Below are 57,671 nucleotides of genomic sequence, written 5' to 3' on the forward strand. Positions count from 1 at the left end.
GCGCAAGGCGCACCTGCCGAACAGCCGACATATTCCGGCAATATCGTACGAATCAGCGGCGGTACCGGTACAGTGAACGCATCCACGGATACGGCGCACCTTGCATGGCAGGGCAGTTTCACCATCGTCTATTACGGTGGCATGACCTACTGGTCGCTCACCGATCCCGTGCTCGATATCAACGACGGTAAAGGAAGCATGACCGCCACGGCTTCAGGCTATGGCGCGGATATGGATGACCCCACGAAATGGGTGAAATTGGACACCCAGACGATTCATCTTGCGGACTTTGAGCGTGCCGATGTCGATGTGACCGCCGAAGGCATTACCGTAACGCCGGACTATCTGGGTGTCGCGGTGCCGGAAGGTGTTTCCGGCCGCAATGACCAGGCCGAACAAACCGATGCCAATGCCGCATGGTGGGGCGCGTTCCCCGAATCCTGGTTGCAGTATGCCTCACTGACCGGGCAAACCTCATACTGGTGGACCTCGTCGGGTGGCAAGAACACCATCCAACCGCGTAAGCCTGCCTCTCCGATCGCTATTGCTTGGGGAGGCAAAACCCCGGTCATGCCTGATACTGGAGGCAATAACGGATCCGGTGGCGGCTCCAATGGCGGGGACAACGGTTCCGGAGACAATGGAAACAACGGCGACAATGGAAACAATGGCGGATCCGACAACAACGGGTCTGGGGACAACAACGGTGATAACAACGGCGGCAACAAGCCGGAAACCGGCGATACCACGCTCTCCGGCGTGACCTTGCGCTGGGGCATCAACGACGAAACCAATTCCGCGGCGTTCTATGGCGGCTGTAACTTCCTTGCCGCCGGCGTTGCAGCGAACACCGGAGCCTCCAAAGTCTGGGATGCCAGCCTGTACAAAGCAACCGACGGCAATGTCAGCATTCAAAAGCCGGATTCGAATGGCCAGTGGGTGACTGCTTCCTGGGAATCGAAATGCCTTACCCGAGACGGCAGCACAGTCACCATGGCCAAGCGCGCCGACGGGCGATCCATCAACACCGAATCACAGGTGGTCGTCAGCAATGGCACCGGCACGGTCAAGGCCGATGGCAGCACCACCATCAGCTGGAAAGGCTCATGGAGCGTGGTGTTCTACGGTGGTATGACCTACTGGTCGCTGACCAATCCAACGCTGACCTTGGACTCCAACGGCAATGGCAGTCTCACTGCCACGGCTTCCGGTTACGGTGCCTCGATGGAGGATTCCAGCAAGTGGGTGACGCTCACTCCGCGTGAGATTCATGTGGCTGATTTCAGTGGTGGGAACGCAGTGGATGTCAAGCAGGCGCTCGCCGATCACGGCTTCACGGCGACGCCCGACTATCTCGGCGTTGCGGTGAACGCCAGCGGCGATCATGGTTCCCAAGCCAGCAAAGACAGTGCCAATGCCTCCTACTGGGGTGCTTTCCCGCAGTCATTTGTGAATTTCCAGATGGAAACCGGGCAGTCCGCGTACTGGTATACCTCGAATAGTTCGCGTGACTTCGCCAAACCCACACTGCCGTTGAGTGTGCAGTATGACTCCTCGTATCAGGTATCCGCCGGTGCGGGTAGTCCGGCTGCGGCCACGGCTGCCGGCGGCGTGAAATCGAACGGCAGTACCACGAAAAACGGTACCGGCAGTACCAAACAGTCAGGTTCCACGCAACAGTCTGCCAATGCGGCTGATAACGGTACTACTGCGGATCAGTCAACGGTATTGTCTGCTGATGATGCAGGGGACTCATCGATGATGATTGCCGACAATGCCGCGACTATCGCGCTTGGTTCGGGCAGTGTGGCTGCGGCTAGCGCGCTGCCGCTCGGCATTGGCTGGATACTGCGGCGCAAGCTTGGTTTGGATGCTGCAGTGGAGCTCGATAAGCGACTTGGACTGTAGCGGACTGTAGTCGGTTGGTAATGGTGCGAGGAGATGCTCGCCAATAGCAAGGAACCGCCACCCGAATGACTCGGATGGCGGTTCCTCGTGGTATGGAATCAATGGTTGCGCACCCTACTCACAGTAGAGTGCGCAGCAGTGTCACTCGCTCAGTGCCTTGTCGACCACGAGCTTGGCTTCGTCAAGCACCTTGTCGAGCGCTTCAGGGCTCTCGAAGGACTCGGCGTACACCTTGTAGATGTTCTCGGTGCCGGAAGGACGGGCCGCGAACCAGTTGTCCTTGGTGGTGACCTTCAGGCCGCCGATCTTGGCGTGGTTGCCCGGAGCCTCGGTGAGCTTGGCGGTGATGTCTTCGCCGGCGAGCTGGGTGGCGGTCACATCGTCACCGGTGAGCTTGGCGAACTTTTGCTTCTGCTCAAGGGTGGTCGGGGTGTCGACGCGCTTGTACCAGGATTCACCGAAGCGAGCCACCTGATCCTTGTGCAGTTCAGCCGGGTTCTTGCCGGTCTTGGCGGTGATCTCGGCGGCCAGCAGGTCGGGGATCAGACCATCCTTATCGGTGGTCCACACACGACCGTCACGGCGCAGGAAGCTCATACCGGAGCTTTCCTCGCCGCCGAAAGCGACCTCGCCGGTGAACAGCGGCTCGACGAACCACTTGAAGCCGACCGGAACCTCAACCAGCTTGGCGTTGATGGAAGCGGCCACACGGTCGATCAGGGAGGAGGAGACCAGCGTCTTGCCGATGCCTGCGCCAGCCGGCCAATCCGGACGGTTGCCGCCGAACAGGTATTCCACAACCACGGCGATGTAGTGGTTCGGGTTCATGACGCCCCAGTTCGGGCAGACGATACCGTGACGATCGGCATCCGGATCGGTGCCGCCGACCAGATCGTACTTGTCCCATGCGCCGGCGTTGAGCTCGTCGACCAAGCCCTTCATGGCGTACGGGGACGACGGATCCATACGAATCTTGCCGTCGTGATCGATGGTCATGAAGCGCCAGGTCGGATCGACCTCAGGACGCACCACGCCGATGTTCAGGCCGTACTTCTCGTTGATGAGCGGCCAGTAGTTCACGGAAGCGCCGCCGAGCGGGTCGATGCCGAGACGCACGCCGGAGGAACGAATCACATCGAAGTCGATGACGTTCTTCAGATCATCAACGTAGTGCTCGCGGAAGTCGAAGCCCTCGACGTACTCGGACTTGATGGCCTCCTCGTACGGCACACGCTTGATGTTCTTGTAGTCGCCGAGCAGCTCGTTGGCACGAGCAGCGATGGCGTTGGTGGTCTCGGCCGGAGCCGGGCCGCCGGTGACGGGGTCGTACTTGAAGCCACCATCGGTCGGCGGGTTGTGGGACGGGGTGACGACGATGCCGTCGGCAAGGCCTTCGCCTTCGAAACGCTGGGTGCCGTCAGCCGCACGGTTGTGGGTCAGGATGGCCTGGGAGACCACAGGGGTGGGCACGAAGTCATCGCGGGAGTCGATGCGCACGTGCACGCCGTTGGCCACGAGCACTTCGATGGCGGTCTTCTTGGCCGGACCGGAGAGCGCGTGGGTGTCGGAGCCGAGGTACAGCGGGCCGGTGACGCCAGCCTGCTTACGGTATTCGGCGATGGCCTGGGAAATGGCGATGATGTGAGCCTCGTTGAACGAGGTCTTCAGGGACGATCCGCGGTGGCCGGAGGTGCCGAAGATGACACGCTGCTCGGGAACGGACGGATCGGGGACGAGGTCATAGTACTTGCCGATGACCTCATCGACGTTGATCAGATCTGCTGGGGTGGCGGGTAAGCCCGCATTTTTTGCTACCATGCTTCCCTATTGTGCCACGGATTTCAACGTTTTGGACGCAGCAATGTTAAGAGTTGTCAACTTTTGTGCGAATGGCAAAACAATGAGGCGGCGACACGCTGATAAAGATGCTCGGGGCCGCTGGAAAAAATGGCAAAACCGGCACAACTCACACAATGGCCGGTATCGCATCCCGGAATATCCAGAAGCGATACCGGCCATCAGGCGAGGAAAACAGGTTGAGCGGTTAGCTTAAGCGAATCAGTGGCGGGAAATCTCCTGCTCGATCTCCTCCAGCGACTTGCCCTTGGTTTCAGGCACGAAACGCAGCACGAACGGGATGGAGAGTGCGGCGAACACGCCGAAGATGGCGAACGGGCCACCCACGTTGTTGCCGAACGCATCCAGCAGCACGAGGAAGAACTGGGAGACGATGAAGTTGCCCAGCCAGTTGGCGGCGGAGCCGAAGGATGAGCCGATGCCGCGCACGGACAGCGGGAAGATCTCGCCGATGAGCACCCAGGCGATCGGACCCCAGGAAACCGCGAAACCGAGGATGTAGAAGGCGATGAGAATCATGGTCGGCACGGCGAGCACGGCAACGTCACCCACGAAGTTCATCACGGCGAGAATGGCGAGGGAGACGGTCATCACAATGGAGCCGAAGATCAGCATGCCCTTGCGCGGGAACTTGTCCATGATCATCGTGGCCACGATGGTGGAGACGAAGTTCACCACGCCGATGCCCACGGACACCCAGATGGCATCCGCCTCAGGGAAGCCGAAGCCCTTGATGAACACCTGCGGCAGGAAGTAGATCACCGAGTTGATGCCCACGAGCTGCTGGAAGAGCATGATGCCGATGGCGGCGACGAGTGCCGGACGGGCGATGCGGAACAGTTCGCGCACGCCACCCTTGGTGTCCTGAGCGGCAACAGCCTTGATCTCGTCGAGTTCCAGCTGCACCTGAGCCTGGTCGACATCCTTGCGAATCAGCGTCAGCACCTTGAAGGCGTTGCGCTCGTCACCCTTGTTCACCAAGTAGCGCGGGGATTCCGGCAGCATGATGCCGCCGATCAGCAGCAGTGCGGCCGGCACCAATGCGGAGCCGAGCATCCAACGCCAATCGCGCGCGCCGAGCAGATTGTGGCCAAGGAAGCCGAGGTTGGAGGCGTAGGCCAGCAGGATGCCGAACGTGATCATGAGCTGGAACAGTGTGGAGAGCGAGCCGCGGCGCTCCTTCGGCGCGAGCTCGGCCAGATAGGCCGGGGTGAGGGCGGATGCGGCACCCACGGCGAGGCCCAGGATGATGCGGGCGGCGACCATCATCAGGAAGCCGGTGGCGGTGGCGCACATGCCGGAGCCGATGAGGAACAGGATGGCGGAGACGATGAGCAGCTTCTTGCGGCCGAACTTGTCGGACAGGGCGCCGATGGACAGTGCGCCGGCGCAGGAGCCGATGAGCACCGAGGAGGTGATGAAGCCGGTCTGGGAGACGCTCAGGCCGAAGTCGGATTCAATCAGCGGGGAAGCGCCGGAGATAATGCCGGTGTCGAAGCCGAACAACATGCCGCCGAGAGCGCCGAACGTGAAGATGAATGAGCTGTTGAGCGGGAATCGGGAGGAGAATCCGCGAGATTCCGCCGCTTCGATGGTTTCGATGGTGCTGGTTGCAATGTTCGCCATTGCGTTGGCGCTGTTTTCGAGCGCCTCGGTGGCCTCGGATGCCACGTTCGTTGATGCGGCTGTGGTGTTTGCCGTCGTCATTGCTGTCGTTCCTTTCATCGCCGTTGACGGAGTGCGTTCGTCGCGCCCCATGTGCTGCGTGCAGGCAGTACCTCGTTGTGCCACCGAAAACAAAAAAAGACCTGGAACAACGTGGAACATGCGCATCCAAAACAATAAGCAGCAACAAATGCCGTAGTTGGATATGCAAATTCCACATCGCTCCAGGTCTTGCCTCGTTTCCAAGTAACAACCCTGCTACGCAACGTGTGAAGAACAGAATACGACGTTTCCATGCGCGACACTCCGATGACAAGCGAATTTCTGCAATCGTTTGCGGTCTTCGGCGCACAGCCGAGGCGTGCGCGCTGGTTCGCGAATGACGAAGTCCGTCCAGAGCGAACAGGCTGGGCGGATGGACAAAGCTCGACTCCATGCGAGACAATAACGGAAACGCAGGGTATCGGCGAAGGGAGCGAACGGTGGCTGCATCGGCAACAATGGCCAAGGCGATTCTCGAAGCCCTCGGCGGGCCGGCAAATATTCGCGAGCTGACCCACTGCGCCACCCGACTGCATGTCACGCTCGCAGACGAGAGCAAGGCGAACCTGTCTCAGATCGAAGCCATTCCTGGGGTTTTGGGAGCATTCCCGCGCGCGGGCGGACGCTGTCAGATCATTATCGGCGGTGCGGTTGCCTCGGTGTACGAACACATGATGAGTGCTATGAAATCGGTTGCACCAGCAGTGCCGGTATTGCCGCGCACGCCGCGCGCGTGGGCCAGCGCAGTGCTTGATTACGTCTCCGATGCTTTCCGCCCGCTACTTGGCGTACTGTTGGGCGCTTCGATGATTATCGCGCTCGCCAATGCGGCCGTGGCGCTCGGCTTGACCCCGGACGGCAACACCGCGGACGGTTGGCGGGCATTGAGGGCCATCTGGGAAGTCATGTTCGTGATGCTGCCCATCATGATCGCCACCAACGCCGCGCGAAAACTCAATGTGGATCCGTGGCTCGGCGGCGCAATCATGTCCGCGTTGATGGCGCCGCAGATCGCCGGACTCCGTGGTGACATCAGCGTGTTTGGCATCGCCATTCCCATCAATGATTACAGCGGCAATGTGTTCGTGCCATTGCTGATGGTCGCGCTGCTCGCTGTGGTCTACCACGGGTTGAAGCGTGTGATTGCCGACAGCGTGCAATTGGTGTTCGTGCCATTCTGCTCGCTCGTGATTACCTACATGCTTTCCGTACTGTTCATCGGACCTTTGGGCGTATGGCTTGGTGATGAACTGGGCTCTGGCACCGCTTGGATGAACGCGCACGTGCCCTTCCTGTTTGCGCTGCTGATTCCCATGCTCTACCCGTTCCTGGTGCCACTTGGCTTGCATTGGCCGCTGAATGCGCTGATGCTGATGAACATTCAGACGTTGGGTTATGACTTTGTGCAAGGGCCGATGGGCGTGTGGAATTTCGCCTGCTTCGGTGTTACGGCAGGTGTATTGGTACTCGCCATCCGCGAGAAAGACACTGCCATGCGCCAGACGTCGCTGAGCGCATTGCTGGCCGGATTGCTCGGCGGGGTTTCCGAACTCAGCCTGTACGGCATCCATGTGCAGCATCGCCGCACCTACCGTTGGCTGCTCGCCGGGTGTGCGGCCGGAGGATTATCCAGCGCGGTGCTGAGCTGGCTGTTTCCGTCGGTGCTTCCGTCTGGGCAAGTGGTTCATGGTGTTACGACTACGGCATTTGCGTTCTCGTCGCTGTTGACTATTCCGGTGTTCGATCGCGTGTGGGTGTATGCGCTGTCCATTGCCATCGCGTTCATCATGGCGATGATGCTGACGATATTGTTCGACTATCGCACGCCACGCAAGGCAGGCGAGACTGCTGCCTCAGCGCAGCCGACAGCCGGGGCGTCTTCTATCGGAATCGCTGCTGTTGATGGTGCTGCCGATGCCGCTCAACGGCGTTGGCATACCGAATCCGCCAACGCCGTTTTCGCGCCCATCGCTGGCACGGTAGTTGGTCTGGAATCGATTGGCGACCCGGTATTCGCATCCAAGGCGCTGGGCGAGGGCGTTGGCATTAAGCCTCATGATTCGGCCGGCATTGCAGCGGTGCATGCGCCGGTGGGCGGCATCATCAAAACCGTGGCCAAAACCGGCCACGCGTTCGGCATCAAAACCGATGATGGCGTTGAAGTACTGGTGCACATCGGATTGGATACCGTAGATATGAACGGTGAGGGATTCACTGTGCAGGTCGCCAAAGGAGACCGCGTTGCTGCCGGCGATATGCTGCTGAGCGTGGACTTTGCGGCGATAACTCGTGCCGGTCATAATCCTGTTGTGGTGGTGACCGTGGTCAATACGATGGCGATGACTGCGGTGGTGCCATTGCTTGCGCCGATGGACAATCACCATACGGATAGCCGCGATAGTGGCGGGCAGCAGGGCAAACCGCGCGTGGTGACAGCTGGTGAACCTATTATCGATGTAGAGCGTTAGCAAATAGTGCAGCAATCGCATCATCGGCAACAGCAACCAACGAGGGGAGGTGCGTGATGGAAATACTGAGAGTATTCAACAACAACGTCGTGCTTGCCAAAGACGGCAATGGAGGCGAAGTAATTCTCACCGGCCGTGGTCTTGGATTCCAAGCCAAACCCGGGCAGTCGGTTGACGCATCGAAGATCGTGCGCACCTTCGTGCCTGCGGACGGGCGAGACCCCGATCATCTGGCGCAGATGCTGTCGGATATCGACCCGGAGATTATTCGCATTGTGGTGGATGCCATGAAGGACAGCGGTTTGGGGGAACGTGAGCTTGGCAGCACCACGCTGGTGATGGCGCTCGCCGACCATATCGCCGGTGCCATTGCGCGGCAGCAGCGCGGCATTGCCGTCGAATATCCGCTGGTCGGTGAAATCAGCAACCTGTATCCCAAGGAATATGAGCAGGGGTGCGTGTTGCTCAAGGCCATCAATGGCAGGCTTAGTCAGCCATTACCAGCCGGTGAGGAGACTTCGCTCGCCATGCATCTGGTGAACGCCGGCTTCGCCACGGGAGATTTGACCTATACATACACGATGACCGGTGTGATTCAGCAGATGCTCGATATCATCGAGCATGCGTACGGGTTGAAGCTCGACCGCGAATCGGTGAATGTAGGCCGATTCATCACCCATTTGCGGTACCTGTTCATTCGCATCCATCAGAACAAGCAGCTTGCCGACGAGCCGGCGCCGATTATCAATGCGATTCGCGATGCCTATCCCGAAGCACTGCGCTGCGCATCGACCATCGGCCGACTACTGGAATTGCGATTGGACGCGGACGTAAGCGAAGATGAAGTGGCTTACCTGGCCATGCATGTGGCGCGAGTCACCGCTGATGCTCGGCGGTAGTCCTGCTTGTGTGTCCCATGAGGGAGGGCGACCCTATTTGATCGGCTCCAGAATGCTCGTTGTCTCCGCGAAATCGGATGTGGCGTTCGCCGCGGCAACCTGAGCGGTCTTCAACGTGGATGTATCCGGAACGCGCACAATCAAGGCGCGCTGGTCCACAGAGAAACGGATGTGCTTGGTTTCCGGCAACATATCGCCATCCACCTGCGCCTTAGCCGGCTTCTCAAGCGTGATTTCCGCGGTGATGCCTTGCACCTGTTCCACGGTGGAATTCGTGGACAGTGGGTTCTGTTCAGGCTTGCCGGTGATGGTCTGGTGCACCACATCGCCGAACAGGTTCGCCCAGCCCAGAATGCCGCCGGTGGTGTCGATGATTTCGAAATCAAGGATGCCGTCGTCGTACGAGGCGGCGGGCATCAGTGAAAACACTGGGATCTGGCCGCAGTTGCCGGCCATAATCGTACGAAAATCAAGGTTTTTGATGGAATGGGTGGAACCATCGGCGCTGGTGATGGTGAGGTTGCCGCGGAACTTCGGCGCGAACAGGTTCTTGATGCCGCCCACGAAGTAAGCAAGCCAGCTGATGTTGGCCTTCAATGCCGGGTCGGTGTCATCGATCATGGCGGCATCGAAACCAATGCCGGCGATGATGAGGAACGCGTGGCCGTGATCGTCTTCAGGATGGTCGAGCAGACGGAGACGACCCATGTCCACCAAACGAGAGCCGTGGGAGGTGGCTACGGTTAGCGCGGCATCGATATCGTCCACGGGAATGCCCATATTGCGGGCGAACAGGTTGCCGGTGCCGATAGGAATGATGCCCAGCGCATGGCCGGTGCCGGACACCGCGCTCGCCACCGTGCGCACCGTGCCGTCGCCGCCGACGGCGATGACCACATCGGCACCATCCTCGAGCGCCTCCAATGCGCAGGCGCGACCATCCTTATCAAGCTGAGTATCGTAGAACCGAATGCGATTCAGACCTTTGGCGCGGCAGAACTCCTGAATATGCAGGCGCTGAGTGGCTGCCTGCGGCTTCGAAGGATTGATAACAAAGGCATACTGCACCTCATCATCCCTACGCTTCTCCAGTGTTTCAGCGAGCCTGCGGCGTCGCTCGGCGCGCACGGACAGCGCGATGGCTGTAATGAATCCGGCGAGCAGGAGCACTGCGGCGATAACAATAAGCACTGTGAACGTGGACTGAGGCATGATTCCTATTTGTAGTGGCAGATGGGCCGCTTCGACTAGTGCCACGCCGTTCGTGAACATTTCCTGCACGGTTGGTGAGATTAATGCGGCAGATGGTCTGCCACGTGTCGGCTTACGGCGGTAGTGTTAGGCGCATGCTTGATATTCAATTCATCCGTGAACACACTGATATCGTCAAGGAATCCCAGCGTAAGCGCGGCGAGTCCGTGGAACTCGTCGACGAAGTGCTCTCCTCCGATACCGCACGTCGTGAAGCACTGAAGGCCTTCGAAGAGGCCCGTGCCCAGCAGAAGGAAATCGGCAAGAAGGTTGCCGCCGCTCCGGCCGACGAAAAGGCCAAGCTGATCGCTGAAACCAAGGAACTCTCACAGAAGGTCGCCGAGTACAAGTCCAAGGCCGATTCCGCAGCCGAGGAATACACCACCGCCATGTGGAAGCTCTCCAACATCGTGGAGCCGGAAGCTCCTGAAGGTGGCGAGGATGATTACGTGGTGGTCAAGAAGGTTGGCCAGATTCGTGACTTCGCCGCTGAAGGCTTCGAACCGAAGGATCATCTGACCCTCGGCACCGAGGTAGCCGGCATCGATATGCGCCGTGGCGTGAAGGTTGGCGGCTCCCGCTTCTACTTCCTGCGCGGTGCTGTGGCCCGTATGCAGATCGCCATGCTGACCATGGCTGTGGATCAGGCCGAGGAGCACGGATTCGTGTTGGCCATCACCCCGACTCTGGTGCGTCCTGAGGTCATGCGCGGCACCGGCTTCCTGAACTCCCACGCTGACGAGATCTACCGTCTGCGCGAGCCCGATGACCAGTACCTGGTCGGTACCTCCGAAGTGGCTCTGGCCGGCATGCACGAGAACGAGATTCTCGACCTCGGCGACGGCCCGCTGCGTTACTGCGGCTGGAGCTCCTGCTACCGTCGTGAGGCCGGTGCCGCAGGTAAGGATACTTCCGGCATCATCCGCGTCCACCAGTTCGACAAGGTGGAGATGTTCGTCTACGCCAAGCAGGAGGACTCCTACAAGGAGCATGAGCACCTGCTGGCCATGGAGCAGGAGATGCTCGCCAAGGTCGAGGTGCCGTATCGCATCATCGATACCGCTGCCGGCGATCTCGGCTCTTCCGCCGCCCGTAAGTTCGACTGCGAGGCTTGGGTGCCGACCCAGGGCCGTTACCGCGAGCTGACCTCCACCTCCAACTGCACCGAATACCAGGCTCGTCGTCTGAACATTCGTGAGCGTATGGAAGACGGCAACACCCGCCCGGTCTCCACGCTGAACGGCACGCTGGCCACCACCCGTTGGCTGGTCGCCATTCTCGAGAACCACCAGCAGAAGGACGGTTCCATCGAGATTCCGAAGGCCATGCGTCCGTACATGGGTGGCAAGGAAGTCATCGAACCCACGAAGTGGGAGGCCTGATTTCATCAGGTCTGCCGTTGCCTCTTGCGACGCGCGCGACGCTATCGCCTATTGCCTCCCTCTGACGAGAGAGGCGGCTCGAAGAGCCGGAGGAAGAGAAGCCGGCGAAGCCGCAACGGATATGGTGCAACGGCGTCGGTGGCTTCTCCCTACCGTATGTATAATTAAACATCGTGCGCTTAAGCGGATACGCTGGAACGCACACAAGGACAGATGTCTGAGCGGTCTAAAGAGACGGTCTTGAAAACCGTTGAGGTGCAAGCCTCCGCGAGTTCGAATCTCGCTCTGTCCGCTTTCAAGGCTTCGACATAATGTCGAAGCCTTTTTCGTTTGCGGTAGTTACTGATGCCGCCACTCTCTTCACAATTTCTTCATATGTTGGATACATGCCGATGTTGCAGGCGTGGTGTTGTGTGATAATATGTAACCGGTCACAAAACCGAGCGTACAAAAGTCAATAATGCTGGAATTGTCGCTATAGTTAACGGAACTTATGCGCGACAATCCAAGGAAATGCAACGTTTCCAAGGGTGGCGCGCTGAAATTGTTAGCAAAGTTGACAATTTCCTTAAAAGGGCATAGATTGGCTATTGTTCGTCACAGAGAAGTGATGAGGCCATATAACGAAGGAGTAGAGATATGGTATCGCATAATAAGCGTCTGGTAGCCGCACTGGCTGCGGTAGCCGCCATGGGCATGGGTCTTGCCGGCTGCGGCAGCGACACTGCCAACACGGATAGCAGCGATGGCGGCAAGGTCACCATCACCTACATGCACCGTCTTCCGGATTCCGAGGGCATGACTCTGGTCAACGACATCGTTGCCAAGTGGAACAAGGAGCACCCGGACATTCAGGTCAAGGCCACCAAGTTCGATGGCAAGGCTTCCGAAATGATCAAGAAGCTGGAGACCGATGTCAAGTCCGGCGAAGCTCCGGATTTGGCTCAGGTTGGTTACGCTGAGCTGCCTGAGGTCTTCACCAAGGGTCTGCTTCAGGACGTGACCCAGTACGCCGAGCAGTACAAGGACCACTTCGCATCCGGCCCGTACAGCCTGGTGCAGGTGGACGGCAAGGCTTACGGCCTGCCGCAGGACACCGGCCCGCTGGTCTACTTCTACAACAAGGCTGAGTTCGAGAAGCTTGGCATCACTGAGGTTCCGAAGACTCAGAGCGAATTCATCGAAGCCGCTAAGAAGGCCGCCGCTGCTGGCAAGTACATCATGTCCTACCAGCCTGATGAGGCCGGCAACATGATCTCCGGTCTGGCTGGCGCTTCCGGTGGCTGGTACAAGGTGAAGGGCAGCTCTTGGGTTGTCAACACCGAGACTGACGGATCCAAGGCAACCGCTGACTTCTACCAGCAGCTGCTCGATGCCAAGGCAGCAACCACCAACCCGCGTTGGGATCCGTCCTTCGACGCTTCCATCAAGGATGGTTCGCTGATCGGTACCGTGGCCGCCGCTTGGGAAGCTCCGCTGTTCATGACCTCCTCCGGTGGCACTGGCTCCGGTGAGTGGCAGGTCGCTCAGCTGGGCGATTGGTTCGGCAACGGTGGCAAGACCGGCCCTGACGGTGGTTCCGCTGTGGCCGTGCTGAAGAACTCCAAGCACCCGAAGGAAGCCATGGAGTTCCTGGATTGGTTCAACACCCAGGTTCCGGATCTCGTTTCCCAGGGCCTCGTGCCGGCTGCTACCACTGAAGATGCTGAGACTCCTTCCGAGTGGTCCACCTTCTTCGGTGGTCAGGACATCATGAAGGAATTCAAGACCGCTAACAACAACATGGGTGACTTCACCTACATGCCTGGCTTCTCCGCAGTCGCCGCCAAGATGAACGAAACCGCCGCCAAGGCCACCGATGGCTCCGGCAAGGTTGCGGACATCTTCTCCGACGCACAGACCACGTCTGTGGACACGCTGAAGAACCTCGGCCTGTCGGTTTCCGAGTGACGTTAACGGCTCGGGTTCCTTCCAGCCGGTAACATCCCTCAAGCACACATCGAAAGGCCGGAGCTCAACACTCCGGCCTTTCTTTATGCACTGCTCTTTATGCACAGCCCGACTCGTTATCGCTGAATTCCATTGACTTCATCGAGTTGGGTAGTCGCGCGTTTCTTATAGTCGCTCTTTCTGCTATTCCCACTGTTCTTTTGAAAGACAGGTTTCCCTATGACTGCAACAACACAAACGGCGAAGACGGGGGGCGCCAAGCGTGCCGCCAAGCCGAAGGCTTCTGACGCTGTCAAGCGCGAAAACCGTACCGGCTGGGCCTTCATGGCACCGTTTGGCATTCTCTTTGCCTTGGTCTTCATTCTGCCTATCGTCTGGGCAATTTATTCCAGCTTCTTCCGTCAGGTCACCACAGGTGGTGGCGCATACGGCGGCGGCGAACTGGTCAATAAGTTCGTCGGCTTCCAGAACTTCCAATATGTGATTACCTCCGGCGCATTCTGGGCGGGCGTCGGCAGGGTGGTGCTCTACACCCTGGTGCAGGTGCCGGTCATGATCATCGCCGCACTGGCACTGGCCATGCTCATTGACTCCTACATCGTCAAGCACATCACCGCATTCCGCCTCAGCTACTTCCTGCCGTACGCTATTCCGGGCGTGGTGGCATCCATCATCTGGGTGTACCTCTACAACGGCCAGATCTCCCCGATTGTCAAGGGACTTGCCGCACTTGGTATCAAGGTTGACTTCTTCGCCGACAATGTGGTGCTCGGCTCCATGGCCAACATCACCACCTGGACCTTCACCGGCTACAACATGCTGATCTTCCTTGCTGCACTGCAGGCCATTCCGCATGATCTGTATGAAGCCGCCCGCATCGATGGCGCCAACGGCTTCCAGATTGCCATGAAGATCAAGCTGCCGAACGTGCGTGCCGCCGCCTTGCTCGCCATGCTGCTGTCCATCGTGGGTACGATTCAGCTGTTCAACGAGCCTCAGGTGATGTCGATTTCCGATCCAAGCATTTCCAAGTCGTACACGCCGATGATGATGGCCCTCAACACTTCGCAAGGCACCCTGACCCCAGGTGGTGATGGGCCTGCATCCGCTGTGGCCATTGTGATGGCATTGATCGCAGGCGTACTCGCCGTGGTCTACACGCTCGTTGAAAGGAAGGTGAACGCAGAATGAGCACTGCAGAAGCTCTCGATAAGGAATCCCGCGAGGCCGCACGCGCACGCAAGAAGGCCGATAAGATCCGCGATAAGCATGCCAACGACCTGCCTCGTTCCATGCAGCCTTCCGCGCTGGTCAAGACCATCACCATCGTTGTGCTGATCTTCGCGCTGATCTACTTCCTGTTCCCGATTTACTGGGCCATCATCGCCTCGACCAAGACGCCGAGCCAGATGACCGGCAGCAATGGTCTATGGTTTGCAGTCAGCCTCACTGATCTGCCCGCCGCCATTGCGAAGAACTATGGCACGCTGATTGGCTGGACCCGTGGCCAGTTCTGGCGCTGGGTGCTGAACTCCCTGATCTACTCGGGTGTTTCAGCTCTGGTCGGTACGCTCGTGGCTGTGATGGCAGGCTACGCCACCGCGAAGTTCAACTTCCGCGGCAAGAACATTGCCATTGGTGTGATTATGGGCTGCATGCTGATGCCGGCCGCACTGCTGACCATTCCGCAGTACTCCATCTTCCACGCCATGCACCTGACCAATACGATGCTCTCCATCATCATCCCGTGCTGCGTTTCGCCGTTCGGCTTCTTCCTCGGCCGTGTGTATGCGCAGACTTCGGTGCCGAACGAACTGCTCGAAGCGGCCCGCATTGATGGCGCCAGCGAAGCACGAATCTTCTTCACCATTGTGCTGAGGATTCTGGCTCCGGCTATGGTTACGATCTTCCTCTTCCTGTTCGTGGCCACGTGGAACAACTTCCTGCTGCCGTTGATGATGGTCTCCTCTGACACCTTAAAGCCGGTGACCTTGGGTCTGTACGGCATGGTCTCCTTGGCAACGTTCACCGATCGTGGCGCTCTGATGATGGGTGCTCTGCTCGGTGTACTGCCGGTAATCGTGCTCTTCCTCGGTCTTCAGCGCTACTGGCAGGCCGGCCTAGCCGCAGGTGCGGTCAAGGGCTGACGCGTTAAGCAGACAGCCCGGTGGGCTGTCTGTAGCGTCAGCCTGAGCGAGGCGGTAGCCGAGCGAAGGTCGGTTTGAGTCCGAGCGTAGCGAGGTCCGTTCTTGCAGGGCTGAGCCGTAACGAACAGTCCGGTGGACTGTTCGTAGGCTCAGCCTGAGCTGGAACGTGAGTTCCGGCGAAGGCAACATTGAGCCTCGCCGAAGGCGAGTCCTTAATTGCAGGGGCCGAAGGCGAGCCGTTCAGCAGACAGCCTCAGACTTACCATCCCGCCGCCCGGCATCTCGTGCTACTCCTTCCGGTGCCGGGCGGCTCTTCCCAATCAAGTAGCACACGCCACGCATGCGTGTACGCGCGCATGAATGAACGTCTGTCCTCTCCAGGCTCTCTCGGTGCGCGAATGCAAGCTGAGGGATGCAGTTCATTGCCGCTAACCATGCGTGATCGCTCTTCCGGCATCGCCGTAGGGCATACCATCAAGGATTTATGCAGTCAGAATCCTGGACGCCCGACGGCGGTGTCGGATTCTTGTTTTATATGCATATGTTGTTTACAATTTAATTATCCGCAATAACCGACGTACTCAAAGGAGAGACCATGACCAGTACCGGCCGCTTCACCTTGCCAAGCGAGGAGAACTTTGCCGAGAAAACCAAGGAACTTGCCGAACTGTGGGGTGCTGACGCCATTCGCAATTCCGATGGCACCCATTTGGATGAGGCTGTGCTTGCCCTTGGCAAGAAGATCTACAGCGCATACTTCCCGACCCGCGCGCATAACGAGTGGATCACCTTGCATATGGACGAAACGCCACAGGTGTATCTGCTGACCGACCGCATTCTCGCACAATCCGACACCGTTGATATTCCGCTAATGGACGGCTTCTTCGCTGAACAGCTGAAGCCGAACCGTGACGCCGATCCGCATAAGTACTGGGAAGTCGTGGATCGCACCACCGGCGAGGTGGTCCCGGCGGAGCGCTGGACGCTCGACGCCGATGCTGACACCGTGCATGTTGCCGGAATCACCCCGTGGCATGAGTACACGGCGAGCTTCCTGGCCTACATCATCTGGGATCCGGTGGAGATGTACAACCACCTGACCAACAACTGGGGCGACAAGGAACATGAGATTCCGTTCGACATCTACCACCCGGCAACCCGCAAGTTCGTGTTCGACACGTTCGAGCAGTGGCTGAAGGACAATCCGCAGGTGGATGTGGTGCGTTTCACCACGTTCTTCTACCAGTTCACGCTGCTGTTCGACCCGAAGCATCGCGAGAAGATCGTGGACTGGTTCGGCTGCGCCTGCACCGTAAGCCCGGCCGCGCTCGATGATTTCGAGAAGGAATACGGCTACCGTCTGCGTCCGGAAGACTTTGTGGACGGCGGCGCCTACAATTCCGCGTGGCGTGTGCCGCGCAAGGCCCAGCGCGACTGGATCGATTTCCTTTCCGGCTTCGTGCGTAAGAACGTCAAGCAGCTCGCCTCGATGTCCCATGCCGCAGGCAAGGAAGCGATGATGTTCCTCGGCGATCAGTGGATTGGTACCGAGCCATATAAAGATGGCTTCGAGGATCTGGGTCTCGACGCTGTGGTCGGTTCCATCGGCGATGGCACCACAACCCGTATGATCGCCGATATTCCGGGAGTCAAGTACACCGAAGGCCGATTCCTGCCGTACTTCTTCCCGGATACCTTCTACGAGGGCAACGATCCAAGCATCGAAGGCCTCGACAACTGGCGTAAGGCTCGCCGCGCCATCCTCAGGTCCCCGATCTCCCGCATGGGCTACGGCGGCTACCTGTCCTTGGCGGCCAAGTTCCCGAAGTTCGTGGACACGGTGACCCATATCGCCAACGAGTTCCGTGATATTCACGACCGTACGGACGGCAAGGCCGCTGAAGGCGAGCTCAACGTGGCCATCCTGAACTCCTGGGGCAAGATGCGCTCCTGGATGGCGTTCACCGTGGCTCATGCGCTGCCGAACAAGCAGACCTATTCGTACTACGGCATTCTGGAATCCCTGTCCGGCATGCGCGTGAACGTCAGGTTCATCAGCTTCGACGATGTGCTCGAGCATGGCGTGGCCGATGATATTGACGTGATCGTGACCGGCGGCCCGGTGGATACCGCATTCACCGGCGGCGATGTATGGGCCAACCCGAAGCTGGCGGAGACGCTGCGCGCCTGGGTGCGCGGCGGCGGCGCCTTGGTGGGTGTGGGCGAGCCGAGCTCCCTGCCGCGTTTCCAGGCTGGTCGTTTCTTCCAGCTGGCCGACGTATTTGGTGTGGATGAGGAACGCTACCAGACCCTGTCGGTGGATAAGTACTTCCCGCCGGTCACCCCGGACCACTTCATCACCGCCGACGTTCCGGTGGATGCCGAAGCCCGAGAGACTTGGGAGAAGGCCGGCTACCGTATTCCGCTCTCCGGTTGCGGCGGCGGCCAGGGCATCGAACCGCTGGGCGGCATCGACTTCGGCGAGCCGGTGCTCAACACCTATCCGGTCAATGAGGATGTGACGCTGCTCAGGGCCGATAACGGCCAAGTGCAGCTCGCGGTCAACGAATATGGCGACGGCCGTGGCGTGTATGTCTCCGGACTGCCATATTCGGCGGCCAACGCGCGCCTGTTGGAGCGCATCCTCTTCTGGGCATCCCACAACGAGGAGAAGTACGCGGCATGGAGCTCCTCGAACCCGGAGTGCGAAGTCGCACACTTCCCCGAACAGGGCCTTTACTGCGTGATCAACAACACCGATCAGCCGCAGACTACCACCGTGACGTTGGCGGACGGCAGCAGCGAGACCTTCGACCTTGAAGGCAGCGGCATCGCCTGGCGCAACGCCTGATTCGACATATTGGCTCCCCTTTTTCAGGAAGGGGAGCCAATGTTCTCTTTTGTGAACAAAAAGCACATAAGAACCGCTTACTGCGCTTGATTTTGTCTTCAAATGCAGTAAACTCAGTCATGAAAGAACAAAAGTGCACATTCAAGAAACAGAAGTGCACATTCTTCAAGGAGAAGACATGACCACTGTTCTGGTTACGGGCGGCGCGGGCTTCATTGCCACCCACACTGACGTTGAGCTGCTGAACAAGGGATACGATGTGGTGTCCGTAGACAACTACGGCAACTCGTCTCCAATCGCTCTCGACCGCGTTGAGCAGATCACCGGCAAGAAGATCAAGCGTTACGACGGCGACGTGCGTGACGAAGCCCTGATGAACAAGATCTTCGATGAGAACCCGATTGACTGGGTCATCCACTTCGCCGGCCTCAAGGCCGTGGGCGAGTCCGTGGCCAAGCCGATCGAGTACTACGACAACAACCTGTACTCCACGCTGGTGCTGCTCAAGGTAATGCGCGCACACAACGTCAAGAAGATCATCTTCTCGTCTTCCGCAACCGTGTACGGCACTCCGAAGGAACTGCCGATCACCGAGGAGACCCCGACCGGCGGCACCACCAACCCGTACGGCACCTCCAAGCTGTTCCAGGAGCAGATCCTGCGTGATGTGCATGTGGCCGACCCGGAGTGGACCATTGTGCTGCTGCGCTACTTCAACCCGGTCGGCGCTCACGAATCCGGCCTGCTGGGCGAGGATCCGAAGGGCATCCCGGCCAACCTGACCCCGTACGTGGCCAAGGTGGCTATCGGCGAACTCAAGGCCGTGCAGGTCTTCGGCGACGATTACGACACCCCGGACGGCACCGGCGTGCGCGACTACATCCACGTTGTCGATCTGGCCAAGGGCCACGTGGCCGTCATCGACCACATCGAGAAGCCGGGCGTGTTCACCTACAACCTGGGCACCGGCCACGGCTACTCCGTGCTCGAAGTCATCAAGGCATACGAGAAGGCAGCCGGCCACGCGATTCCGTACGTGATCAAGCCGCGTCGCCCCGGCGACATCGCCGCTTGCTACGCCGACGCCTCCAAGGCAGCCCGCGAGCTGGATTGGAAGGCCGAGCTGACCATCGACGACATGGCCAAGTCCTCCCTGAACTGGCAGACCAAGAACCCGAACGGTTTCCGCGACGCCAAGTAACCTACACAATCCGCCTATCGGCGGCCCAGCGTGTGAGCTCGGTGCGATTGGAAAGCTGAAGCTTTCTTAGCACCGAGCTCACATGCGTTTCCACGGTTTTAATCGAAATATACAGTTCCGCAGCCACCTCTTTATAGGTATATCCGCGGGCGATTAATCGCATCACTTCCTGCTCTCGAGCGGACAGCCTATCCAGCTCCTCATCATGCACTGGCGCACCGGAAGCACCGCCGAACGAGCCGCCCTGGAATGCGGACAGCACAAACCCAGCCAGCTTCGGCGAGAACACCGCATAGCCTTCATTGACCTGCTTGATTGAGGAAATCAAGTCAGCCCCGGTAATCGTCTTGGTCACATATCCCTGCGCGCCGGCGCGAATCACCGCACCCACATCCTGCGGCGCATCCGAGACGGACAGCGCCAGAAACACGGTATCGGGGGAGTAGGGGCGCGACTTCAGCAGGATCTCCGCTCCGCCGCCGCCTTCGCCACCCGGCACATGCACATCCAACAGCACCACCTGCGGCTTGACCTGCGCGATCATAGCCACTGAACTCGGCACATCCGCAGCCTGCCCCACGATATCGAACGTGCCCTGCAGGGTGGCGATCACGCCGGCGCGGAACATCTCGTGATCATCCACCACCGCCACGCATATCTTCGTGTTGTTCTCCTCGCTCATTGCTGTTCTCCTTGCTGTGCCGCCGTAGGTGCTATCGGCATATGCATACGTACTTCGGTGCCCCATCCCGCTCTGGATACGATTTCCACTGTACCGCCGCGCCGCTCAACGCGGCCGACAATCGATTCGCGGATACCCAAACGGTCTTGAGGAACCGTATGGATATCAAATCCCTCACCATGATCGCGCACGAACACTTCCACCAACGAAGCATTGGCCTCGCAGTATAAGGAAATCGGCTCCCCACCATGTGTCACCGCATTCACCAGCGCCTGACGCGTGGCATCCAGCAGGGCATCGGTTTGCGCGCTTGGCCGGGCATCGCCTACCGTCACCACTTCGATGGGTTTGCCATGCCCGTCCTCCACTTCGGCGGCAATCGCCTTCAACCCGGCGCTGACCGAGCGGTCGGACGTGACGCGTTCCTGATACAGCCATTCGCGCAATTCACGCTCCTGCGCACGCGCCAACGTGAACACATGCTCCGGTTCCTTGGCATGCAATTGAATCAACGCTAGCGTTTGCAGCACACCGTCGTGCAGATGCGCTGCCATATCCGCACGTTCCTCTTCACGCTCCTTGAGCGACCGCTCATGTGTCAGCCGCTGCAGCATCGTATTGGCCCACGGCAACACGGCGGTCACCATCGCCGCAATCATCACCAATCCGGATGCCATAACGCGCCGAGGCGACGTGCCCCAGCCAATAAACGACACATTGGACACATACATTGCCCAGCCGGCGAAAATCAACGCGAGCCCACCGAGCATGGAGAACACCTGCATGCCACGCGGCACCAGATTCATCCAAGCCAGTGCGATGCCGGCGAATACCAGCAGCAACGGCACAATGATGGCATTATCCACACCGGCGCTGAGCAGCAGCAGACCAATCGCCATCAATGCGAAACCGCTCAACGCCACCAAAGCCGGTTTGGGAGCACGCCTGACCGCATCGGTCAGCGACTCGGGTTTGCCGCCCAGCTCTTCGGCTGCATCGGGGATCGCGGACCCTTGCTGATTCACCGGCCGATTGCCATGCGATAGTGGTGCCTGACCGGCCGGCATGACACTGGATTGTGCGGCAGCCGCGGCCACCGGATCGCCGGCGGGCACGAAAATCCACAGGAACACGTATCCAACAATGCCGGCGCCATACAACATCGTCAGCACAATGAACGTCAGTCGCACCCAGGCTGCGGAAATACCCAAATGCAATGCGATGCCTTGGCATACACCGGTAAGCCAACGACCTCGTTTGGGCCGGAGCAAGGGCATGCGCGCAGGCATCAGCGGTGCGGGAGCGAGCAGTGTGCGTGAAGTCATACCTCCATTGTGCCGTGCCTAGGGAATCATCACCGGGTTTTACCCCTATGTTCAGGGATGAATCAGGGTGGTTTCGGGGAAGTATGGCACACGTCAAGCGCTGTAATGGAACCATGAGCAATCCGAATATGAATTACTATCAACCACCGCGTGAGGGGTATGGTACCGCTGGCAGTAACGTCAACGGTGCTGCCAACGGTACCGGTAACGGCAACGACAATGGCAAGGGGCCGCAGCGCGCGTTCGCATGGATCCGGTCGAGCGGCCTGATGCGCGGCGACGACCGGTGGATCGGCGGCGTATGCAGCGGCATCGCCGCCCGCCTCGGCTGGAGCCCCACCCTGGTGAGGGCGCTGGTCATTATCTTCACACTGTTCTTCGGTTTCGGCGCCGCACTGTATGCGTTCGGCTGGTTCCTTATGCCTGATGCTCGCGACGGCCGCATTCTCGCCGAGGAACTGATTGCCGGCCAATGGGACTGGAACTGCCTCGGCTGCTTTGTGTTCCTGGCTGTGGCGATTCTGATTCCGGGCGCCGGCTGGGTCAGCATCGTAGCGGCGGCGATTACCTTGTGGTGGCTGATGAAAAGCGGCATCCGCCAACGCGAGGGATACGGCTTCGGCGCTCGCGGCGGTCGGAATGGTCGCGCGCGAGGCGGTTCTGGGCCAACTCCGACCGGCCCGTACCCGCCATATGGTTCGCCCAATGGGTTTGCAGCCGGTCCCACTATGGGTGGTGCGACACCGTATTCGGGGATGACTGGACAGCCGGTTCAGATGCCTGTGCCTCCCGGACAGTCGGCAGGACAGCCGCAGCCGGTGCCCCTCTATGTTTCACAAGGTGTTTCACAGCCTGCTCCGCAGTCATTCCCGCAAGGCAACATTGCGACTGCCGCGGCGCCAGCACCAGCTGCGGCACCTGTTGTGCCGCAAACTCCGCATCAATCCAAGCGCCGCAAACCAGCCGGGCCGATTGTGGTGCTGAGCATTCTGGGCATTTCCTGCATCTCCTTCGCCGCACTCATGGGATGGGTATGGTTCAACGATCTGGGCATCGAATCCATTGTGCGCTGGGGAACCGTATGGATTTCCGCGCTGTGCGTGCTGATGGGCCTTGTTGTGGTGGTGCTGGGCATGAAAGGCCGGCGCACAGGAGGACTGATTCCATTGGGTCTCATCGCCGGATTCTGCGCAGTCTGCATGATTATGGTGTGCAGCACCTATTCGGCCTATTGGTATCACTACACGCTTGCCGATAGGCAGAACACGTTGCGGAACATAGAACTGACGCAGAACGCGGATTCCGAGAATACGTTCGGCATGAACGAAGTGCAGAAGGGGCGAACCTTGGTGGCTGATTCCAGCGACCGCACATTCGGCAAACTCGAACAAGGCGTGGTGTTCACCGGCGATAGCTATGACCACAGCAAAGCCATCCTTGACCTCTCCGCATGGGGCGACACGCATGCGCCACATCAGGTGAAAACGTATAACGGCAAAACCATCACCAGTAATTGCCCGGTCGGCACCATCAAGGTGGCCGCAAGAAGCGCCCAAGTGCATATCATTCTGCCGGATGGTTGCACATACGGATTCGGCGAGGGGCAGTACGGGTACATGGTCGGTCCAACCAGTGTCGGCGGTAAATACGCACTGGTATATGACACCTCGGGCAGCTTCAACTTCAGTTTGGACGGCAGCTCGCCATTCCCGTCCGCACCTATAGGCGGAAAGCACTATGAATGGATGGGGAATCAGCCTGACTTAATGCCGGAATCCGGTCCTGAACTGCTGATCGCCGTGCCCTACACCGTGGAAGGCCGCGTGAACGTGGTCTATGCCTCGGACTGGGAAGGCTACACCTTCCAGGAATACGCCGATACGTATGACTTCAAGAGCGGCACCTCTGAACGCCAGCAGGAACTGGATGACAACCATCAATCGCAGTCCGACAATGATTCCGGAAGCGCCAGCAAGGAGGCGGACAATGACTGACGAAATGACTCACGAAGTCAACGAAACCAAGGAATTCCAGTCCGTTGAGGATGTGTCTCAGACGCAGACCATTCCCACGGAATCACCATCAACAGAATCGGAAACCAGCGAAACCAAGGTATTCGAATCTGTTGCCGATACCAGCCAGACCCAAGTGCTGCCCACGGCAAACGATGGTCAGCAGACTCAAGTACTGAACATCGACCAACAGACGTCTGACGAGAGTCTCACTCAGCCGATGGATGCAGTCGAGACTGAATCTCAGACCAAACCGGACCTGAACGTGCCACTGATGGAGGCGTTTGCCCAGCCGGCGCCGGCAGCTGAGTCGCCCCAGACTCCGGCAGCAGCTGCTCCATCGGCTCCTGCTACTCCGGTAACGGCCGCCGCAATGAAGAAGCCCAAGCGTAATGCCAGCGTGCCGACCATTATCTTCGGCGTGCTTGGGTTGCTGATTGGCGTGACTGGTTTGGTATGTGGATGGGCTTTCCCTGGTCTGCTTCTTGAAAGCTTCTACGTTGACCCACGCATGTTGATAGCCATCCTCTGTGGTGCGGTCGGCGTGATCCTGGTGATTGTGGCCATCATCTGGGCCGTTCTCAGCTCCAAAAACAAGCAACAACAGCAGTAGCTGCTCTCCGGCTCCCCTCGCTCAAGGGGAGCCGTCTGCAAATCTGGCTGAGGGAAATCCCTTGGTTTGCCGAGTGTGTTGAGACTGGGCAGTGCTGCGAGTACACCTATATCCGATGTGTGAAATCAGGAGGCAGTGATGAAACGAGTAGCGCGCATCGCGGGCATCGCATTGATGCTGCTACTGATTTGCGCACTACTCGGTTGGGCCATGATGCCGCGGTGGCAGAGCAGCCCCTACACCAATCACATTGCCGTAGCCTCCTCCGATCCAGCCATCATGCCGGCGCATGCCAACATTGCCCATGAAGGACAGTATGAGACCCGCGAAACCCAGCTGTCCATCGACGTTGGCGATGGCGAGCAACTCCCCGCAGTACTGCGCGAGCCAATCAACGCGCCCGGCCCGCGTCCCGCCTGCCTGTTCATCCACGGCTCAGGTACCAGTGGCGCCGAGGATTTCGGCGACATCGCCAACGCGATGGCCTCCGCCGGCATCGTGACCCTGGTGCCCGCCAAAAGCAACGATGATTACACGGTGTTTCATCGAGACTATCCGCGATTTGCCAACGAATACAGCACGGCAATGGACGTATTGCGCGGCATCGACGGTGTGGATCAGTCCCACACCGGCATCTACGCCGAATCCGAAGGCACGTGGATCGCCACGATCTTGGCCGCCAAACGTCACGATATTGCGTTCGCCGCACTCACTTCCGCGCCAGTGTTCAAAGGTCGCGAGCAAATGGCGGTGGCCATGAGCACATATGCGCATGAGGCGGGCGCACCACAGCCGGTCATCGAAGACACCATGAAGCTGCTCTCGTTGGATTTCCGACCATTCGGCTTCCAATATGCCGATTTCGATGCCGATGATTATCTACGTTCGCTGACCATGCCGGTGCTCGTCAGCTACGGCGTCTACGACACCGCCATGCCCATCGAGCAGGGCGCGCAACGGATTATGCGGGTGGCCGCGAGCAATGGGAACAATGCGGTGACCGTGCGCTATTTTGCCGGCAATCACCAAATGCGCGCCGGCAAAGGCTTGTTCGCGCCGGGCCTGCCATTAGCCGATGGATATACGCAAGCCTTGGAGAATTGGGTGAATGGTGTGGCTGCCGGGGCAACGGTGAGCGGATGGGCCACGCCTCAAGTGGCCGGTGCGACGCCGAATCAGCAGTATGCGGCACCTCGGCGTACCAACTCAGACATCATAGGATCATTGGGTGTGCTGATTGGCATCATGGCTGCCGCTCCGATACTGCTCGCAGTCGCGCTGCTGCTGGGCTGTGTGGCACTGGTGCAGTCACTCATGCGCCAACGCAGCCTTCAGGATGTACATATGCGCGGCAAGCGCGCGTCCCTGCGCACGGTTCCGCCGGCCCATGCGCACAGCACTGCGGTGGCCAGCATCGCTGAACCCTGCTGGGGCATGGGTTTGGTGATGATTGCGGCATCCGTGCTGCTCTACGGCTACCTTGCCGCAGTCGGTGCCGCCGCGGTATTCGCCATGACACCAGCCCCACGACTGTTTGACATCGGCTGGCATGTGCTGCAGGTGATCGCCATAGTGGTGATGCTGGTGTGCGCATGGTGCTTGGAATCCATGTGGCGGTCCTGGCATCTGATTGCCGGCGCTCGCCGTGCCATTTGCCTGCTGGTGACTGCCGCAGCCGTCTGCACACTGCTGTCCATGGCGTTCTGGGGGCTGTTCTGCTGGTGGTAGATGGTTATGCCGCCTGCTGCGTCTCCGCTTCCTCGAGACTTGCGAAGCCGCCAAGCTTCACCGTATGCAGCAAGGTTTCCTCGGTGATGTTGCGCGGTGGATTCGAGCTTGCGCGCTCGCCGATCATGGCCTTATACAGACTGAATGTGGCATCGGAATAGGTGCCGAGCTCGCCGCGCAGGTAGGTTTCGAACGAGGTGGCTTCGAGCGTGTCCTCATCAGTGGTGAGTACGCGCATGGCTTGGCCGAGCTTCGGATACCGGGCACGGAAATCGGCGGCCCACGCCACTTGTTGTTTGATGACCTGTTCCTGTTGTGCGATACGATCCGCGGAAAGCTGCGGAATAAACGGTTCGATGTTCGTGTGGAACTCGGCCGGGGCGGTGGAGGCCATCATACGACCGTATTTTTCAGTGACCAGATTGCGGCCCACGGCATCCGCCGCATCCAAATCCGCCGCGTAGGAGGCCAGCAAGTCATGCGGCCACGTCAAAAACTGTGCAAGCCGCATCTGATGGAACACCGGCCAATTGCCCTGGCAGGCCGCTCGCCCGCCCTCATTATTGGTGTGCTGGAACTGGTTCCATTCATGCCGCACGATGGCTTCGCGCAGCTCGCTATCAGTATCTACGCTCATGCTTGCTCCTTTGCAGGTATCCGTGGCTCCCCTCGGCGAGGGGAGCTGTTGTCGAAGGTGGCTGAGGGGAACCAGTCACAGGCTCCGCAATACGGGATTGCTGGACTGAATATGCTCCTCCACATATGGACGCTGCCATTCCAGGAAGGTCTCGCTGGATGTGGTGAGCCGCTCACGTTGCAGCTCCTTGACGATTGCGGCGGCAATATGCTCCACCGTGCCGGCAATCGTCTCGGCGGCGGGAGCAGCACCCTTGCCGCCTTCACCGAATCCAGCACCGCCATAGCAGGCAGCCGAACTCAAACGCATCACCGTCTCCAATTGTTCGCACACATCCGGCAGCAGCGCGAACATCGAGCCAGACAATTTGCGCAATGCGGCAAACTGCCACTTGTAATACGGCAGGTATCCAACAATCAGCGGCTTGTTGATGAGAAACACCAGCGATGCCGTGGCATGCACGAATTCATTGACGGACAGCCATGCCGCAGCCCCATCACCGCGCTTCAGGGAGCGCGGCAGATTGTACTGCCCGGCCTGTGCGATCATGCCGAGCCGCTTGGAAATCAGAGACAGTCGCACATCCTCCGGCATATCCTTGAATCCCTGACGGACGGCGGAAAACTCGCCGGTCGGATCCTGGAACACCGCGCCATTAGTGGCGGCAGCCAGCGTAGCCTCATCGAGCATCAGCCATTCATGCGGGGCGTCCTGAGCGGGGGCTGTAGCGTAACCGGTGATGGCAGTGAAGAAATCGCCAATACGGAACACGCCATCGCGTCTGTTGGCGCCTTGCGCACGCGGCGTGGCGGGGGAGTAGTGCTGAGCATCAGCTGAGGTGGCAGTTGTGCTGCTGCCTGAATCATCAGCAGAAGTATGGGCAAGAGAGCTTCCTGCAGCACCGGCAAAATGCACAGCACCTTGCGCATCCACGGTAAAGTCGCGCGGCAGCGCATCATAATCAGCCAGCAATGGTGCGCCGATCGCCGCGTAATCCTCATCGTTGAGCCATAGGCAGAAGCGTGGGCCGAAATCATGATCCTGCGAATAGCGGTCGTCAAAGCCATAGCATTCCGAACCATGGCCGACCAAGCCGGCCGCGATGCGAGCGGCATAGTCCGAGTAGCGTTGCGCAATCATCGGTTTGCCAACCTGCGTCCAGAATTCGCGGCCAAGTTTGAGACCAGACACCGGGCAGACTGGAGCTGCTGCTGCATCAGAACCGGCTGCTGTGCTTGTCGAATCGGCTGCGGTTGTGGTTTTGGTACCGTTGCTGTCGTTGCTGGTCTCGGCGGCATCGGCATCCTTAGTGGCAGCGTTCGTGGCACTCGTCTCTGTTACGGTACCGGCCTTGGCCTCGGCTTCGCGCAGATTCTCGGCGGTGATGCGGTAGTAGTCCGTATCCGTGCCATAGCATTCGGCGATCACCGCCAGCGCCTTGCGATAGTGAGCTGCTGCCTCGCCGTAGTGCTGCTCGGCATACAAAACCTGTGCAAACCCAGCCAAGGCAGACGCGTAATGGGCGGAATGCGTGAGCTTGCCAGTGGCGTAGATGGTGAGTGCTTGGGCGGCATGGTTGTGCGCGTCCTGGAGCTTGCCTTCCTGCAGCAGCACCAAGGCAAGATTGGTGTGGGAGGACGCCACGTCGATATCCGCGTCTGGGTTCACGCTGGAGGCTTCGATAATGGTCAGGGCTTGCCGCAGCTCCTGTTCGGCCTGCGTCAGACGATCGGTTTCGCTGTAGAGCATGGAGAGATTATTGTGCAGCGCGGCGAGCCTGCGATCATTGGCCGGATAGACTTTTTGCGCACATGCCAGTGCTTGCGTATAAAGGTCTTCAGCCTGATTGTAATGCTTGGCCGCACGCATGGCCGTGGCACAATTAATCAGCGTGGTGGCCCAGACTTCGGAACCTTCCAAGCCCATGCGCAACGCCAATTCGATGGCGCGCTGCACAATCCACTGGTTCTCCTTGTGCTTGCCTTGCGAACGATTGAAACCCAGCGTCTCATTGAGCACGGTGAGAAGACCGGCCTCATCGCCTGCGTTCTCGGCGTTAATGGCTGCTTGATCCAAGTATGGACCGGCTTCGTTGGCAGCGGCGTGACGGTTGAAGATATCATCCAAACCCTTGAGGAAGGCATCGGTGTCGAATGTTGCGGGGGCTTCATCGGCGGCAACGGAATCAGGGTCGGAGCTGTAGGAATCATTGCCGAAGATAGCGGTGTCTGCATAGGCATCATCGTCGGTTGCGGCATTGCCGCCGTCGTTTTCCGGCAGGCCGGTCGTATCATCCAAATCACCAGGCCCGTGCGCGAACTGTGCGGCGAATTGCTTGAGCAGCGCGTCTTCGTCAACCATCTTGGTCCTCCTTGAACAGACTCTGGTATCCAGTCTCTGGTATCCAGTCTATGGGCAGGAAGGCACATGCACTGACGGTTTTTCAACACTGACTGTAGGATATCTCACACTGACTGACGGATATATAACGAAATATGTTATAAAACCGTCAGTCAACGTTATGATTCCGTCAGTCAAGGTTGGAAAACCGTCAGTCAACGGTGACTTCTCAGTCAACGGTGACTGCGCGCAGACGTTGGGCGGCTTGGGTGTCGGATTCGCAGCGCCATGAGTAGAAGGCCAGCAAACCGACCGACAACACCGCCAGCGGCAGACCGCCCAGGCCGGTGAAACGGTAGTTCATCGAGAACGAAGTCAGCATCAGACCACCGATGATGGAGCCGACGGCGTTACCGAAGTTGAACGCCACCTGCACGGCCGCTCCGGCGATGAGCTCGCCACCGCCCTGGCCGGCTTCCGTCATCAGCAGCTGCTGCGGTGCGGAAATGAAGAACAGGCCGAATGCGATCCAGAACGTGAGCAATGCGGTAGTGAAGTGATTGCCAGGCAACAGCAGCACCATAAGCAGACCAAGGCCGGAAATGGCCTGGCCGAGCGCCGCAGTGCCGGCGTGACGCCAATGGTCGGTGATGCGTCCGCCGATTAGGCCGCCGACCACCATGCCGAAGCCGGCGAGCATCATAAGGAACGGCACGAACGCGGATGCCCAGCCGCCGGTTTTCTGCAGCCAAGGGGAGACATAGCTCCACCAGCAGAACACGCCGGCGTTGCCGGTGAACACGGCGGCCAGAATCACCCACGGGCCGCGGCGGGTAAGGAATTTGAACTGGCCTGCGATGCCGGCATCCTTGATCGGTGCCACGTAGGGAATCATGGTGACGGTGAGCACGATGGTCATGGCGGCCCATGCGGCGAGCACGCCGAACGCGAGTCGCCAATTCAGGTATTCGGCGAGCAGGGTGCCGGCCGGAACGCCCAGCATGTTGGCCACGGTTTGTCCGGTGACCATGATGGATACGGCTTGCGCTTCCTTGCCTTTATCGGCCAATGTTTTGGCAATAAGCGTGGCGGTACCGAAGAATGCGCCATGCGGCAGGCCGGAAATGAATCGGGCTACGATCAGCACGGCGGCGTTCGGTGCGAATGCGGACATCGTGTTGCCCGCGAGCGCGATCACCATGAACAGTACGATGAGATTGCGCGGCGGCACTTTGCGCCCGAACACCAGAATCAGTGTGCCGATGCACACACCGATGGCGTAGGCGGAGATGTAGTTGCCGGCGGTCGGGATGGATACGTGGGTGGCTGCGGCGGCCTGCGGCAGAATGCCCATCATCACAAATTCGGCAGCGCCGAGGATGAATGCGCCGGAGGCAAGGGCAAGCAAACTTTTCTTCATGGTGTGATTCCTCTGGGGTGATGGTGCTGTTGCGCAGTGCCGTTTGATAGGTGTAGTGCCATCTGACAGGCACAGCGCATAGCAAAAGGGCCACCGGCTTGCACCGATGGCCCTTTGAGTTGTCGGGCTGGCGGGATTTGAACCCGCGGCCTCTTCGTCCCGAACGAAGCGCGCTACCAAGCTGCGCTACAGCCCGTTTTGGCAACAGACGTAGATATTACAGGATTTTGGTTGGAGTGCAAAACACGGCGTGTCGCATGTAATTCGCGTTGTGTTGAGCTCGCTTGTTGGCTTATTCGCATAATCGCCGGCCTTGCGTACACTGATGAACCATGGCTGAAGTTGTAGAAAACACTGACAATACCGAGAACGAAACCCCGGCAGTCCCGCAGATGACTACCGTTGAGCGCGCGGAAATGCTGCTCAAGCAGGACGCCACCATTACCGAAAAGATCAAGTCCGGCGCCACGCTGGACGAGGCTGTGGATCCGTCCAACAAGGAATTCGGTCCGCTGGCCCACCCGGAGCAGGTGCAGATGCGTGTGGCCAAGCGCGCCATGATGCTGGATGCCGGCATCGCCCCCTACCCGGTGCATCTCGATGTGACCGACACCATCGAGGCTGTGCGCGCCAAGTATGATGGCAAGCTCGAAGCCGGCCAGGAAACCGAAGATATGGTGGGCATCGCCGGTCGTGTGCTGTTTCTGCGCAACGCTGGTGGCCTGTGCTTCGTGCAGCTTGCCGCGGGCGATGGCACCAAGATTCAGGGCATGATCTCCAAGAAGGAGATCGGTGCCGACTCCCTGAAGCAGTTCAAGCAGCTGGTGGACCTCGGCGATCACCTGTACCTGAAGGGTCGCGTGATCGCGTCCAAGACCGGTGAGCTATCCGTGTTCGCCACCGAATGGGCCATTGCCTCCAAGGCACTGCAGCCGCTGCCGGCCCTGCACAAGGAGCTGAACGAGGATACGCGCACCCGCAAGCCGTACATCGCCATGATCGCGGACGAGAAGACCCGCAACATGGTGCGCAACCGTTCCAAAGCCGTGGCCTCCCTGCGCAACACCTTCGCCAGCAACGACTTCCTCGAGGTCGAAACCCCGATGCTGCAGACCCTGCACGGTGGCGCTGCGGCCCGTCCGTTCACCACGCATATGAACGCCTTCGACCTGGACCTCTACCTGCGCATCGCCCCGGAACTGTTCCTCAAGCGCTGCCTGGTGGGCGGCATCGACCGCGTGTTCGAGATCAACCGCGACTTCCGTAACGAGGGCGTCGACGCCACGCACGCCCCCGAGTTCACGATGGTCGAGGCCTACCAGGCCTACGGCACCTACGATTCCATCGGCCAGCTGGTCAAGGAACTCGTGCAGAAGACCGCCATGGACGTCTACGGCTCCCACAAGGTCACCCTGCTCGACGGTACCGAATACGACTTCGGCGGCGAATGGAAGACCATCAGCATGTACGACTCCCTCTCCGAAGCCCTCGGCGAAGAGATCGTGCCGAACGGCGGCCCGGAGCACCCCGGCACCTCCGTGGAGCACCTCGGCGAGATTGCCGACAAGCTCGGCGTGGAGCGCGACGAAGTCGAAAACCACGGCAAGCTGGTCGAACACCTCTGGGAGCACTTCTACGAGGACAAGCTCTACGAGCCGACCTTCGTGCGCGACTTCCCGGTCGAAACCTCCCCGCTGGTCAAGGGGCACCGCACCAAGCCGGGCGTGGTGGAGAAGTGGGATCTGTACGTGCGCGGCTTCGAGCTGGCCACCGGCTACTCCGAGCTCAACGATCCGGTTGTGCAGCGTGAACGCTTCGTGGCACAGGCCAAGGATGCGCTCGCCGGCGATGAGGAAGCCTGCGACATCGATGAGGACTTCCTCGAAGCTCTCGGCGTGGGCATGCCTCCGGCAGGTGGCATGGGCATGGGCATCGACCGCCTGCTCATCGCACTGACCGGTGCCACAATCCGCGAAACCATCACCTTCCCGCTGGTCAAGCCTCTAGTGGCCTGACGCTGTTCGGGTCATGGTCTGGCACGCGTCTGATTGCAGCCTGACGCAAGGCTCGGCGCATTGCTGATACAGCATGCAAAGTCCCTTGGCTCTCTCTTGCTGGAGAGCCAAGGGACTTTTTGCATGACTGCGCACGACTGCAGCATGGCTGGCTGCGCACTGCCGCGCACGCCCGCACGCAAGCGCTGCGCAAATCCGTACATTCTACGGACTGTCCACTGGTTTGCGCCGTATCATAACGGCGTAGCCGAAAGTGATAACTTAGTGTTATCAAACCAGAAGGATGAGAGGGACTCATTATGGCATTTTGTGGTCAGTGTGGCGCAAAACTGCTTCCCGGTGCCGCGTTCTGTCAGGAATGCGGAGCGCCTGTGGATTCCGATAGTCAGCCGGCAACCCCAGTCAGCCAACCATCGGCACCAGTAAGCCAGCCGGCAGCTCCGGCAAGTCAGCCACAGGCAGTACCGTCTGCACAGTCACCAACCCCGGCACCGCAGCCATCAACTCCGGCTGCCCAGCCGAGCCAGCCAACTCAATCTCTGCCGCCGGTGCAGGTGCCGCAGCAGCCTCAGGCTCCGCAGTCTTCCGAACCGCAATCTGCACAGATGCCATCTCCGGTACTGCCAAATCCTGCGGCCGACAATCTTCCCCCGGTGCCAATGCCGCCTATCTTTGATTCCGCGGTACCGCCGGTCCCCAGCATCCCGGATGCTACGACAACAGAGGCCGCTCCGGTGGATGCCAAAACCAAGAAGCGCAAGAAGATCATTGCCGCGATTATTGCTGCAGTAGTTGTGGTGGCGCTCGTGGTGGCCGGCGTGGTCTATGTGAAGTTCCGCAACAACGATGCCGCCGAAGCACCGAAGGCCACCACTGCGAAGACGACGAAGTCGAAGAAAACCGAGAAGAAGTTCTCGTTCGATTCCAAGACGCTGGACAGCATCGTCGATGCCGCACAGCCGGCGTCGGTAGCCGCCGCAACCACCGACGGCAAGGCTGAGTATTCGTCGTCCAAGGCTAGCCAGAGCGGTGTGGCCACCGGTCTGTACCTGCCCGTGTATCTTGCCGTCACCAATAATGGCAAGACGAAGAACGATCAGGCCACTGATCTGCTGAAGAACCCGAGCAACGACACCGCCAATTCGCTGATCAGCCAGGCGGGCGGTCTGGATGCGGTGAACAAGTGGCTGAAGGACAACGGCTACACGCATACCGAGCTGCAGCGCAACTATGGCGATACGGCAGCATCCCAGGCAGGCAAGGAGAACGTAACCACCGCCGAGGATGCCACGAATATGCTCACCGTGGCCGAGCGCCTTGGTCTGAGCGACCTGATGAACCTTGATACACAGGCCGAAGGCATTACGGTGCCCGAGTCCATGACCGTGCACGGATTCTATGGCAAGGGCATCGGCGGCTACTACAACTACTACTTCATCATCAAGGATGGCGATCGCACGATCACGCTGACTGTGATGACGCAGCAGAGCAAGGAGGCCGCAGCCAAGCTCGCCTCTGATCTGCTGGCCGAGATTCACAAGCAAGCCAACCCGGACAACAAGGGCGAAGGCAACAAGAACAGCAACAATGGCGATACGGCGCAGAACGGCAATGATGGTTCCAATGCCGTGACGCCCGTGCAGCTCACCCAGTCGTACACCACGCAGTTCGACACGGTGAACATGATTACGGTGACGAAATATTCATTCCAGTATCCATCTGATTGGACCATCGGACAGCCGGAAATCACAGATCAGGTCGAAATAGTTAACTTAACCAATGCTCGTGGTGTGACCATCCAATACTATTGGGGGCCGATACAGGGCAAGTTCATGAAACATGAGACGGTGACGAAGGTTGCTGATGCGCAATTTGATGCGCCATGTGCCCAGGATTGCCGAAATTATCAGAACCCAGGCCCCTTTATGGTGGCACAGATTGATGGTGATGAAGGATCGCAGCTAGCGTTGGTTCCGGATTCATACCAGGGAGCACATGATTTTCCGGCTTATACGGGATACCTGTTCGAAAGCTACGGATATAGCAGTTTCGCCACAATCGACACCAAGGGCGGTTTGACCGCGCAGGAGAAGGCGGAAGTCATCGCCATCCTCGCCAGCCTGCACAGCGCACAGTGAACACGCTGAACACGTAAACCAGAAATAATCCCATCGCCGTTGTGCGAGGGCATATGTCCTCGCACAACTATCGTGCTAACGCAGAGTTTTCATTAATAAGAAAGGAATCTTCATGTTCTGTAGTCAATGTGGCCAACAGAATAAGCCAGATGCTGCATTTTGCATGCGATGTGGCAATCCGCTGAATGCGCAGCCGGCGGCTCAGGTTCAGCAGCCGGCGGCTCCGACTCAGTCAATGCCGCCAATGCCGCAGGTACCTATGCCTGCTGCGCCAAACGTATCTCCTCAGGGCTTTGTGCCGCAGGCAGCGCCCGTGACAGCGCCGGGAGTTCCGGGAGCTTCAGGTGTTGCTCCTAATGTAGGCATGCCTAATGCCGGTGCTCCCAATGGCAAGAAAAAGGGTAAAGCCAAGCTGATTCTTATTATTGCGGCAATCGTTGTAGTGCTGCTCATTATTGGTGCAGCATTCGTGGCAGGAAGGGTAACGTCCAATTCCGCCAGTGACTCCTCTGCAGTCAGTTCAGCTCAGCCGAAATCGACGCACAAGTCAACCGGTGATGCATCTTCCGATTCCGGTACTACGGATCCTGATAATTCCGGTACGCTGTCCGGCGACGGCGATTCAGAAAACGGCGGTATCGCGAAAGTTGTGGAATCCTCGTATTCCAAGGATTACTACTGGTATACGGATGAGGGCAAGGTTGATGCCTACAAGATTTCGATGACAATAAAAAACAACTTGGATAAGCCTATCGAGGTCCGTCCGAAGGCGAAGATTACCTACGCGGTGAAGGATGATTTCGGTGATTCGCAGTCTCGGACTATCGTCATGAATGGTATGTCGGTCACCGATGAAAAGGGTGGCGTCCCTGACAGCAATTACTTTAAGATTTTCGGAGTCACTCTCGGTGATACCAACGGTGTAGTGCCGTTGGGCGCCAACGAGGAGCGCGATGTTGACTTCTATCTCCAATATGATCCTGAGAGGATTGTGAAGGTTTCCAATATATCGGTCGAAGGTGTCACCGGTTCGAAAGCGGATGCGGATTCCTATGCGCAACCATCTAAGGATTGGAAAGTCAGCCTTGAGGAGAAGGAGCCTGACGGAGAGGGCCAGGAACCATATCTGCAGGCATCGGTCAAGAATTCCAGTGATGCCAAATGGAGAAATGCGAATGTGAACGTCATGTATATTGTTGACGGACATCCGTATTTTGATAATGGATCCGTGCAGCCGTGCCGCATGCAGGATAATCTCAAGCCGGGGCAGTCAGGCGAGTGCAGAACAACCATTCCGTCCTATGTGGTCGATTATGAGAAGCAAGGACACAAAGTCGAGTGGAAGGTCACCTCGGTGATTTACGACCGCGTTGTGGAGTGACAAAGCGGTTGCATAACATTGTGGGGCTGCTCCTCAATTGAGGAACAGCCCCACAATTATGTTCAGTGGCAAACTACTCGTCGTCGATTTGCTCGTCGTCGATTTGATAATGCAGATACGTTGGACGAAGCGTGAGTGTGGGATCTTCTTTGGTGAGGATTACCCCATCATCTATATCTTTCTTGGCGCCTGGAGCAAGGTATTGCAAGTCTGTATATGCCCTGATAACTGGGTATCCGTCCCAAGTCATTTCGTAATACAGTGTTGCGGACCGCCACTTGTCTTTAGTGTTGTTGGTGATTGTCCCCTCCACCCACACGCTATGCCCGTCTTTTCCCGGTTTGAGCGTTGTTTCAATTTGGTCTGTAGCAAGAACAGGGGTACTGCTTGCGACGGTGATGTTGGTTATCGTCGCGGAAGTGATGTCAATTGACGAATCGCTGGCGGCGTTGTCGTTGATGGCGCTTGCGTCTGAAGGAGCCGGATAATATGCCGTTATCGTCTGCTTGGTATTGGGCGCTGCGAAGTAGACTTTCCCACTGGTGCTATAGGACGACATGAGATCATTGCTCTCGATTTCGTCTGTAGCGTTGCGCTTTTCGCCGTAGTTATCGGTGTACTGGTATTGGTACTTCATACTAATAATCACCTCTTTCGACGTGCTGTTCTTATTGTCAATGGTGAAGGTGAAGACTGTGCCATCGGTGGGAGGACCATCGATTACGGCACCTCTGCCGACATCGTATGCGTCATAGAATTTCGCCTTCTTGACGCTCAGTCCGTATACGCTGACATTCTCGCTACTGTTGCCCGCCGGCACCGGGTCAATTCCACTGGACTGACTACCGATACCGATACTGGATGTTATATTGCGTACGATGCCGCCGCCAATGATGAGTACCACGACCATTGCGGCCGCCAAGATAATGTAGAGCAAGGCTCGTGAGCGTTTTTGGTTGACGGGAGTGGCTAATGGCGGCGCCATACGGGGAGTTGACGTACCTGCCGTGTCTGCCGGCATTGGTGGCATGGGGATTGTCGGTGCCGCTGGTTGCTGCAGGATCGCCTTACCGCAGTGTGCGCAGAATTTTGCCTCGGGCTGATTAGGCTGCCCACAATACCGGCAGAACATGATGGTTCCTTCCTTACATTCGGGGAATTACTCAGCGTCTTTGTCGATATATGCAATCAAATTCGTTATTTTGATGTCAGATATCTTTCCTTCTGGGACGATTTGTTTCTCAAGGCTGTTGGGTCCATTGCATGGGAAAGAGCCGTGCGGCTTAACGCCTTTGATTGTGGCATCCTTTCTAGCGACGCACGTTGTATTGCCGCTCAGATATGGTTTGCCATCAACTTTGAGCGAGTAGTTCACCGCTGCATCCCACCAGTAGTGCTTTGTTGGATTGTTGAGGGAGAAGGATAGTATTTGGCCACCGGTGTCATAATCTTTGACGGAGACATCCTTGAAATCAATATCGGATAATTGAACAGTGTCAATGGTATCCGAGCCCTTAACCTTGTTGAAGACTAACGACGTGAATTTCGTGAGCGCGAAGTTGTTGCTGGCGTTACCGTTATACGGTACGTATAAAGTCATTTCTCGCTGCTCGCCGGGGGCAAAGGCACAAGTGTCTCCGGCGCCGGTAGCAACCATGCATCCAGATATAATATCAAGACCTACTCCGTCATACCTTTGGTGAACATCACCGTTTGTTGCTGTGTAGGACTTTTTCTCGCCGTAGTTGTTTGTTGCAGTGAAACTATAATCCAGCAGAGGAGTTCCCAAATATATTTCATTCGAGGTATTGTGAACGGTTGCGGTTACGATATAACATTTGGTATCTTCAGTGCCATATGTGCAAGTGGATTGTTTGGAATGCAGGTTCGTTACCTTGAGTGGTGAGGCCGACGACGATTTGCTCTGGGATTGCGTATTGCCGATTTCACCGTTGCCGCTATTGGTGGTTTTCGCCCCTGGTAGGAGCAGAAAACCGAGGATAAAGAGCATAACGAGTGCGGCTGCTCCAATGAGCAAATACTTCATTTTGCCGTTGAAAGACTTTTTGGCTATGGCTTGTGCCGTCTGTGCAGCCGTAGGCATCGCGCTGTTTGGGGCGGCTGATCGTTGGGTAGTGTACTGAGGTGCAGCCGGCTGTTGTGTGGCGGTATATTGCTGCCTACTAACGGGCTGCTGCCATGCCGTATCCCGTCGCGGAGGAAGAGGAACTTGAGGGGCTTGGGCGGAGGTCTGTGGAATAGTGGGCCCACTTGGCGCTGCCGTATTCATCACTTGCGGTTGGGGAGTGCCGCAACGCGGGCAGAATTTGATACCAGGATTATGTTGTGCTCCGCATTTCGGGCAGAACATGATGTGCCTCTTCTCTGGCGATGTGTCTAATAGCTGTTGTGTTGTGGTTACGGTGCCGGCGTTGCTGTTAGACGTTCGTTCGCCGGCACCAATCATCAAGGGGTGTGCGAGAGTTACTGCTGGGGCATCTGTGGTTTCGGCGCCGTCGGTGGATTCTTCTTCTTTGTCTGAAGATCGTTGATGAAAGCTATGACCGTCGCCGCTGTCGAAATGAGTGTTCCGACGATGACCAGATAGGCGCCGGACTGCATCATTTCTGCGCCTAGGCTGTGGCTGACGTGCTGCAAATCATAAATAGCTATGAATAGGGTTATTGCCGAAACAATTGCGGCCGGCAAGTTCTTGCGAAGTAATACCAGTGCTGCGACAACAACTGGAATAATCAGGAACACCCATCCATCGCTGGTGTCCATCAGAGTCTGTTTCAGCGCATAGGGCAGGAATGGGGATATAACGGTCAATACACACCCGACAAGTGCGGCTACGGTGATCAGGCTGAGTTTATGACCGGAGACCTCGACCTTGGTGTCATCCATCTTCTTGATGAAGTCAGTGACCTGTGCCGTGGCCTTTCCGGCCTGTGCTTTGAGCTGTTCGGTATTAATCGAATTTGCGGCTTGCTGTTGCCACGCAGGTTGCTGCTGGGGAGCAGGCTGCTGCTGCCAGATTGGCTGTTGCTGGGGGATAGGCTGCTGTTGGAAGCCGGGCTGCTGCTGAGGGGTTGGTTGTTGTGCAATTGGTTGCTGTTGGAAAACGGGCTGCTGCTGCGCAGGCGCACCTGATGGTGCGACATTATCGGCCATGAGCGGCTGACCGCATGAGGTGCAGAACTTTGCATTATCCTTATTCGGTTGCCCACAACTCGTGCAATACATAGGAATATCCTTTCTAGGGTTGCTAACTAAAAGTTAGCACAGCAGCTATTCGTGATTGGCGATATTGTCACTGTAAGAGCACGGCAAAGTACGGCCGCGTAGAATTTACGGAAATGCGCCGCCCAGTGTCACCTAAGCATCATGATGCAGCCTGGCCAGAAACTCCTGATATTCACGCTCCTCGGCGGGAGTCAGATGCCAGGACTCGTCATCCAGCAGCGGATCGTTGTCTTCAAAGAACTGGCGCAATGATTCCGGGCAGCCTTGCGGCATCACATTGTTATGCACATAGGTGAACTCGTGCGTCAACCAGCCCTCAGTCAGCCGACGATACCATTGCAATGCCTCATCCCAATCAGTGAACACCTGCTTGGCCGCATCACTGTCCGTTCCGATGCCTATAGCGAACCCGGCGTGCGCCGCCTCAGAACCATCAGCATCCGCGCGCACGTCTCGCGGAATCAGCGTGACGAAGAAGCATTGCTTGGATGTATCGTGGGTCACCACATCAGTGACCCACGAGCGTCCAAGCAGATACAATGCGGCACCCGTGCGCGAATCCCAGCGCAACGGAATCACCACTTCGTTGTATTGTTCATCATCGGCAATCAGCGCATACAGTCGCACAATATCGTCAGCGGACGCATTGCAGCCCGCCGCACTGGCACTGCCCGCATTCGGCTCAGGCGTGTGCAGTGACTGCTGCCGTGCGGAGCGTGCGGCGCTGGCACTACCGCCGCGCGCTGCCTGATCGCTCAAACGAAGCCCACGCTCGGCGCACAACGCACTGATCAGCTTCAGTGACTTGTCCTTGGCGCGCGGCTTGCGCTTGGTATTGCTGCGATGTGCGGTCGTCAACGCGTAACCATGATTGTCCAGATAGTTCAGGCATTGCCGGCGTAGTTTGGCCACCATCTGCGAATCATCAGGGTCGAACGTGGTGCCCGATTCCTCAAGCAGTTGGCGATGGTAGATGAACAGTACGGAATCCGTTACTTTGTCGTTGCGCTCGCAGATCGCATAATCATCCCTGAGACGTGAGAGCAGATCATCGGCGAAATCGTAAGCAGTATCAGGATTAGTCATGATTGCCTCCAGTGGCTGTGTGCGTAGTCCTGACCCAAGTGCGGCGTTGGAAGCTGCCGAGCGCCTGCATAATACGGTCGAAGTCAACGGTGTCGCCATATTCCGCGGCGCGATGGTTCTTCCACACGAACCGGCGCAGACGATCCAAATCGGTCATGAATGGTATGAGCTGGTCGGTGCCGGGGAATGCCACGTTGAGATCACACAAGGCGATATCCATGGCGAAATCCACCAGCCGGGGGAGTGCGGTCGGCAGCTCGTCGCCGGAATTCGGCGTGAAATACCGGCCCATCGGCCAGGAGTCATCATCGTGGCGCGTGACATGCTTGCTGAGTGTGGCGTACGCATTGTTATATTTCTGGGAGTCGAACACCGTATGCCAGTCCGGGTCGTTCGGCTTGTCATGATTCCAGTAGTATTGCTCGTCGCGTTCGTTTTCGCCGAGCTCGTTCGCCCCGCACCACGTCAGATCATCCGGCAGCTTATCCATAAGACCAAGCACCCGGCTGGATGCGGGGAGTTTCTGCTGATACTGCGCATCCGATGATGCGTGCGCATCCGCGCGGGTCACCTCGTAACCGTAGCGTCCGCAGGATTCGTTCGTGGCGTCGATCTCGCCGATGTCGTTGATTGGCGTGAACACTTCAGGTGAGCAAAGGTTCGCGAGGTCGGCCATGGTGAACGAATCCGCGCGCATCAGCAGGAAGGCGACTGCGCAGTACAAGGCGGCATCGTAAAACACGGTTGCCTCAGTTGGGTTTATGGTGCTTGCAGAGACACCTTCGTTGATGATCGCGTTGCTGCCTGGCACATCTTCGGCATCAGCGATGAACTGGCTGATCTCATATGCCAAAGGATCGGCAAGATCGTAGTCGTATCCACTACCGTTCACATCATTCCAGCACTGTGTAGCCAAATCATGGAGTTTCGCATACCGACCAAGTGCCATGGTCTCAACATTGCGCATGATGCGTTCGCTGCTCGTGCGGCTCGCGGCGTTCGCATCCGCGTCCGCAATGGTCCAATCAGCCAGTTCCAGCAGCATCCTGGTCACGTCGTGCACCGATTGCCGTATTTCATTGCAATCATGATGCTGCTTGATGCGCATTGCCAGATATTGTGCCGGAATCTGATCCACTCTGGCGTTCATATCGCTCTTTTCCTTTCCGTAAAGAACTTCGTTGACGGTATGTGCATGGTAAAAGAATGCGATATCACTCCAGCGTAGTATCTACGGTTTCTGATTGCCGCGCTACGGGTTGCTCTCTGGACTGCCACGGTGAGGTTTCGTTGTCGTGTTCCAGCGTTGGCCTCACGGTTGGCTCCATCGTCAAGTTCCGTAGATTCTACGCACGGATTCAGCGTGCGGGCGATACATTCATGTCCACCGGGGAATACGGAGACGGTTTGGGGTGTTGACCTGAAGCCGTTGAGCACGAGAGGAATGATGGTGGATTCCATGCACACAGGAGGTAACACACTGATTCGAGTTCCGCTGGAAGATCGATTCCGTAGGCTGACGAATTGCCGGCACACCAGCCCCGATTATGCGGCGTCGGTGATTCGCGATGTGGCCCGCATGCCACTTCGTGAATACTGTGCCGCGGCTGTGGCCCTCGACATAGTGGTCCACCCACCGCAGCGGAAGAGCGAGGAAGGAGATGCGGATTTCGCCAGTGGTGTTGACGGTGACTTTTCGGACGGTGATTTGGCGGACATCGATTTCGATGGCCTTGATCTCAAGGATTTCGACCTGGATGAGCACCTGAATAACCAATGGACGTCGTTCTACGACGAGCTCAAAGCGGCTGTTGAAGCTATCGACACCGCCGGGCAGGAGGTGACGGTCAGCCCAGACATGAGCGTGGCAAGCCTGGCCCGACTGCTGCGCGGCAAGCTGCTGCGGCTCGACGCCGACAACCTGTGGTACACGCCGGCCCACAGTGAGCCCGCCGGCAAGATTGGCGAGGCGGTTGAGTGTCTCGTCCGTCCGCTGGGACTGGACCCCAAGGCCAGCGAAAGGCGGCGGGAACACCGCAAGAAAAATGAACAGCGATGGGTCGGGTTTACCGAGCCATCGCAATCCAAGGGTGGTAAAGCTCCTAGGATTCCGCGGATTCCGCGGATTCCGCTGGAGCAGCGCTTGCGGGAAAGCCTCAACAAGGCCGACCGTACCAGTAGGTTGCGCAGCGACAATCTGCTCGACTCGCTGCGACGATTGCCGCTCGCCGATTACTTCGAGGGCTGCTCGCTGCTCGTAGGCGTCACCACGGTGGCGCGGATACGGCGGGTGGTGCTCGCCAGAACCGAACAGTTGGACGTGCCCGCATTTCCGTTGCTGGGCGAGGCGTCCTTAATACAAACCAATGCGATTGATTCGTATTGGACAACAGAAGAGAGAAACACCACTCGCCCGATGGGCGATGGGGACGCGGACGTGAATCTTGCCGCAATCATCGCGCCGTTGGCGAAGATGGCCGACTTCCGTCTCGCCTGACCGCGCTGCCGCCGCCAGTGAGTCGCACCGGCTCACTGGCCTATTGGACTGCCCCGTGGCCGGGCTCGGCCTTACAACCGGGCCCGGCCTTACGGGCATGTCTGTCGTTTCTTGCCGTTTCTAGTCGTGTTGATCAACTGAGAGGAGCATTCTATGAGCACAATCATCAATACCGTTGAATCTTCCACCCTGGGCGAGCGGATCCTCGCCGCAGGAATCACCGCCTCCAACAACACCCGCGTCTCCCACCTCAACAACAACGACCTGATCATCGGCCCATCCGGAGCCGGCAAAACCCGCGGGTACGTGAAGCCCAACCTGCTGCAGATGAACGAGTCCATCATCGTCACCGACACCAAGGGCAACCTGGTCAGCGAAATCGGTCCGGTGCTCGCCGCCCACGGATACCGCGTGGTGTGCGTGGACTTCACCGATCTGGCCGGCTGGGGGCCGAGCCCGGTGTGCAATACGCCGGGCGCAAGAATGATTGGCTACAACCCGCTCGACTTCATCCGCACCAGCCCGGAGGGTGAGTTCAACGAGCAGGACGTGACCGCCATCGCCGCCGCCATCAGCCCGGTGGAAAACAACAAAGACCCATTCTGGGATCAGGCCGGCGCCATGTACCTCTCCGCATTCATCGCCTACGCGATGCAATGTCTGCCGAAAAAAGAACAGAACCTCGCCACCGTGCAGCGCATGGTCAGCGTGATGAACGAGGGATCCATCCCGGTCATGATGGACGAAATATGCCAGATTGACCCCCAAGGTATGACCGCCCGCCGTTGGAAAGCCATCCAGGCTTCGCAGCGGGCGGACAAGATGGATTCCTCCATCCGAGGCATCCTCGAATCCAAGCTCGCGCCGATGGCGTTCCGCGGTGCAACCGGAATGTTCACGCGTTCCGAGCGCATCGACTTCGCCAAGCTGGGCCGAGGCCACTGGGCGGTGTTCGTCAACGTCTCCGACACGGACCGTTCGATGGATCGCATGGTCAACCTGTTCTACACGCAGGCGTTGCAGCAGCTATGCCGCTACGCCGACACGCAGTGCCAAGGCAACCGGCTGCCGGTGCCGGTACGCATCTACCTCGACGACTTCGCCACGAACTGCCGCATCCCCGACTTCGACAAGGTCATCGCAGTGATCCGCTCCCGTGGCATCGCCGTGAGCGTGATTCTCCAGTCGCTCACCCAGCTGGAGAGCATGTACGGTGCCGCGACCGCCGCCAGCATCGCCAACAACTGCGACCACTGGCTCTACCTTGGCGGGCAGGATGTGAACACCGCCCAGCAAATCAGTCTCAGGATCGGCTGCGAGCTGGATGAGGTGATGCGGATGCCGCTCGACCGCGTCTACGTGTTCGAGCGCGGCCGTGAACCGGAATTCGCGGCGTCTTACGACATCGCCACCCACCCGCTGTACGGCGAGACGCCGGAAGGCCGCCGCCTGGCACGCGAGTCCGAGGACATCGTGGCCGCAGCGGAAAGCATCCTGATGGGTGCAGGTAGGCGCGTGGCCTCCTCGGGCCCCGAAGCCGAGTGAGGCGGCTGGCCTTTATGGGTGGTGGGTTGCGGCTGTGATGGGTTGCAGCCGTGGTGGTGAACGGTTGCAGCCCATCCAAGCCCGCGACCGAGGGTAAAACCGGCGGAATCAGCAAAAATGCTAACTGCCGGTTAGTGGACTTATGGTGGCCGCTGCATTGCAATGGTCACCATGTCAACCACGAGTTATCAGCGCTTCCTCTGGGCGGTCGGTCGCCGCATCCAGACGCTACGCAAATCCCGTGGTTTATCGCAGGAGCAGCTGGCCGAACAGCTGGACATGGACCGTGTGTCCATCGGCTACATCGAACAGGGCAGAAGATCGCCCAAACTCGCCACACTGTATGCGCTCGCCGGCACCTTGGGCGTGCACGTCAGCGATATCTTTGCCGGACTGGAGTACGAAGCGCAAGCGGAATTGGATACGGCTGACGCTCAGCGCGCCGCACTGGCACTGCGCACCAGCCGCGACGATGCAGAGGAGTCGGAACGCAGCCTGTCCGTGTAGCTATTCCATCGCGTAGCTATTGCATGGTCTACGCTGAGAAGCATGACTTTACGTTTATGGCTCAGCGGTTTACGCCCCAAGACCCTGCCCGCATCCATCGCACCGGTGCTGGTCGGCGCGGCATTGGCATCGCGCGTGATCAATCAGCTCGGCACCTGCATCGAAATCTATCCCGAGCCCGCGCAATGTACTGCCAATCGAGCCATAGTCGAGCCATTGCAGACACATTTCTGGCCGGTTGCCATACTGTGCATGCTCGTCGCACTGCTCCTGCAAATCGCAGTCAACTTCGCCAACGACTACTCCGACGGCGTGCGCGGTACCGATGAAGGACGCGACACTGCGGAATCGAACACGGCCGCAGCATTGGAACCGGGCAGTCGCGGCACCAAGCCACAGCGACTCGTCGCTTCGGGAGTGCCGCCGAAGCATGTGCTGATTGCAGCGGGCATTGCCGCAGCGCTCGCCGCGATCTGTGGTCTGGCAGCGGTACTGATTTCCGGCGCATGGTGGTTGTTGGCAGTCGGTGCCCTGAGCTTGATTGCCGGTTGGTTCTACACCGGTGGCAAGCATCCATATGGCTATGCCGGACTCGGCGAAATCGCAGTGTTCCTGTTCTTCGGACTCGCCGCAGTACTAGGCACCGAGTATGCGCTCGCCGGTACTGTTGACGCACTCGGTGTGGCCGCAGCCATCTGCTGCGGACTCAACGCCGTGATGCTGCTTATGGTCAACAATCTGCGCGATATCGAATCTGATGGCGACCATGGAAAGCGCACCTTGGCAGTGCGGATGGGGGAGCGGCGCGCCACCATCCTGCTCATGGTCTGCTGCATTGCCGCTTGGGCTCTTGGACTGTTCCTATGCATGTTCCTGTGGATGCCGTGGGGAGGCATCCTGCTGCTTTCCGGCATCGCCGTGCCGATTCGCATGGTTTCCAGCGTGCCGAAGCATCAGTTCCGCACGGCGCTGAGCGACGCAGGCTTCCAGACGCTGCTGTTTGCCGTCGTGGCAGCGGTTTCCGCAGTGATTGCATAGTGTTATGGTTTCGATGCACAAAACATAAGATGAATGTTCGCATTTGGCGACTTTGGGCGGTAGACTGGCCATATGTCTTACAAACTAGTACTGCTCCGTCATGGACAGAGCGCATGGAATAAAACCAACCAGTTCACCGGTTGGGTCGACGTACCGCTGACCGAACAGGGTGAAGCCGAAGCCAAGCGTGGCGGCGAGCTGCTCAAGGAGAAGAACGTCCTTCCGGACATCGTGTTCACCTCCCTGCTGCGTCGCGCCATCAACACCGCCAACATCGCCCTGGATGCCGCAGATCGTCTGTGGATTCCGGTCGAGCGCAACTGGCGTCTCAACGAGCGTCACTACGGCGCTCTGCAGGGCAAGAACAAGACCGAGATCCGTGAAGAGTACGGTGACGAGAAGTTCATGCTGTGGCGTCGTTCCTACGCCACCCCGCCGCCCGAGATCGATCCGAACGACGAGTACGCCCAGAACCACGACCCGCGTTACGTGGGCGACCCGGTTCCGGAAGCCGAGTGCCTGGCCGATGTGGTCAAGCGCGTTGAACCGTACTTCAAGTCCGCCATCGAGCCGGAGCTGAAGGCTGGCAAGACCGTGCTGATCGCCGCTCACGGCAACTCCCTGCGTGCCATCGTCAAGATGCTGGATAACCTGTCCGAGGAAGAGATCGCCAAAGTCAACATCCCGACCGCTATCCCGCTGCTGTACGAGCTGGACGAGAACTTCAAGCCGATCAAGCCGCGTGGCGAGTACCTGGATCCGGAAGCTGCCGCTGCCGGTGCCGCTGCCGTCGCCGCTCAGGGCCAGAAGTGATCTGAAGCGCTAGCGCTTAAGACATCAAGGGACTGCACAATCATGTGCGGTCCCTTTTCGTATACGCGCGGTGCGGTGAGCGTTGTACCGGCAAAAAGAAAACGGCGTCCAGTCGTAACCGGATCGCCGTTTCGGGCATCCCCTAGGGGATAGGTCTTGAATTATCGATCAGTCGATGTCGGTGCCTTCATCGCGGGTCGGCTTCTTGGATGGATCGAAACCGGAAACGATGTACGCCACGCGACGTGCCACGGAGACGGCGTGATCGCCGAGACGCTCCAGGAAGCGGCCCAGCAGCACGATGTCCACCGTCTGCTGACGGGTCACATCATCGGAGAGAGCCAGCTCGAAGGTCTTGTGGTGCAGGTCATCAAGCTTGTCATCGTTGAGGATGATGCTTTCCGCGTGCTTCTCATCGCGGTTATTCAGCAGGTTGACCAGCTCGTCTGCAGTGTGGTTCAGGAAGTCGACCATCTCTGCGAACACCGGCTGAGCGGACTCTGGCAGTGGGGAAGCCGGGTACGTGCGGCGAGCTGCCTCGGCCACGTGACGGGCGAGATCGCCCATACGCTCGAAGGTGGAGGCCAGACGCAGCGTGGAGACCACCACGCGCAGGTCGGTGGCCACCGGGTTCTGCTTGGCCAGCAGCTTCACGCACTGGTCGATGACGGAGGATTCAAGGGCGTCAATCTCGATGTCGCCGTCGATCACGGTCTGCGCAGCTTCGACATCCTGCTTGAGCAGGGCTTCGCCGGCACCGTTAATCGCCTTGCGGACATCTTGCGCCATATGGTCGAGGTCGTCAGCAACCTGCTTCAGCTCCTCGTTGAAAATAACGCGCATTTCTCTAGCCTTTCATACTTGCGTTGTGCAACCTGTACTAGTTTATTATTTCTTGGGTTGAGTGCTACAGCAACGTAGACAAACGCAACCTCAAGTTGTTCTACTGTTCATTGGGTTGTTCACTCTCAGTTCATATTATCGGCGTGCCGCGGCAATATGTGCTGTTCGCCACGCCGAGTGTGGGACAATAACAACTATGACTCACTTGCCGCTCGCTGCGCTTATCGCTCTCATTGTTCTGTCTGTTGCACTCATAGTGATTATCGCAGGAGTGGGCATCGGCATCGCCACCCATCATGTGACGCTGCATTTCGCACATGATGACGATGAAGACACCGATGACCTGCCTGACGACACCGCGGCATTGCTGTCGATGATGCCGGGAACCTCCATTGTGGTGGACGATAACGATGGCGTTGTGCGCTGCAGCCCTGCAGCCTACCACTTGGGCGTGGTCGAAGAGGATGCCATTATCGACGCCACGGTACTGGATGCCGTTCACGAGGCACGGAAATCCGGTGGCAAACGCCAGTTCGATCTGACCACCAGCACGCCGGAACGGTATGCTGCGGAGCATGGCGGCAATGAGCACGTCACCGCACAGTCCGTAACGCGCCCGAATTGGCTGAAGGTCACGGTGGCGCGAATCAGCGACAAGTTCGTCATCATATTGATTGCGGATGTCAGCGAAATCGTCCGTTTCGGTCAAGTGCGCGATTCCTTTATCACCAATGTTTCCGAACAGCTGCTCAAGCCTACGCAGGCACTCTCCCAGTTGGCGGACTCATTGGAGCATGGCGATCTTAATCGTGAACGCATCACCGACGATGCCCGCCAAGTGCGCTCCAGCTGTACCAAGCTCAACCATATGGTCTCTGATCTGCTGCTGCTGATTCGCGCGCAGGAACCGATTACCCCATCGTCCGCGAATCGACTCAATGTGATGGACCAGCTGCGCGCCACCATCGACCGGTTACAGCCGGAAGCCCAGCAGGCTGGCGTCGAGCTTCGATTGAAGGGCGATGATGCGCTGGTCATCAACGGTCTGGCCGATCAGATCGATAGTGCGGTGACCAAGCTCGTGGAGAACGCCATCGGATACTCCAAAGACAACGGTGTGGTCAGTGTGTCCGCGTCGCTGTCCAAGGATGGTGACCGTGCGCTGATTCGTGTGATTGATCAGGGTGCCGGCATTGCCAAGCAAGATCAGGACCGTATTTTCGAACGTTTCTACCGTGGTGCTTCGCAGACTGCGCGTACGGCCGATGGTGTGGGTTTGGGCCTTGCCATCGTCAAGCATGTGGCGCTGACCCATCATGGGGATGTTTCGGTGTGGAGTGCCGCCGGGCAGGGCAGTACGTTTACGCTGAGCCTTCCATTGGCGCAGTAGTCAGAGCCCGGTAATCAATCATAGTTATTGGTACTTCGCAGTAATCAGCCATGACTACTGCGGTAGTTGCAGCAACAGATGCTATAACTACAATCCCAGACGGCGATAATCCCAGCGGTCGAAGAACTCCCAAATCAACAGCAGCAGGCCGATGATGACGCCCGAGGCACACACAACTATCAGCGATTCCGTGGCATGGCCGAGCGATACGAGTATCAGCACAATGACGAGTGCGGCAGCCCATAAACCGGTACCGATGCCGAAAACCTTACGCAAATCAACCCGCACCGGTTTGGGTGCGGGCTTGCGGACGGCGGGGTCGATGATGGGCGCAAACTTCATAGTCACCATACTGTAGTAAGGAGGAACGTCAAACGTTGCTCCTTACTACAGTTCCTGTGCTGCTGTTGGCATGGTGATGGGTCGCTCTAGAGGTGCTCGACCACATAGTCGATGCACTTGGTCAGATTCACCACATCCGAAGGCTCGACTGAGGGGAACACGCCCACGCGCAGTTGATTACGGCCGAGCTTGCGGTAGCCGGCGCAATCCACGATGCCGTTTTCGCGCAGCAGGGCCAGTACCTGATTGGCCTGCACGCGTTCGTCCAAATCGATGGTGACCACGGCGTGGGAGCGTGCGTCCGGATCGGAGACGAACGGCTGCGCATAGTCGCTGCGTTCCGCCCAGGAATACAGCAGGGAGGCGGACTTGGCGCATCGTGCGGTGGCCCAATCCAAGCCGCCGTTATCGTTCAGCCAGCGAACCTGATTCTCCATCATGATGAGGTTGGCCACGGAAGGCGTGTTCAGCGTTTGATCCTTGCGTGAATTCGCCAGAGCGCTGGTCAGGGAGAGGAATGGCGGCACCCAGCGGCGTGCGCCGTCAAGATGTGCGCTGGATTCCACGCTGGCCGCGCGTTCGATGGCAGCGGGGGAGAGGATGGCGACCCACAGGCCGCCGTCGGAGCCAAAAGCCTTCTGCGGGGAGAAGTAGTACACGTCGGTCTGGCTGATATCCACTGGCAGTGCGCCGGCTGCGCTGGTGCCGTCGATAACGGTCAATGCTCCGGCTTCCCTGCTGCCGGGGATGCGGTGCACGGGGGCGGCGACGCCGGTGGAGGTTTCGTTATGAGCCCAGCAGTAAGTGTCGACGCCTTCGGTCAGTTCCGGCAGACGATAGGTGCCGGGCTCCGAGGAGAAGATTGCGGGCTCCTCCAGGAATGGCGCGTTGGCCGCGGACGCGGCGAACTTGGCGCTGAACGAGCCGTAGGTGCCGAACGCGGCACGGCGGTTGATCAGCGAGGCGCAGGCGATTTCCCAGAAGGCACTTGCGCCGCCGTTGCCAAGAGCCACTTCATAGCCGTCGGGCAGGCGGAAGAAATCATGTAATCCTTCGCGAATCGAGCCGACCAGTTGCTTCACCGGGGCTTGACGATGCGAAGTGCCCAGCAGTGTGGTGGCGCCGGCGTCAAGCGCGGCGATCTGCTCTGGGCGTACTTTGCTGGGGCCGGAGCCGAAACGGCCGTCTTCGGGCTTCAAGGAATCAGGAATCTTTACTGTCATAGTCACAGCAAACTAGGGTAATCAGAGTAAGAGAATAATGAGTGAACCTGCTCGGGTTTCGGATTGACGGCGTATCAAAAAAACGATATCGAACCGGTTTGACACGCCGAGATATTCATTATTCGATTACCAAATGACTCATATGCGTTGTAGAGTAGTGGGCAGTGTCGGAACAGGCACATCGGAATCGTTGATGTGACTGTCAACCCAACCAAGGAGTTATTCGGTATGAAGCATGCTTCGCATAAAGCGGCCAAGGTCTCGAGCCAGAAGTTCAGCTTAGCGAAGGCGCTATTCGCCTCTGGGAGGGGTTCGCACACGGTTCGTGCGGTTCGTGCCGTGCAGTCCGCCGGTAGTGATGCGGCTGTTCTGGGTCTTGATCCCGCAGTCGCCGCGAAGATCAACGAGATCGCTCCGCAGACTCGTCGTTCCATTCGTCAGGCTGCCCGTGCAGCCGAGCGTCGTAGCCATATTCTGGCCTCCGCTTCGCTTGCCGCGCTGGTGGGTACTGCGGCCGGTGCCATGGCGTTTGCCAACACCGATGAGGATCTGACGCTTGCCGATAACGCCACGACCACTACGCAGATCAAACGAGTGAGCGATGTGAGTTCCGCCTCTCGTTCTGAGGCGCGTACCGATTTGACCGCCACTTCCGCGGTCTCCTCCGCTTCCACAGAAGGTGATTGGGGCGGTTTGTCAAGCTCCGACGCCGCTCTGGATACGAATCTGATGAATCGTAACGTGGCGAAGAACGCTGTGGTCTCTGCCTTGATGGATAAGGATCAGGGTCTGCTTCCCGCTGGATTCAATCCAAACCACGAAACCGGTACCTCCGGCAATCTGTACCCGTGGGGTCAGTGCACTTGGTATGCGGCCAAGCGTCGTATTGAGCTGGGCCTTCCGGTCGGCAGCAACTTCGGTAATGCTATGTCATGGACTTCCATGGCGCAGTCGTATGGCTATTGGGTAGACAGCACGCCTCGTCACGTGGGTGACATCGTGGTGTTCCAGCCTGGTCAGGAAGGTGCCGATGCCACGTACGGTCACGTGGGCATCGTGGAAAAGATCAATGCCGACGGCTCGATTGAGATTTCCGAATCCAATGCCAAGGGTCTGGGCGTGATTTCCAATCGTTCGTTCTCCGCCGACAAGGTCGCGCAGCTGCATTTCATTCACTACTGATCGCTGGGTTCCGTGATTGACGGATTCCCGATTGTCAGTGTTTTCTCAGTTTTCTATCAGTGAAAATCCACAATTATATGCGTGGTTTGTCGTGCTTGTACGGCGACACGCCGATGTATGTGGGGTATTTCATAAGTCGACGCCGATATTTTTCACTCATTGCGGTGAGCGTCGGTGTACAGTAAGGGTTCTATGAAGATTAATTCCGCAGTTTCCTCCGTTGTCGCCGCTGGTGTGGCGGCTGCGTGCCTGCTTGCCTTTGCCCCGGCTGCAACAGCCGAGGAAGGGACCGTCACCTCCACAAAGTCTTTCCCGTCGTACAGTCAGGTTCGTAAGAACGTCACGGCTGAAGCCACATCCACTGAGGTTGATAGCGATTCCAGCTTTGGCGATATCGAAAGCCTGAACGTCCCACAGACGCAGTCGCAGGCTGAGAAAGACGCTGAGGCGAAGAAGGCTCGGGAAGATGCTGCGGCAAAAGCGAAGACTGAGGCGGCAAGCCGCAGTGAATCGCGTTCCACGCTTACGTATCAGGAATCTGATGGCAACGTTTCTGCCGCTGCTGCGGCATCCATCGATCGTGCATACTCGCTTATCGGCGGTCACATGGACTGCACCATGCTGGTAACTCTGGCTCTGGCTGCACGCGGCATCAACTTCCATGGCTGGCCTGAGGACTACGTCAATGTTCCTGGTGGTCAAGTGGTCACTGATGGTTCCTTGCAGCCCGGCGACATTCTGATTTACAAGCACACCAACGGCGCGAACGGTGGCGCACACTACGATCATGTGGCGCTTTACGTTGGCAACGGCAAGGCCATCCACGGCGGTTGGTTGGGCAACAACGTGGTTTTGGCAGATATGCAAGCGAACCTGCTTACTACTGTGGTTCGTATTCCGTAAGGAAACGGATTAATTCTTCACCTTATTGCTTTGAGGCTCTGTGCGGCGGATTCCATGCTGTACAGAGCCTTTTGCAATAGTGGCGGATTCAGCGTCTGACGAGCATGCGAGTCCAGCAGGTGATGCGCAGAGGATACAAGGATGTGATAATTTTCGCGTTCGCATTACCGCCACATTCGAGTGTCGCGGGGTATTGTTGGAACTGTGCGGTATTGATGCCGCAATAACTTCAAGGAGGTCGTCATGATTAACGACAAGGCCATTCTCGTCGGCGTTGACGGGTCGCATGCCAGCTACAAAGCAACATGGTGGGCCGCGAATTATGCCAAGCATGCCGGGCTCACGCTGCAGATCGTCTGCGCGTATTCCCTGCCCAGCTATGCTGCAGTCTCATTTGATGCAACCTATACGGCGATGGGGGATGATAACGCCGCGCATTCCGATGCCCAGGAGATTCTGTCCAAAGCCAAGGCCATCGCTGATGAGCAGGGTGTTGAGGCTGCCACGCTGATTGTTACCGGAGATCCGGCATCTGTGTTCGTGGAGCTCTCGCGCAACTACAATCTGATTGTGATTGGCAACCGCGGCAAGGGTGGTCTGGCTGAGCGACTGCTCGGCACCACGTCCTCCTCACTGCCGGCTTACGCCTACTGCCCGATTGTGGTCGTGCCGTACACCGACGACGACGGCAACCTGATGCATTTGAACAACACCATCACCAAGGTGGCAGTCGGTTCCGATGAATCCAAGTGGGGTCTCAAGGCTCTGGATATTGCCGCTGACTTCGCCTCTATCTGGGGTGCCGAGCTCGACGTGCTCTCCGCTGTGCCGAACCTCAAGGGTGTGGATGGCGAAGATGATGTGATGAAGTCCTATGAGGATGATTTGGAAGTGCGCATCAAGCCGCTGCAGGAATCCCATCCGAACCTGAAGATCAACAAGCGTATTGTGTCCGGTCCGGCTGTCAGCGCATTGACCAAGGCCAGCTACGATCACGACGTTGTGGTGGTCGGTTCCCGTGGCCGCGGTGGCTTCACCGGCCTGCTGCTGGGCTCCACCAGTCAGGGCTTGCTGCAGCATGCCGCAGGTCCGGTCTATGTGGTGCCGCGTAAGTATGTTGAGGCTGCGGAATCCCGTCTGGATACCGTGCCGAGCTCGCCGGCCGAAGTGCCTACCAAGTCGTTGGAGGAGATTGCCGGTGTCGAGGAGATTCCGGTGGTCAAGGCTGAGCCGGAAGTCGCCAAGGAAATCGAGAAGACCATCGATCCTGACCGCCAATAAGCCGTAATAAGGCAACAACATCGCCATTGCCCGAGAATTTACCGCGCTGAGACAGCCTCAGTGCGGTAAATTCTCGGGCAATGGCTTTATTTCGAGAAATCACCGCGCTTAGCAACCGTCAGTGCGGTAATTTCTCGAGATTAGGGAAAATTTTGAGAAATTACCGCACTGAGTTGTCGGCTCGTTACAGCCCAGTTGTTATTGAGAGCGGTTGAGTCCTTTGAACGGTTGGATTCGTTGAACGGTCTGAGTCCTTTGAACGGTTGAGTCCAGTCGTCAGCGCTTGATCGTTACGTTCATGCGCACCGGGGTCTCCTGCACGTAGGTGTGCTTCACGGTGCAGCCCTTATCGATATGACGGGTGATGCGCTCCTTGAGCTTGTCGGCATCCTCATCCGAAAGACCGGCATCGGAGGCATCCACCACAACCTGCTCCTCAAAGCCGGTGTATGCGTCGTTCTCAGGGTCATAGGAGCCGTCAACCACAATCTTGGCGCCCTTGCCTTCACCGAGCGTGTGTTCGATGGCGAACTGGCTGGACAGCGCGGCGCAGCCGGCCAAAGCCACCTTCATCAAATCGCCAGGGGTGAACTGGCCGCGATCCTTGCCGAACTTGATATGGGCGCCATCATCGCTGAACGCGTCCCATGAACCATCTTTGTTACGCTCTACCCACAGTCGCTTACCCATAGTGTGCCTCCTTACGGCATCTCATGGCATTGATTGACGATTCCATTATGCCTCGAGGCTGATGATTCGACCATGAGCCGCTCATTCGCTGCGTAATCGTGTTGCAGGCAAGGTAGGCGGGTCATATCAGTCATGCCAGTCGGGCGCGTAAGGCGATTCACTGGTCTTGCCCCTCTCGCTACCATGGTGGGCATGGCTTTGACTCAAGAACAGCTCGCAGATATTCGTGCACGTATTCCCGCACGTCCGCAGACCGACATTCCCATGCCATATGAGGATCTGGTGCGCAAGATCCTGACCGAAGGCACGCTGAAGTCCGATCGCACCGGAACCGGCACCATCTCGCTGTTCGGCCAGCAGATGCGTTTTGATATTTCCAGCTATTTCCCCCTGCTCACCACCAAGACGGTGTTCTTCAAGGGCTTGGCGTATGAGCTGCTGTGGTTCCTCAAAGGTTCCACGAACGTACGATGGCTTCAGGAACACAACGTGCATATCTGGGATGAATGGGCCGACGAGAACGGTGACTTGGGTCCGGTATACGGCGCGCAGTGGCGCTCGTGGCCGGCTCCTACGCCGGATGATCCGAACCATACCATCGATCAGATCGCCAATGTGATGGACCTGATCAAGAACCACCCGGATTCCCGCCGCATGGTGGTGTCCGCGTGGAATCCCGCAGAAGTGGAGCACATGGCGTTGCCGCCATGCCACGCGCTCTTCCAGTTCTATGTGGCTGACGGCAAGCTCAGCTGCCAGCTGTACCAGCGTTCGTGCGATATGTTCTTGGGTGTGCCGTTTAACGTGGCATCCTACTCGCTGCTGACCATGATGATGGCTCAGCAGGCGGGATTGCAGCCGGGCGAATTCGTCTGGACCGGTGGCGATTGCCATGTGTACGACAATCACATCGAACAGGTGCTTGAGCAGTTGAGCCGCGAGCCTTACCCATATCCACAGATCGAGATTCGCAAGGCCGATTCCTTGTTCGACTACAGCTACGAGGACTTCACCATCGTGGGCTATCAGCATCACCCCACGATTAAGGCGCCTGTTGCGGTCTGATTGATATCAGCTAATCTGCCGCCTTTGGCCCCGCTTGTAGTGCGGGGCCGTCTGACATATCAACTACACTAAGGCGCAGTTCCGTTGAATCCAGGAGGAGTAAAGCGAAATGGAGCATGACAGTAGCCGTAGCGGCTATCACGAACCCGAGCCCGGGTCTGCCGGGCTGTCTGCTAGTGAGGAGGATTGGGGAGACGATTTTCCCAAGACCTTCTCGGTGAATTTGATTTGGGCCGAAGCCCGCGACAAAGAAGGTCGCCCGGGCGCCATCGGCTTTAACGGTGGAATGCCATGGCATTGTGCCGAGGACATGAAGCATTTCAAGGAGCTGACTGTTTCCCATCCGGTGATCATGGGTCGCAAGACTTGGGAATCATTGGGACTGAAGTACCGTCCGCTGCCGAACCGAGACAATATTGTGGTCTCCCGCGACCCGTTGTATTCCGCTCCCGGTGCGACCGTGGTCACCAGTCTTGATGATGCGCTTGATTTGGCACGTCAGGAGGCGATTCCGGACGATGGCTTGGATCGTTCTGAAATCTGGGTCATCGGCGGCGCACAGCTGTTTGCCGAAGCTTTGCCGTTTGCCAACAAGGCATATGTGACCGTACTAGATGCCGAGGTTGATGCTGATTCCTATGCGCCGGACATGCGCGCATTGGTCGAAGCCGGCCTGTGGCGTGAGACTGAGGTAAGCGAACAGCTCAAGCCTGCCAACCCGGATTGCGGCATCGCATCCTACCAGTTCCGTATCCTCACCAAAACCAAGTAGTGACCCCACGGCTTGCAGCGGCAACTGCTGCAAGCCCGACACAAGATTGATTGAGTAACGATGAGCAACACCACCCATCCCTATACCGTAATGACCGTGTGCACCGGCAATATCTGCCGCTCGCCTATGGGAGAGATTATCCTGCGCCATTTCTTCGATGAACGCGGCTTAGGCGACAAGGTGAACGTGGAATCCAGCGGCGTATCGGATGAGGAGTGGAGCCATCCGATCGATCCGCGTGCCGTGCGCGTGCTGCGCGAACGTGGGTACGGCGACGAGATTCCGCGTGATCATTTCGCCCACCGCATCTCCCGCGACGAAATCAATCGAACCGACCTGTTCCTGCCGATGACTGCTTCGCACATGCGCGCGCTGCTGCGCATGCTGCCGGCCGGCAAGCGTGCTGAGGTGCACATGTACCGTAGCTTCGATCCGAATCTGCCGAAGCCAAAACCCGGCCGTGAGGATCAGATTGATTTGGTCGACCCTTGGTACGGTGGACCTCACGAGTTCGAGGTCGCCATCGATCAGATTGAAGAGGTCGCGCCCTACATCGTCGATTGGGTGGAGAAGCAGCTGAAGGACTGAGTCGCTGGCTTACAAAGCTAAGAATTATTAGTAAGGCTCCCTGCGGGGAGCCTTACTGCGTTATGAGAACACCAGCTGTACGAGCAGCATGTACACAATCGTGCCGCCAGCAATCGAAAGCAGCATATTGCGTTTCCACCAGTGCAGCAGCACAATCACCGCGCAGGCAATCAGTTCGGGAACACCATGCGAGCCGGTGAGAATCGGCGTATTGCGCAGCGCATACACCACCAGCAGACCAGTCATGGCATACGGCAATACCGAGCCAAGATAATTGATGAATCGCGGCGGTTCCTTGGATTCCGGGAAGATGATGAACGGCAGGAACCGGGTTGCCATCGTACCCACTGCCACGGCCACGATGGTGAACACCCCTTGCCATACGGTCATAGTCATGATTGATGATCCTCCTTGCCGGCCGTGGCGTTGTCGGTGGTCTGAGTCGGCTGGATGTTCAGCGTATCCAGATGCGGGCGCAGCACGGTGAACAGTACGAGCATGGTAATCATTGCGGGAATCATGAAATTATCGGCACCAAAAACCACGAGGCAGCCGAGTGCAGCCAGCACGCCGATTACTGCGGACAGTCGCTCACGATGCTTACCGCCAAGCCACTGATCGAGGAAGATCACCAGAAACAGTGCGGTCAGCACAAAATCAAGTCCGGTGGTGTCGAACGGCAGATGAGAACCGATAATGCCGCCAGCCGTGGCGCCAATCACCCAATAGCACTGATTCAGCGCGGTCA

General features: G+C 58.2%; 46 protein-coding genes, 2 tRNA genes and 2 pseudogenes (2 of these 50 only partly in view). 30 read left to right on the forward strand and 20 right to left on the reverse strand.

Annotated elements, in window-relative coordinates; genetic code table 11:
- Positions 1-1,908 carry the 3' portion of an HtaA domain-containing protein gene (locus tag JS530_RS08775; RefSeq protein WP_214376789.1) on the forward strand. It extends 417 nt beyond the left edge of the window, so the window shows 1,908 of its 2,325 coding nt (coding positions 418-2,325); the start codon falls outside the window, past its left edge; its stop codon occupies positions 1,906-1,908.
- A gap of 141 nt (positions 1,909-2,049) precedes the next feature.
- On the opposite strand, the gene pgm is transcribed toward JS530_RS08775, so the two are convergent.
- Complete coding sequence (gene pgm, locus JS530_RS08780) at positions 2,050-3,726, reverse strand: phosphoglucomutase (alpha-D-glucose-1,6-bisphosphate-dependent) (RefSeq protein ID WP_214376790.1); 1,677 nt, start codon at positions 3,724-3,726, stop codon at positions 2,050-2,052.
- Positions 3,727-3,966: 240 nt separating this feature from the next.
- Positions 3,967-5,472 carry a sugar porter family MFS transporter gene (locus JS530_RS08785; protein ID WP_214376791.1) on the reverse strand — a complete coding sequence of 502 codons (1,506 nt, stop codon included), beginning with the start codon at positions 5,470-5,472 and terminating at the stop codon, positions 3,967-3,969.
- A 458-nt stretch (positions 5,473-5,930) separates the two neighbouring features.
- Here JS530_RS08785 and JS530_RS08790 point away from each other — a divergent pair, with 458 nt between their 5' ends.
- Positions 5,931-7,940, forward strand: coding sequence for a glucose PTS transporter subunit IIA (locus JS530_RS08790; RefSeq protein ID WP_240541171.1), 2,010 nt, complete (start codon positions 5,931-5,933; stop codon positions 7,938-7,940).
- A gap of 56 nt (positions 7,941-7,996) precedes the next feature.
- The gene (locus JS530_RS08795) at positions 7,997-8,839 is read left to right on the forward strand and encodes a PRD domain-containing protein (RefSeq protein ID WP_214376793.1); all 843 of its coding nucleotides are present in this window, start codon (positions 7,997-7,999) and stop codon (positions 8,837-8,839) included.
- 33 nt (positions 8,840-8,872) lie between these two features.
- On the opposite strand, the gene JS530_RS08800 is transcribed toward JS530_RS08795, so the two are convergent.
- Positions 8,873-10,051, reverse strand: coding sequence for a diacylglycerol/lipid kinase family protein (locus tag JS530_RS08800; RefSeq protein ID WP_214376794.1), 1,179 nt, complete (start codon positions 10,049-10,051; stop codon positions 8,873-8,875).
- Positions 10,052-10,185: 134 nt separating this feature from the next.
- Here JS530_RS08800 and serS point away from each other — a divergent pair, with 134 nt between their 5' ends.
- From serS to galE, 7 genes are all read left to right on the forward strand, one after another.
- A complete protein-coding gene (gene serS / locus JS530_RS08805; RefSeq protein WP_214376795.1) occupies positions 10,186-11,472 on the forward strand; it encodes a serine--tRNA ligase in 1,287 nt (428 codons plus the stop codon).
- 207 nt (positions 11,473-11,679) lie between these two features.
- Positions 11,680-11,764: transfer RNA gene (locus JS530_RS08810), tRNA-Ser, on the forward strand.
- A gap of 347 nt (positions 11,765-12,111) precedes the next feature.
- Positions 12,112-13,422, forward strand: a complete 1,311-nt coding sequence (locus JS530_RS08815; protein WP_214376796.1) for an ABC transporter substrate-binding protein — start codon at positions 12,112-12,114, stop codon at positions 13,420-13,422.
- Positions 13,423-13,641: 219 nt separating this feature from the next.
- Positions 13,642-14,613 carry a carbohydrate ABC transporter permease gene (locus JS530_RS08820; protein WP_214376797.1) on the forward strand — a complete coding sequence of 324 codons (972 nt, stop codon included), beginning with the start codon at positions 13,642-13,644 and terminating at the stop codon, positions 14,611-14,613.
- Positions 14,610-15,569 (forward strand): carbohydrate ABC transporter permease, encoded by a 960-nt coding sequence (locus JS530_RS08825; RefSeq protein WP_214376798.1) that lies wholly within the window; start codon positions 14,610-14,612, stop codon positions 15,567-15,569. The genes JS530_RS08820 and JS530_RS08825 overlap by 4 nt, the downstream gene beginning before the upstream one ends.
- A 595-nt stretch (positions 15,570-16,164) precedes the next feature.
- Positions 16,165-18,420: a 1,3-beta-galactosyl-N-acetylhexosamine phosphorylase gene (gnpA, locus tag JS530_RS08830; RefSeq protein WP_214376799.1), complete on the forward strand. Its 2,256-nt coding sequence runs from the start codon at positions 16,165-16,167 to the stop codon at positions 18,418-18,420.
- A 178-nt stretch (positions 18,421-18,598) separates the two neighbouring features.
- Positions 18,599-19,621, forward strand: a complete 1,023-nt coding sequence (gene galE, locus JS530_RS08835) for a UDP-glucose 4-epimerase GalE (protein WP_100493501.1) — start codon at positions 18,599-18,601, stop codon at positions 19,619-19,621.
- A 1-nt stretch (position 19,622) separates the two neighbouring features.
- Here the strand turns inward: galE and JS530_RS08840 are convergent, their stop codons facing one another.
- Both JS530_RS08840 and JS530_RS08845 read right to left on the reverse strand, forming a co-directional pair.
- Positions 19,623-20,303 carry a LuxR C-terminal-related transcriptional regulator gene (locus tag JS530_RS08840; protein WP_214376800.1) on the reverse strand — a complete coding sequence of 227 codons (681 nt, stop codon included), beginning with the start codon at positions 20,301-20,303 and terminating at the stop codon, positions 19,623-19,625.
- A complete protein-coding gene (locus JS530_RS08845) occupies positions 20,300-21,628 on the reverse strand; it encodes an ATP-binding protein (RefSeq protein ID WP_214376801.1) in 1,329 nt (442 codons plus the stop codon). The genes JS530_RS08840 and JS530_RS08845 overlap by 4 nt, the downstream gene beginning before the upstream one ends.
- Before the next feature lie 113 nt (positions 21,629-21,741).
- Here JS530_RS08845 and JS530_RS08850 point away from each other — a divergent pair, with 113 nt between their 5' ends.
- The 3 genes from JS530_RS08850 (at position 21,742) to JS530_RS08860 (ending at position 25,981) form a co-directional block, all read left to right on the forward strand.
- Positions 21,742-23,622, forward strand: coding sequence for a PspC domain-containing protein (locus tag JS530_RS08850; RefSeq protein ID WP_240541166.1), 1,881 nt, complete (start codon positions 21,742-21,744; stop codon positions 23,620-23,622).
- Complete coding sequence (locus JS530_RS08855; protein WP_214376803.1) at positions 23,615-24,253, forward strand: Asp23/Gls24 family envelope stress response protein; 639 nt, start codon at positions 23,615-23,617, stop codon at positions 24,251-24,253. Before JS530_RS08850 ends, JS530_RS08855 begins: the two co-directional genes overlap by 8 nt.
- Positions 24,254-24,427: 174 nt before the next feature.
- A complete protein-coding gene (locus JS530_RS08860; protein ID WP_425350865.1) occupies positions 24,428-25,981 on the forward strand; it encodes an alpha/beta hydrolase family protein in 1,554 nt (517 codons plus the stop codon).
- Between the two features lie 4 nt (positions 25,982-25,985).
- Here JS530_RS08860 and JS530_RS08865 read toward each other — a convergent pair whose 3' ends face one another.
- The 4 genes from JS530_RS08865 to JS530_RS08880 all read right to left on the reverse strand — a co-directional run bounded on the left by JS530_RS08865 (position 25,986) and on the right by JS530_RS08880 (position 30,574).
- On the reverse strand, positions 25,986-26,618 hold the full coding sequence (locus JS530_RS08865) for a DUF4125 family protein (RefSeq protein ID WP_214376805.1): 633 nt from the start codon (positions 26,616-26,618) through the stop codon (positions 25,986-25,988).
- A 75-nt stretch (positions 26,619-26,693) separates the two neighbouring features.
- Positions 26,694-28,979 (reverse strand): DUF4037 domain-containing protein, encoded by a 2,286-nt coding sequence (locus tag JS530_RS08870; protein ID WP_214376806.1) that lies wholly within the window; start codon positions 28,977-28,979, stop codon positions 26,694-26,696.
- 208 nt (positions 28,980-29,187) lie between these two features.
- Complete coding sequence (locus JS530_RS08875) at positions 29,188-30,378, reverse strand: MFS transporter (RefSeq protein WP_214376807.1); 1,191 nt, start codon at positions 30,376-30,378, stop codon at positions 29,188-29,190.
- Between the two features lie 122 nt (positions 30,379-30,500).
- A tRNA-Pro gene (locus JS530_RS08880) sits at positions 30,501-30,574 on the reverse strand.
- Positions 30,575-30,710: 136 nt separating this feature from the next.
- Here JS530_RS08880 and lysS point away from each other — a divergent pair.
- From lysS to JS530_RS08895, 5 genes and pseudogenes are all read left to right on the forward strand, one after another.
- A complete protein-coding gene (gene lysS / locus JS530_RS08885; RefSeq protein WP_214376808.1) occupies positions 30,711-32,393 on the forward strand; it encodes a lysine--tRNA ligase in 1,683 nt (560 codons plus the stop codon).
- Between the two features lie 299 nt (positions 32,394-32,692).
- Positions 32,693-32,761: pseudogene (locus JS530_RS11105) on the forward strand (zinc-ribbon domain-containing protein); the annotation flags it as partial.
- A 3-nt stretch (positions 32,762-32,764) separates the two neighbouring features.
- Positions 32,765-34,531, forward strand: coding sequence for a serine hydrolase (locus JS530_RS08890; protein ID WP_342590067.1), 1,767 nt, complete (start codon positions 32,765-32,767; stop codon positions 34,529-34,531).
- A gap of 112 nt (positions 34,532-34,643) precedes the next feature.
- Positions 34,644-34,709, forward strand: a pseudogene (locus JS530_RS11110) (zinc-ribbon domain-containing protein); the annotation flags it as partial.
- Between the two features lie 186 nt (positions 34,710-34,895).
- A complete protein-coding gene (locus tag JS530_RS08895; RefSeq protein ID WP_240541167.1) occupies positions 34,896-35,912 on the forward strand; it encodes a hypothetical protein in 1,017 nt (338 codons plus the stop codon).
- Positions 35,913-35,985: 73 nt separating this feature from the next.
- On the opposite strand, the gene JS530_RS08900 is transcribed toward JS530_RS08895, so the two are convergent.
- The 5 genes from JS530_RS08900 to JS530_RS08920 all read right to left on the reverse strand — a co-directional run bounded on the left by JS530_RS08900 (position 35,986) and on the right by JS530_RS08920 (position 41,394).
- Entirely contained in the window at positions 35,986-37,044 is a 1,059-nt protein-coding gene (locus JS530_RS08900; RefSeq protein ID WP_214376811.1) for a zinc ribbon domain-containing protein, read from the reverse strand.
- Between the two features lie 27 nt (positions 37,045-37,071).
- Positions 37,072-38,283, reverse strand: a complete 1,212-nt coding sequence (locus JS530_RS08905; protein ID WP_214376812.1) for a zinc-ribbon domain-containing protein — start codon at positions 38,281-38,283, stop codon at positions 37,072-37,074.
- Between the two features lie 113 nt (positions 38,284-38,396).
- Complete coding sequence (locus JS530_RS08910) at positions 38,397-39,158, reverse strand: zinc ribbon domain-containing protein (RefSeq protein ID WP_214376813.1); 762 nt, start codon at positions 39,156-39,158, stop codon at positions 38,397-38,399.
- Between the two features lie 132 nt (positions 39,159-39,290).
- On the reverse strand, positions 39,291-40,244 hold the full coding sequence (locus JS530_RS08915; protein WP_214376814.1) for a hypothetical protein: 954 nt from the start codon (positions 40,242-40,244) through the stop codon (positions 39,291-39,293).
- Positions 40,237-41,394 (reverse strand): hypothetical protein, encoded by a 1,158-nt coding sequence (locus JS530_RS08920; protein ID WP_214376815.1) that lies wholly within the window; start codon positions 41,392-41,394, stop codon positions 40,237-40,239. Before JS530_RS08920 ends, JS530_RS08915 begins: the two co-directional genes overlap by 8 nt.
- A 309-nt stretch (positions 41,395-41,703) precedes the next feature.
- On the opposite strand from JS530_RS08920, the gene JS530_RS08925 reads away from it, so the two are divergent.
- From JS530_RS08925 to JS530_RS08945, 5 genes are all read left to right on the forward strand, one after another.
- Positions 41,704-42,741 carry a hypothetical protein gene (locus JS530_RS08925; RefSeq protein ID WP_214376816.1) on the forward strand — a complete coding sequence of 346 codons (1,038 nt, stop codon included), beginning with the start codon at positions 41,704-41,706 and terminating at the stop codon, positions 42,739-42,741.
- Positions 42,742-42,894: 153 nt separating this feature from the next.
- On the forward strand, positions 42,895-44,286 hold the full coding sequence (locus JS530_RS08930; protein ID WP_214376817.1) for a VirD4-like conjugal transfer protein, CD1115 family: 1,392 nt from the start codon (positions 42,895-42,897) through the stop codon (positions 44,284-44,286).
- Positions 44,287-44,457: 171 nt separating this feature from the next.
- Entirely contained in the window at positions 44,458-44,793 is a 336-nt protein-coding gene (locus JS530_RS08935) for a helix-turn-helix domain-containing protein (RefSeq protein ID WP_214376818.1), read from the forward strand.
- 42 nt (positions 44,794-44,835) lie between these two features.
- Positions 44,836-45,831 (forward strand): 1,4-dihydroxy-2-naphthoate octaprenyltransferase, encoded by a 996-nt coding sequence (gene menA / locus JS530_RS08940; RefSeq protein ID WP_214376819.1) that lies wholly within the window; start codon positions 44,836-44,838, stop codon positions 45,829-45,831.
- Between the two features lie 72 nt (positions 45,832-45,903).
- Entirely contained in the window at positions 45,904-46,644 is a 741-nt protein-coding gene (locus tag JS530_RS08945) for a phosphoglyceromutase (protein ID WP_100493512.1), read from the forward strand.
- A gap of 168 nt (positions 46,645-46,812) precedes the next feature.
- On the opposite strand, the gene phoU is transcribed toward JS530_RS08945, so the two are convergent.
- Positions 46,813-47,487, reverse strand: coding sequence for a phosphate signaling complex protein PhoU (phoU, locus tag JS530_RS08950; RefSeq protein ID WP_214376820.1), 675 nt, complete (start codon positions 47,485-47,487; stop codon positions 46,813-46,815).
- 196 nt (positions 47,488-47,683) lie between these two features.
- On the opposite strand from phoU, the gene JS530_RS08955 reads away from it, so the two are divergent.
- Positions 47,684-48,877: a sensor histidine kinase gene (locus JS530_RS08955; RefSeq protein ID WP_214376821.1), complete on the forward strand. Its 1,194-nt coding sequence runs from the start codon at positions 47,684-47,686 to the stop codon at positions 48,875-48,877.
- 87 nt (positions 48,878-48,964) lie between these two features.
- On the opposite strand, the gene JS530_RS08960 is transcribed toward JS530_RS08955, so the two are convergent.
- Positions 48,965-49,219, reverse strand: a complete 255-nt coding sequence (locus tag JS530_RS08960; protein ID WP_214376822.1) for a DUF2530 domain-containing protein — start codon at positions 49,217-49,219, stop codon at positions 48,965-48,967.
- 86 nt (positions 49,220-49,305) lie between these two features.
- On the reverse strand, positions 49,306-50,448 hold the full coding sequence (gene serC, locus JS530_RS08965; RefSeq protein WP_214376823.1) for a phosphoserine transaminase: 1,143 nt from the start codon (positions 50,446-50,448) through the stop codon (positions 49,306-49,308).
- Between the two features lie 222 nt (positions 50,449-50,670).
- On the opposite strand from serC, the gene JS530_RS08970 reads away from it, so the two are divergent.
- From JS530_RS08970 to JS530_RS08980, 3 genes are all read left to right on the forward strand, one after another.
- Positions 50,671-51,624 carry a CHAP domain-containing protein gene (locus JS530_RS08970; protein WP_214376824.1) on the forward strand — a complete coding sequence of 318 codons (954 nt, stop codon included), beginning with the start codon at positions 50,671-50,673 and terminating at the stop codon, positions 51,622-51,624.
- A gap of 192 nt (positions 51,625-51,816) precedes the next feature.
- The gene (locus JS530_RS08975) at positions 51,817-52,527 is read left to right on the forward strand and encodes an NlpC/P60 family protein (protein WP_214376825.1); all 711 of its coding nucleotides are present in this window, start codon (positions 51,817-51,819) and stop codon (positions 52,525-52,527) included.
- Positions 52,528-52,770: 243 nt separating this feature from the next.
- Positions 52,771-53,808, forward strand: coding sequence for a universal stress protein (locus JS530_RS08980; RefSeq protein WP_214376826.1), 1,038 nt, complete (start codon positions 52,771-52,773; stop codon positions 53,806-53,808).
- A gap of 276 nt (positions 53,809-54,084) precedes the next feature.
- Here JS530_RS08980 and JS530_RS08985 read toward each other — a convergent pair whose 3' ends face one another.
- Complete coding sequence (locus JS530_RS08985; RefSeq protein WP_214376827.1) at positions 54,085-54,498, reverse strand: OsmC family protein; 414 nt, start codon at positions 54,496-54,498, stop codon at positions 54,085-54,087.
- 264 nt (positions 54,499-54,762) lie between these two features.
- On the opposite strand from JS530_RS08985, the gene JS530_RS08990 reads away from it, so the two are divergent.
- The 3 genes from JS530_RS08990 to JS530_RS09000 all read left to right on the forward strand — a co-directional run bounded on the left by JS530_RS08990 (position 54,763) and on the right by JS530_RS09000 (position 56,923).
- On the forward strand, positions 54,763-55,563 hold the full coding sequence (locus JS530_RS08990) for a thymidylate synthase (protein WP_214376835.1): 801 nt from the start codon (positions 54,763-54,765) through the stop codon (positions 55,561-55,563).
- Between the two features lie 109 nt (positions 55,564-55,672).
- A complete protein-coding gene (locus JS530_RS08995; protein WP_214376828.1) occupies positions 55,673-56,335 on the forward strand; it encodes a dihydrofolate reductase in 663 nt (220 codons plus the stop codon).
- A 60-nt stretch (positions 56,336-56,395) separates the two neighbouring features.
- Positions 56,396-56,923 (forward strand): low molecular weight protein-tyrosine-phosphatase, encoded by a 528-nt coding sequence (locus JS530_RS09000; protein WP_214376829.1) that lies wholly within the window; start codon positions 56,396-56,398, stop codon positions 56,921-56,923.
- 60 nt (positions 56,924-56,983) lie between these two features.
- On the opposite strand, the gene JS530_RS09005 is transcribed toward JS530_RS09000, so the two are convergent.
- Together JS530_RS09005 and JS530_RS09010 are read right to left on the reverse strand one after the other, a co-directional pair.
- The gene (locus JS530_RS09005) at positions 56,984-57,319 is read right to left on the reverse strand and encodes a branched-chain amino acid transporter permease (protein ID WP_214376830.1); all 336 of its coding nucleotides are present in this window, start codon (positions 57,317-57,319) and stop codon (positions 56,984-56,986) included.
- A protein-coding gene (locus tag JS530_RS09010; RefSeq protein WP_214376831.1) for an AzlC family ABC transporter permease crosses the window boundary here: on the reverse strand, positions 57,316-57,671 show its 3' portion. Its footprint extends 466 nt past the window's final position; 356 of the gene's 822 nt are visible here — the last part of the coding sequence; its start codon lies beyond the right edge, outside the window; the stop codon is at positions 57,316-57,318. The genes JS530_RS09005 and JS530_RS09010 overlap by 4 nt, the downstream gene beginning before the upstream one ends.

The organism is Bifidobacterium colobi, assembly GCF_018555455.1.
In the GTDB taxonomy this organism is placed as follows: Bacteria; Actinomycetota; Actinomycetes; order Actinomycetales; family Bifidobacteriaceae; genus Bifidobacterium; species Bifidobacterium colobi.

Coding starts and splice junctions, on each gene's coding strand:
- JS530_RS08800 (WP_214376794.1), bottom strand. CDS start 10,051: ATGCCTCAGTCCACGTTCACAGTGCTTATTGTTATCGCCGCAGTGCTC.
- JS530_RS08900 (WP_214376811.1), bottom strand. CDS start 37,044: ATGTTCTGCCGGTATTGTGGGCAGCCTAATCAGCCCGAGGCAAAATTC.
- JS530_RS08930 (WP_214376817.1), top strand. CDS start 42,895: ATGAGCACAATCATCAATACCGTTGAATCTTCCACCCTGGGCGAGCGG.
- JS530_RS08865 (WP_214376805.1), bottom strand. CDS start 26,618: ATGAGCGTAGATACTGATAGCGAGCTGCGCGAAGCCATCGTGCGGCAT.
- JS530_RS08895 (WP_240541167.1), top strand. CDS start 34,896: ATGCCTAATGCCGGTGCTCCCAATGGCAAGAAAAAGGGTAAAGCCAAG.
- JS530_RS09005 (WP_214376830.1), bottom strand. CDS start 57,319: ATGACTATGACCGTATGGCAAGGGGTGTTCACCATCGTGGCCGTGGCA.
- JS530_RS08985 (WP_214376827.1), bottom strand. CDS start 54,498: ATGGGTAAGCGACTGTGGGTAGAGCGTAACAAAGATGGTTCATGGGAC.
- JS530_RS08980 (WP_214376826.1), top strand. CDS start 52,771: ATGATTAACGACAAGGCCATTCTCGTCGGCGTTGACGGGTCGCATGCC.
- JS530_RS08790 (WP_240541171.1), top strand. CDS start 5,931: ATGGCCAAGGCGATTCTCGAAGCCCTCGGCGGGCCGGCAAATATTCGC.
- gnpA (WP_214376799.1), top strand. CDS start 16,165: ATGACCAGTACCGGCCGCTTCACCTTGCCAAGCGAGGAGAACTTTGCC.
- JS530_RS08925 (WP_214376816.1), top strand. CDS start 41,704: ATGCACACAGGAGGTAACACACTGATTCGAGTTCCGCTGGAAGATCGA.
- JS530_RS08875 (WP_214376807.1), bottom strand. CDS start 30,378: ATGAAGAAAAGTTTGCTTGCCCTTGCCTCCGGCGCATTCATCCTCGGC.
- JS530_RS08850 (WP_240541166.1), top strand. CDS start 21,742: ATGAGCAATCCGAATATGAATTACTATCAACCACCGCGTGAGGGGTAT.
- JS530_RS08815 (WP_214376796.1), top strand. CDS start 12,112: ATGGTATCGCATAATAAGCGTCTGGTAGCCGCACTGGCTGCGGTAGCC.
- lysS (WP_214376808.1), top strand. CDS start 30,711: ATGGCTGAAGTTGTAGAAAACACTGACAATACCGAGAACGAAACCCCG.
- JS530_RS08995 (WP_214376828.1), top strand. CDS start 55,673: ATGGAGCATGACAGTAGCCGTAGCGGCTATCACGAACCCGAGCCCGGG.
- JS530_RS08935 (WP_214376818.1), top strand. CDS start 44,458: ATGTCAACCACGAGTTATCAGCGCTTCCTCTGGGCGGTCGGTCGCCGC.
- menA (WP_214376819.1), top strand. CDS start 44,836: ATGACTTTACGTTTATGGCTCAGCGGTTTACGCCCCAAGACCCTGCCC.
- JS530_RS09000 (WP_214376829.1), top strand. CDS start 56,396: ATGAGCAACACCACCCATCCCTATACCGTAATGACCGTGTGCACCGGC.
- JS530_RS08825 (WP_214376798.1), top strand. CDS start 14,610: ATGAGCACTGCAGAAGCTCTCGATAAGGAATCCCGCGAGGCCGCACGC.
- JS530_RS08785 (WP_214376791.1), bottom strand. CDS start 5,472: ATGACGACGGCAAACACCACAGCCGCATCAACGAACGTGGCATCCGAG.
- JS530_RS08860 (WP_425350865.1), top strand. CDS start 24,428: ATGCTGCTACTGATTTGCGCACTACTCGGTTGGGCCATGATGCCGCGG.
- JS530_RS08970 (WP_214376824.1), top strand. CDS start 50,671: ATGAAGCATGCTTCGCATAAAGCGGCCAAGGTCTCGAGCCAGAAGTTC.
- JS530_RS08945 (WP_100493512.1), top strand. CDS start 45,904: ATGTCTTACAAACTAGTACTGCTCCGTCATGGACAGAGCGCATGGAAT.
- JS530_RS08975 (WP_214376825.1), top strand. CDS start 51,817: ATGAAGATTAATTCCGCAGTTTCCTCCGTTGTCGCCGCTGGTGTGGCG.
- JS530_RS08820 (WP_214376797.1), top strand. CDS start 13,642: ATGACTGCAACAACACAAACGGCGAAGACGGGGGGCGCCAAGCGTGCC.
- JS530_RS08960 (WP_214376822.1), bottom strand. CDS start 49,219: ATGAAGTTTGCGCCCATCATCGACCCCGCCGTCCGCAAGCCCGCACCC.
- serS (WP_214376795.1), top strand. CDS start 10,186: ATGCTTGATATTCAATTCATCCGTGAACACACTGATATCGTCAAGGAA.
- JS530_RS08990 (WP_214376835.1), top strand. CDS start 54,763: ATGCCATATGAGGATCTGGTGCGCAAGATCCTGACCGAAGGCACGCTG.
- JS530_RS08955 (WP_214376821.1), top strand. CDS start 47,684: ATGACTCACTTGCCGCTCGCTGCGCTTATCGCTCTCATTGTTCTGTCT.
- JS530_RS08920 (WP_214376815.1), bottom strand. CDS start 41,394: ATGAACGCCAGAGTGGATCAGATTCCGGCACAATATCTGGCAATGCGC.
- JS530_RS08905 (WP_214376812.1), bottom strand. CDS start 38,283: ATGTTCTGCCCGAAATGCGGAGCACAACATAATCCTGGTATCAAATTC.
- JS530_RS08910 (WP_214376813.1), bottom strand. CDS start 39,158: ATGTATTGCACGAGTTGTGGGCAACCGAATAAGGATAATGCAAAGTTC.
- JS530_RS08845 (WP_214376801.1), bottom strand. CDS start 21,628: ATGACTTCACGCACACTGCTCGCTCCCGCACCGCTGATGCCTGCGCGC.
- pgm (WP_214376790.1), bottom strand. CDS start 3,726: ATGGTAGCAAAAAATGCGGGCTTACCCGCCACCCCAGCAGATCTGATC.
- JS530_RS08915 (WP_214376814.1), bottom strand. CDS start 40,244: ATGACTAATCCTGATACTGCTTACGATTTCGCCGATGATCTGCTCTCA.
- JS530_RS08855 (WP_214376803.1), top strand. CDS start 23,615: ATGACTGACGAAATGACTCACGAAGTCAACGAAACCAAGGAATTCCAG.
- JS530_RS08870 (WP_214376806.1), bottom strand. CDS start 28,979: ATGGTTGACGAAGACGCGCTGCTCAAGCAATTCGCCGCACAGTTCGCG.
- JS530_RS08840 (WP_214376800.1), bottom strand. CDS start 20,303: ATGAGCGAGGAGAACAACACGAAGATATGCGTGGCGGTGGTGGATGAT.
- galE (WP_100493501.1), top strand. CDS start 18,599: ATGACCACTGTTCTGGTTACGGGCGGCGCGGGCTTCATTGCCACCCAC.
- JS530_RS08795 (WP_214376793.1), top strand. CDS start 7,997: ATGGAAATACTGAGAGTATTCAACAACAACGTCGTGCTTGCCAAAGAC.
- phoU (WP_214376820.1), bottom strand. CDS start 47,487: ATGCGCGTTATTTTCAACGAGGAGCTGAAGCAGGTTGCTGACGACCTC.